The organism is Oscillospiraceae bacterium, assembly GCA_009780275.1.
Lineage (GTDB): Bacteria > Bacillota > Clostridia > Oscillospirales > UBA929 > WRAI01.
On record WRAI01000018.1, the window covers coordinates 1 to 52,835 of the forward strand.

At 47.6% G+C, this 52,835-nt stretch carries 40 protein-coding genes, 1 other RNA gene and 1 pseudogene; 20 read left to right on the plus strand and 22 right to left on the minus strand.

Annotation, left to right across the window (positions count from 1 at the left end):
* Positions 1 to 142: 142 nt before the first annotated feature.
* Positions 143 to 1,513 carry a ParB N-terminal domain-containing protein gene (locus tag FWE06_06400; GenBank protein ID MCL2546809.1) on the minus strand — a complete coding sequence of 457 codons (1,371 nt, stop codon included), beginning with the start codon at positions 1,511 to 1,513 and terminating at the stop codon, positions 143 to 145.
* 521 nt (positions 1,514 to 2,034) lie between these two features.
* Between FWE06_06400 and FWE06_06405 the strand changes: the two genes are divergently transcribed.
* The 8 genes from FWE06_06405 to FWE06_06440 all read left to right on the plus strand — a co-directional run bounded on the left by FWE06_06405 (position 2,035) and on the right by FWE06_06440 (position 9,838).
* Positions 2,035 to 2,886: a hypothetical protein gene (locus FWE06_06405; protein ID MCL2546810.1), complete on the plus strand. Its 852-nt coding sequence runs from the start codon at positions 2,035 to 2,037 to the stop codon at positions 2,884 to 2,886.
* Positions 2,887 to 2,956: 70 nt separating this feature from the next.
* Complete coding sequence (locus tag FWE06_06410; GenBank protein MCL2546811.1) at positions 2,957 to 4,048, plus strand: hypothetical protein; 1,092 nt, start codon at positions 2,957 to 2,959, stop codon at positions 4,046 to 4,048.
* A 59-nt stretch (positions 4,049 to 4,107) separates the two neighbouring features.
* Positions 4,108 to 4,443, plus strand: a complete 336-nt coding sequence (locus tag FWE06_06415) for a histidine triad nucleotide-binding protein (GenBank protein MCL2546812.1) — start codon at positions 4,108 to 4,110, stop codon at positions 4,441 to 4,443.
* Between the two features lie 3 nt (positions 4,444 to 4,446).
* Complete coding sequence (locus tag FWE06_06420) at positions 4,447 to 6,711, plus strand: ComEC/Rec2 family competence protein (GenBank protein ID MCL2546813.1); 2,265 nt, start codon at positions 4,447 to 4,449, stop codon at positions 6,709 to 6,711.
* Between the two features lie 5 nt (positions 6,712 to 6,716).
* Positions 6,717 to 7,724, plus strand: coding sequence for a DNA polymerase III subunit delta (gene holA, locus FWE06_06425; GenBank protein MCL2546814.1), 1,008 nt, complete (start codon positions 6,717 to 6,719; stop codon positions 7,722 to 7,724).
* Positions 7,717 to 8,298 (plus strand): DUF4093 domain-containing protein, encoded by a 582-nt coding sequence (locus tag FWE06_06430; protein MCL2546815.1) that lies wholly within the window; start codon positions 7,717 to 7,719, stop codon positions 8,296 to 8,298. Before holA ends, FWE06_06430 begins: the two co-directional genes overlap by 8 nt.
* 65 nt (positions 8,299 to 8,363) lie before the next feature.
* The gene (locus FWE06_06435; GenBank protein MCL2546816.1) at positions 8,364 to 9,416 is read left to right on the plus strand and encodes a Gfo/Idh/MocA family oxidoreductase; all 1,053 of its coding nucleotides are present in this window, start codon (positions 8,364 to 8,366) and stop codon (positions 9,414 to 9,416) included.
* 92 nt (positions 9,417 to 9,508) lie between these two features.
* Positions 9,509 to 9,838 (plus strand): hypothetical protein, encoded by a 330-nt coding sequence (locus FWE06_06440; protein ID MCL2546817.1) that lies wholly within the window; start codon positions 9,509 to 9,511, stop codon positions 9,836 to 9,838.
* 34 nt (positions 9,839 to 9,872) lie between these two features.
* Here FWE06_06440 and FWE06_06445 read toward each other — a convergent pair whose 3' ends face one another.
* The 6 genes from FWE06_06445 to FWE06_06470 all read right to left on the minus strand — a co-directional run bounded on the left by FWE06_06445 (position 9,873) and on the right by FWE06_06470 (position 14,095).
* A complete protein-coding gene (locus FWE06_06445; protein MCL2546818.1) occupies positions 9,873 to 10,370 on the minus strand; it encodes a hypothetical protein in 498 nt (165 codons plus the stop codon).
* A 64-nt stretch (positions 10,371 to 10,434) separates the two neighbouring features.
* Complete coding sequence (galE, locus tag FWE06_06450; protein MCL2546819.1) at positions 10,435 to 11,421, minus strand: UDP-glucose 4-epimerase GalE; 987 nt, start codon at positions 11,419 to 11,421, stop codon at positions 10,435 to 10,437.
* Positions 11,422 to 11,445: 24 nt separating this feature from the next.
* Positions 11,446 to 11,622 carry a hypothetical protein gene (locus FWE06_06455; protein MCL2546820.1) on the minus strand — a complete coding sequence of 59 codons (177 nt, stop codon included), beginning with the start codon at positions 11,620 to 11,622 and terminating at the stop codon, positions 11,446 to 11,448.
* A gap of 35 nt (positions 11,623 to 11,657) precedes the next feature.
* Complete coding sequence (locus FWE06_06460; protein ID MCL2546821.1) at positions 11,658 to 12,158, minus strand: GNAT family N-acetyltransferase; 501 nt, start codon at positions 12,156 to 12,158, stop codon at positions 11,658 to 11,660.
* A gap of 27 nt (positions 12,159 to 12,185) precedes the next feature.
* On the minus strand, positions 12,186 to 12,935 hold the full coding sequence (locus FWE06_06465) for an EFR1 family ferrodoxin (GenBank protein ID MCL2546822.1): 750 nt from the start codon (positions 12,933 to 12,935) through the stop codon (positions 12,186 to 12,188).
* 14 nt (positions 12,936 to 12,949) lie between these two features.
* A complete protein-coding gene (locus tag FWE06_06470; protein ID MCL2546823.1) occupies positions 12,950 to 14,095 on the minus strand; it encodes a ribose-phosphate pyrophosphokinase in 1,146 nt (381 codons plus the stop codon).
* A 143-nt stretch (positions 14,096 to 14,238) separates the two neighbouring features.
* On the opposite strand from FWE06_06470, the gene FWE06_06475 reads away from it, so the two are divergent.
* Complete coding sequence (locus FWE06_06475) at positions 14,239 to 21,429, plus strand: hypothetical protein (protein ID MCL2546824.1); 7,191 nt, start codon at positions 14,239 to 14,241, stop codon at positions 21,427 to 21,429.
* Positions 21,430 to 21,487: 58 nt separating this feature from the next.
* Here FWE06_06475 and ytaF read toward each other — a convergent pair whose 3' ends face one another.
* The gene (gene ytaF, locus FWE06_06480; GenBank protein MCL2546825.1) at positions 21,488 to 22,117 is read right to left on the minus strand and encodes a sporulation membrane protein YtaF; all 630 of its coding nucleotides are present in this window, start codon (positions 22,115 to 22,117) and stop codon (positions 21,488 to 21,490) included.
* A gap of 36 nt (positions 22,118 to 22,153) precedes the next feature.
* Here ytaF and FWE06_06485 point away from each other — a divergent pair, with 36 nt between their 5' ends.
* Positions 22,154 to 23,134, plus strand: coding sequence for an RluA family pseudouridine synthase (locus FWE06_06485; protein ID MCL2546826.1), 981 nt, complete (start codon positions 22,154 to 22,156; stop codon positions 23,132 to 23,134).
* Between the two features lie 22 nt (positions 23,135 to 23,156).
* Here the strand turns inward: FWE06_06485 and FWE06_06490 are convergent, their stop codons facing one another.
* Genes FWE06_06490 through FWE06_06505 form a run of 4 tightly spaced genes read right to left on the minus strand, consistent with a single transcriptional unit; the run spans position 23,157 to position 29,056 of the window.
* The gene (locus FWE06_06490) at positions 23,157 to 24,302 is read right to left on the minus strand and encodes a glycosyltransferase (protein MCL2546827.1); all 1,146 of its coding nucleotides are present in this window, start codon (positions 24,300 to 24,302) and stop codon (positions 23,157 to 23,159) included.
* A gap of 11 nt (positions 24,303 to 24,313) precedes the next feature.
* Positions 24,314 to 26,524 carry a polysaccharide pyruvyl transferase CsaB gene (gene csaB, locus FWE06_06495; GenBank protein MCL2546828.1) on the minus strand — a complete coding sequence of 737 codons (2,211 nt, stop codon included), beginning with the start codon at positions 26,522 to 26,524 and terminating at the stop codon, positions 24,314 to 24,316.
* A complete protein-coding gene (locus FWE06_06500; protein MCL2546829.1) occupies positions 26,521 to 26,952 on the minus strand; it encodes a GtrA family protein in 432 nt (143 codons plus the stop codon). The genes csaB and FWE06_06500 overlap by 4 nt, the downstream gene beginning before the upstream one ends.
* Before the next feature lie 37 nt (positions 26,953 to 26,989).
* Positions 26,990 to 29,056, minus strand: coding sequence for a CotH kinase family protein (locus tag FWE06_06505; protein MCL2546830.1), 2,067 nt, complete (start codon positions 29,054 to 29,056; stop codon positions 26,990 to 26,992).
* A 357-nt stretch (positions 29,057 to 29,413) separates the two neighbouring features.
* On the opposite strand from FWE06_06505, the gene FWE06_06510 reads away from it, so the two are divergent.
* Together FWE06_06510 and FWE06_06515 are read left to right on the plus strand one after the other, a co-directional pair.
* On the plus strand, positions 29,414 to 35,590 hold the full coding sequence (locus tag FWE06_06510) for an S-layer homology domain-containing protein (GenBank protein MCL2546831.1): 6,177 nt from the start codon (positions 29,414 to 29,416) through the stop codon (positions 35,588 to 35,590).
* Between the two features lie 79 nt (positions 35,591 to 35,669).
* On the plus strand, positions 35,670 to 36,401 hold the full coding sequence (locus FWE06_06515) for an NAD-dependent protein deacylase (protein MCL2546832.1): 732 nt from the start codon (positions 35,670 to 35,672) through the stop codon (positions 36,399 to 36,401).
* On the opposite strand, the gene FWE06_06520 is transcribed toward FWE06_06515, so the two are convergent.
* From FWE06_06520 to FWE06_06545, 6 genes are all read right to left on the minus strand, one after another.
* Positions 36,343 to 37,485 carry a sporulation protein gene (locus tag FWE06_06520; GenBank protein MCL2546833.1) on the minus strand — a complete coding sequence of 381 codons (1,143 nt, stop codon included), beginning with the start codon at positions 37,483 to 37,485 and terminating at the stop codon, positions 36,343 to 36,345. The genes FWE06_06515 and FWE06_06520 overlap by 59 nt on opposite strands.
* 131 nt (positions 37,486 to 37,616) lie before the next feature.
* Positions 37,617 to 38,357, minus strand: coding sequence for a MerR family transcriptional regulator (locus tag FWE06_06525; GenBank protein MCL2546834.1), 741 nt, complete (start codon positions 38,355 to 38,357; stop codon positions 37,617 to 37,619).
* Between the two features lie 441 nt (positions 38,358 to 38,798).
* Positions 38,799 to 40,280 carry a reverse transcriptase domain-containing protein gene (locus FWE06_06530; GenBank protein ID MCL2546835.1) on the minus strand — a complete coding sequence of 494 codons (1,482 nt, stop codon included), beginning with the start codon at positions 40,278 to 40,280 and terminating at the stop codon, positions 38,799 to 38,801.
* 354 nt (positions 40,281 to 40,634) lie between these two features.
* Positions 40,635 to 41,372, minus strand: coding sequence for a methyltransferase domain-containing protein (locus FWE06_06535; GenBank protein MCL2546836.1), 738 nt, complete (start codon positions 41,370 to 41,372; stop codon positions 40,635 to 40,637).
* On the minus strand, positions 41,369 to 42,226 hold the full coding sequence (locus FWE06_06540; GenBank protein MCL2546837.1) for a type II restriction endonuclease: 858 nt from the start codon (positions 42,224 to 42,226) through the stop codon (positions 41,369 to 41,371). Before FWE06_06540 ends, FWE06_06535 begins: the two co-directional genes overlap by 4 nt.
* Before the next feature lie 17 nt (positions 42,227 to 42,243).
* Entirely contained in the window at positions 42,244 to 43,140 is an 897-nt protein-coding gene (locus FWE06_06545; protein MCL2546838.1) for a DNA adenine methylase, read from the minus strand.
* 874 nt (positions 43,141 to 44,014) lie between these two features.
* On the opposite strand from FWE06_06545, the gene FWE06_06550 reads away from it, so the two are divergent.
* From FWE06_06550 to FWE06_06565, 4 genes and pseudogenes are all read left to right on the plus strand, one after another.
* Entirely contained in the window at positions 44,015 to 44,176 is a 162-nt protein-coding gene (locus FWE06_06550; GenBank protein MCL2546839.1) for a hypothetical protein, read from the plus strand.
* 24 nt (positions 44,177 to 44,200) lie between these two features.
* Positions 44,201 to 45,256 (plus strand): helicase RepA family protein, encoded by a 1,056-nt coding sequence (locus FWE06_06555; protein ID MCL2546840.1) that lies wholly within the window; start codon positions 44,201 to 44,203, stop codon positions 45,254 to 45,256.
* A complete protein-coding gene (mobC, locus tag FWE06_06560) occupies positions 45,217 to 45,567 on the plus strand; it encodes a plasmid mobilization relaxosome protein MobC (GenBank protein MCL2546841.1) in 351 nt (116 codons plus the stop codon). The genes FWE06_06555 and mobC overlap by 40 nt, the downstream gene beginning before the upstream one ends.
* Positions 45,568 to 45,796: 229 nt before the next feature.
* Positions 45,797 to 46,723 (plus strand): annotated as a pseudogene (locus FWE06_06565) (recombinase family protein).
* 532 nt (positions 46,724 to 47,255) lie between these two features.
* Here the strand turns inward: FWE06_06565 and ssrA are convergent.
* From ssrA to smpB, 4 genes are all read right to left on the minus strand, one after another.
* Positions 47,256 to 47,603: a transfer-messenger RNA gene (ssrA, locus tag FWE06_06570) on the minus strand.
* 54 nt (positions 47,604 to 47,657) lie between these two features.
* On the minus strand, positions 47,658 to 48,152 hold the full coding sequence (locus FWE06_06575; GenBank protein MCL2546842.1) for a GNAT family N-acetyltransferase: 495 nt from the start codon (positions 48,150 to 48,152) through the stop codon (positions 47,658 to 47,660).
* Complete coding sequence (locus FWE06_06580) at positions 48,143 to 48,778, minus strand: M15 family metallopeptidase (protein MCL2546843.1); 636 nt, start codon at positions 48,776 to 48,778, stop codon at positions 48,143 to 48,145. The genes FWE06_06575 and FWE06_06580 overlap by 10 nt, the downstream gene beginning before the upstream one ends.
* A gap of 500 nt (positions 48,779 to 49,278) precedes the next feature.
* Positions 49,279 to 49,761 (minus strand): SsrA-binding protein SmpB, encoded by a 483-nt coding sequence (smpB, locus tag FWE06_06585; protein MCL2546844.1) that lies wholly within the window; start codon positions 49,759 to 49,761, stop codon positions 49,279 to 49,281.
* Between the two features lie 133 nt (positions 49,762 to 49,894).
* Between smpB and FWE06_06590 the strand changes: the two genes are divergently transcribed.
* The 4 genes from FWE06_06590 to FWE06_06605 all read left to right on the plus strand — a co-directional run bounded on the left by FWE06_06590 (position 49,895) and on the right by FWE06_06605 (position 52,541).
* Positions 49,895 to 50,806, plus strand: coding sequence for a stage III sporulation protein AB (locus FWE06_06590; protein ID MCL2546845.1), 912 nt, complete (start codon positions 49,895 to 49,897; stop codon positions 50,804 to 50,806).
* Positions 50,800 to 51,306 (plus strand): stage III sporulation protein AB, encoded by a 507-nt coding sequence (locus FWE06_06595; GenBank protein MCL2546846.1) that lies wholly within the window; start codon positions 50,800 to 50,802, stop codon positions 51,304 to 51,306. The genes FWE06_06590 and FWE06_06595 overlap by 7 nt, the downstream gene beginning before the upstream one ends.
* 121 nt (positions 51,307 to 51,427) lie before the next feature.
* Positions 51,428 to 51,628: a helix-turn-helix domain-containing protein gene (locus FWE06_06600; GenBank protein MCL2546847.1), complete on the plus strand. Its 201-nt coding sequence runs from the start codon at positions 51,428 to 51,430 to the stop codon at positions 51,626 to 51,628.
* Positions 51,629 to 51,662: 34 nt separating this feature from the next.
* On the plus strand, positions 51,663 to 52,541 hold the full coding sequence (locus tag FWE06_06605; GenBank protein MCL2546848.1) for a DUF4932 domain-containing protein: 879 nt from the start codon (positions 51,663 to 51,665) through the stop codon (positions 52,539 to 52,541).
* The last annotated feature ends 294 nt before the right edge of the window (positions 52,542 to 52,835 follow it).

Consider the following 52,835-nt stretch of genomic DNA (forward strand, 5'->3'; position numbering starts at 1 on the left):
AAATATTCCTGCACTGCCGCCAGTTTTTGCTCCGGGGGTATTGACTTCTTGTTCTGCATTGCTATGCTCCTCTCTGTTTGTAGACTCACTTTTTCATCTGTCTAAACCGAGGGTAGCATAGCAAAATGTCCCGAAGTTAAAGTCAACGATTATCGCCGACGGGCAACTTTGCTTGCGTAAGTTTTTGGTTGTTTTTCGCTGTCACCGCCAACATTTTCATAATCTGCTCTCGCATTTGGGCGGGGGTAGTGCCTTTCGGGAAAAATTCTGCCAGTTCTTTGTTTGATAAAATCACGTTATCGTTCTCCTTTTTCTTTTGTTCCATCATAATGCCGTCAATGACATCGGGGTTGAAAGTATCTTTGTCGCTCATTTCGCGCATACGCTGTGCTTGCGCCAGTGACGGTGCTGAGCCGAGACTGTTAATGTTCTCGGCGATATAACGCTGGTGGCCTTTGTCCTTAATATGCGCTAACTCTACCGCCGTGGTAAATCCCATTTTTTTGGCATCAACCAATTCCATCAGTTCCGGCACGAGTTCGGTTAGCTTGATATATCGCTGAACTTGTTTGCCCGACATAGTATTTCGCTCACCGACAATAGCGTCTGCGCGTTCGCCCGTGCCGTCCCGCGCACCTTGCCGCTTGATAGCGTCACGTTGCATTTTAAGGGCTTGGGCTTTTTCTGAAACTAGGATATTTTCCCGTTGAGTTTGGTTGTCCTCGACCATTTGCTGGATGGCTTGGTCATCTGTCAAGTCACGGATAACGGCAGGAATTTTTGCTATTTCGGCATTTCCGGCAGCGTGGTCACGGCGGTGTCCCGACACCATTTCAAATTCGAACCCGTCGGGGTCGTCTTTGAGTGGTCGGAGCGTGACAGCTTGCGTGATGCCGTGGATTTTGACGCTTTCGGTCAATGCTTGCATTTCGGCGTTATCGCCCACTTTGTACGGGTGGTTCTTGAACGGGCGAATTTTTGAACGCTCTACGAGTACAATTTTTTCCGGCTTTTGTGGGATGACTTTTGCTGTGGGTGTGATGTTTGGGGGGATAGCGGGGGTAGCTGCCTCAATGTTTGGTTTGGCGGGACTGTCTGCGGAGTTTTCCTCTTTGGACTTGTCTGATGGTTTGGTATTCGTTGAGGGTACTTGGGCGGCATTCGTTTTTTCGGGTTTGTCTGCTTCGGGCGGTACGGGCGTTGTTATCGGAGATTTTTCCGCTGCTGTTGGCGGTTTAGTGGGTGTAGTTTTTTCGGGGGTATCAGACTTGGCGGGGGCGGACGCGGTTTTTTTGTCTGTCTTTGCCTCTGTTGGTGGCTTTTCATCTTTGGGTGCGTTTGATGTTGGCACAATCGGCTCTTTGGGGGCAGTTGGCGCGGGGTTGTTCGGCTTGCTTGGTGGCGTAACCTCCGGCGATTGCGGCGCAGTGACGGGTGGCATAGGTTTTACGCCTTGCGTTGACTTTGGGGCGGGTGTTGCTTGCGGGGCTTTCTTCTTAGGCTTTTTAGCCATGTGTGGTTCCTCCGGTAAAAATAAATTATGGCGACGCTAGGCGGAAGACACTTTTCGCACAGCGTCGTCATGTATAAAAATAAAATCGCGCCCTATTCGGCGCATTGATTGGGCTATTGTCTTATTGCGGGTGTTGTGCTATAATCAACACAGGTTGCAGTGGAACGGAAACCGCGCTTTTCGCGCAATTGTAATCATGTTGTAATAATCACCTCTCTTGATGGGGCTGTGGGCAACAAAAAACGCCCGATTGAAAACAATCGAGCGCATTTATAGCCTTTGAAACTGAGAAATATTATGGTTTGCCTCTGACGTTTCGCTGTCGCGAAAGTCGACGGCGTGTGTAGCTAGTGTGTCACTAGCGGGAGCGCGGGCTTGTAGCTAGTACGCTCCTAATGGGTTCGTTTTTGGCTAGGTTTTTGCTGTCTGTCATGCCTTGAAACCTTGAATTTGCAACGGGTGTGCGGGGTTGAACCTTTAATAGATAGTTTTTATATTTTCGGAACAAGTAAGGAGCAATTATGCCGTATAAGCATGCTGGAGAAGTGGGCGATGTGTGGAAGCATATGCCACTATGCGAAATACTTAAAATAGAAAAGCCTGTAAAATATCATGAGTCAAACTCTGCCTATTCGGGATATACTATTTCAAGAAATCCCAAGACGGAATATGGCATTTTGAAAGTGTTGCAATCTTCTCGCGATGATGTGTTTGTAAACAGTGAATACTGCAAGATATTAAAAGCAAATGGGATGGGCAATCTGCGTTATACTGGTTCGCCCGGTTTAGCAATGGAAACCCTCTCCAATAAAGCAAATTACTTTTTTCACGATTTAGAGCAAGAAGCACTAAATGATGTTAAAATATTTGCTCAATATAAAGAATTGCAAAATCATGTAAAGACCATTTGCGGTGATTCAATCAATGCCTTTTTAAATAACGATTATGTAATTGACTGCAATGACTTCATATTTTTTGACCCTTATTGTCCTTTTGACAAAAATGAAAAAGGTTATAATTTTTTCGATATATTTACAAAGGCTATCATCTCAAAATCAAAGATTTTGTTATGGTATGGATATGAAAGCATTGTTGGTCAACAGGAAATTTTAGCGCAATTTCGAACCTTGGCAAATGAACACAAGATAGAAATTTGGAGTTTTGATGTCTGGCAAAAAAACATGACTTGGAGTGGGTGCGAAATAAATCCCGGCGTGCCGGGTTGTGGGATTGCGTGTGTAAACTTATCAGATGAATCTGTTACTATAATAAAACAGCAGTTAGCGTTTATAGAAAATTGTTATGCTAATGCCATATATAATGGAAATGATGCTATGTTACTGGTTGAAACAAACAGATTTCACTGCACCTGATAAGCACAATCGGCTACGCTAACGGCAAATCAATAGCGAAATTTATATTAGTCGAAAGGGTATAACTATTATGCAAAAGAATACCCATGAGCGTCTTGTTAATATCCCCGATTGCTTTGAAATACATAGCGACTTCTTGAAACATATCCGAAAAGAGGAGTTTGAAATTGCGTTTAGGCAGATTTGGGATATATTCAACCACATCTATGAAGATATTTCTGCCAAACAGCAGGAATTTGGCATACCGGCAAATGTCAAAATGTATGGAGCGACAATATATCGCCCCATTTCGTTGCTATACTTGCTGTTTGTTTCGGGTGTTGTTGAAAGTCAGACACTAACCGCTAATGTCGAGAAATTCAATGAGTTGAACTTAACAGAACACAATGCAAGTTCAAAACTTAAAAATATTCCCGCACTTATTGAACGCTTGCATGATTACGGGTTTGTTTTCGAGGGCTTGAATGGCTATAAAATTCCTAAATCGGCACACTCGATAGAAATATGCTATCCCGATAACCCCAATATTATTACTGTCTTAAAATATATGGCAGACAAAGCATATAGGCACGGAAAGAGAAACAACTTCAATTCATGCTATTTTAGGCTGCTAGACGAAAGTGTGGACGTCGTTACTTACGATAAGGGAATGACCGTGTTTGCCGACCGACTAAATACTCAATCGGAAAGAGATTTTGCATATACATTCGATAAAGCGTTGAGAGAAAGCGGCTTTTTCGCCCACGAAAGGCACGGATATTCATACTACGACAAAGAGAGCGTAATGAGGTCGAAAGGTGCATATCATTTTAAGCTGGAACGGCTTGATAAAGAAACTGCGAGGCAAGCGTACGCCAGCTCATTAGCATTACTGTTTTCGGAAATGGACAACAACGATAAAGTTCTCATACTGTGTTTGCGTATTAGAAATGCGGAAAAATGCTTGACGTATTTAGAACAATGTCCCGACACGGTCAAGGCGATTTTTCGAGGCAGCGATAATGGGTGCGGTTATCGTGCGAAATGCGACATCGGGAATGATTATCTATTCGAGGGCAACACGCATTGGCGTTGTTCGTGTTGTCGTGCAATGTTTCATTGCTTGCCCCAAATTAGCGACATACCGCATTATATAAAACTGGTGGAACTTGGGTTTAAGTAGTGGGGAATGATACCGCAGTATAAGCATTACACCAACCCCAACAAAACGGAGGCACTTTTATGTTAGACTGCATTTTCTGCAAAATCATCGACGGCGACATTCCGTCCCACAAGGTTTACGAAGATGGCGAAATGCTTGCGTTTCACGACATTGCACCGCAGGCACCGGTGCATGTGCTGTTTATTCCGAAAATACATGTCGCATCTGCCGCTGATATCACGCCCGAAAACGCGCCGTTGATTGGACGGATATTGGAAAAAATGGCTTTCACAGCACGGGATTTAGGCCTTGAGGACTATCGTATTGTTAGCAACGTCGGCGAAAAGGCAGGGCAGACGGTGTTTCATTTGCACTTCCACTTATTGGGCGGGCGCGAAACGCCGCAGTCTTTTTAGCGTATGAAATCGGCAAATCGTCCGTTGGCAGCCCTTGCGGTGGGCTTTTCTGCCGCGATGTTTATTGCGCATTATATCTTGCCTATGCGTTGGTTGTGGCCGGCGGCGATAGTTATGTTTTGCGTTGCGCTTGTCGTGACATTGTTTAAGCGCTTGCCTGTGCGTGCACTGCCACTGCTGTTAGCAATTGGTATGGCAATGGGATTCCTGTGGCGGTTGGGTTGGATTGAGTGGCGTGTGGGCGGTGTGCGCGAGCTGCATGAAAAAATCATGCCTATCACTGCTGTGGTGCAAGAGCCGCCAATCGAAGGACATGGCTTTATGACGCGTATCCGTGCTACCACGCACGGGCGGCAAGCTATGCTGTATGTTACGGCTGACGAGGACATTGACCTTTATAGCTTACGGGCAGGCGACATTTTACACTTTACAGCTCTACTCCGCGTGCCTGAGCCGGACGGTGACGACCCACTTGTTGGGTTTCGGCGGCATGGTGTCGTCATTTCAGCGTTGCAGCGTGGCGAAGTGATCATTGAGCGGCGAGGAAATGTGTCGCTGTTGCACGGCATCAACCGTTTTTCGCACACCATTTCGCAAACATTGCAAGAGCGCCAACCGCAAGCGTCGTCTGCCTTGGCGGCCAGCATATTCCTTGGCGATCGCTCGGAGATAACGCCGTCACAGCGCGACAATCTGCGTGAGAGCGGACTTATGCATGTTACGGCGGTCAGTGGTATGCATGTGGCGTTTCTGATGGGCTTTGTGTTGTTGCTGTTCGGCAACCGGCGGTGGGCATTTGTGCCGTCGTTGCTGATCATGTTCGGTTTTGTGGCGCTGGCAGGATTCCCTGCATCGGCAGTGCGGGCAGCAATTATGCAAGCCATTATGTTAGTTGCTTACTGGCGGGGGCGGCCGCACGATACATTGACAAATTTGGCGATGGCATTGGCAATATTGCTTGCCGTCAATCCATTTTCAGCAGGTGACATTGGGTTGCATTTGTCGTTTGCGGCGACGCTAGGTATTGTGTTGTTTGCCGAGCGATTTAAACAGGGTATTGACAAAGTACTGCCCAACACTGAGCGAAAACTATTAACCCGTCTGCGCCGTGCCTTTGTCGCCGGCGTGGCAACCAGCCTTGCCGCTATGCAGTTTTCGGCACCGTTGCTGCTTTATAATTTTGGGGTGATGTCGTTATTGGCACCACTGGCAACGTTTGCGGTACTATGGGCGGTTGTGGCGATATTCTTGCTCACGCCGCTGTTTGCCGGGCTGACGATGATATGGGCGCCGTTGGGCGTGTCAGTGGGCTGGGTTATGTGGATGCTGTCGCAATGGTTTTGGCTGGTTGCCAATACATTGTCGTCTCTGCCGTACATTGTTGTACGTGTTAGTGATTTTTATGCCGTGCTTTGGACATTTGCGGCCATTGCCGTTGTTGGGGTCATTGCGTTGTCGCGGCACGCGCGCAAAGTGGTAGCCGTTGGTGTGGCGTGCATTCTTTGCATGCTGGCAGTGAGTTATGGATTCAGCTCGTTGGACGGGCAGCGTTGGGAAGCTGTCATCACTGTTGTCAATGTTGGGCAAGGGCAGGCGATAATTGTGCAAAGCGGCGACGTGACGCTACTCATCGACTGCGGTAGTCTTAATGCCAATGCCGCTGAGCGTACGGTGCAGACATTGCGCAACAAGGGCAGTGTGGTAGTTGATTACGCTGTAATTACACATGGTCATGCTGACCATGTCAACGGTTTAGAGAATCTCGTTGGGCGTATTCCTGTGTGGCAGACGCTATATCCGCCCGTTGACCACGTTGCCGCCGCATGGGCGCACGCTTTGGCGACGACAGCGCGCAGCGTTGCTGAAACAACATATCTTGCGGTGGGCGCAGCGATAGTCACTGTGCTCCCATCGGTTGCAGGCTCGCAGGAAGGCACAAATGAGACCGGCTTGACAGTCGTGATTGAAGTTGGCGGCTTTGCCATGTTGGTCACAGGTGATATGAATGTTTTGACCGAGCGCCGCATTGCCGGCTACTACGGGCTTTCAACGGTTGAGGTGCTGGTGGCCGGACATCATGGTTCGCGGCATTCGACTGGTAACCCGCTATTGCAAGCAACTAACCCGCAGGCGAGCATCATCAGTGTGGGGCGCAACCACTTTGGACACCCGCATCCCGATGTCTTGGAGCGGTTGTATAATCATGGCGTGAATGCTTATCGTACCGATGAAATGGGTAATCTTGTCATTAGAGTAACGGGGAATTGAGATTTATGGCACTAAAAGAGCTAAAAACACAATTAAAAGAAGAAAAGCCGGCGGCGTGCTATGTCTTTTTTGGTGAGGAAAGCTATTTGCGTGAATATTATACGCGGCAATTGATTGCGGCAGTTTACGGCGATGACGACAGCGAATTGACAATATTGCGAGGTAGGGGGCTGACGATGGATGAGCTGCTCGATGCTGTTGAAAGCATTTCAATGCTGCATAAGCATAAGCTTGTCATTGTCAAAGACTTAGATTTCTCAAAGCCGCCGGCTAATCTCAAAGAAGCGTTAGAAACGCTGGCCATCCCCGAGGATGTGACATTGCTGTTTACCTGTACGTCGCCTGATTATAAGCCGGATAAGCGCACAAAAAGCTATAAAAATATCATTCAAATCGCTAATGTTGTCGAGTTTGAGCGGCAAAAAGAGGCAGATTTGGTGCCGTGGATTGTACGGCGGTTTGGGACGTATGGCAAGCAGATTGCCAACAGCGAGGCGAACTACTTGTTGTTTCAGTGCGGTACACTGATGGGCAACTTGGCGCAAGAAGTGGATAAAATTACCAGTTTTTCTGATAATGCTATTATTTCCAAATTGGATATTGATGCTGTGGCGTTGCCGGTTGTCGAAACCGTCGTCTTTGCGTTGACCAATGAGTTAACTGACGGGCGTTATGATAGGGCTGCCGCGACGCTCAATGACTTATTGCAGGCCCGCGAAGAGCCGATTATGCTGCTGGGATTGTTGGGTAAGCAGTTGCGCGGACTTTATGCGGCCAAGTTAGCGATGAATGCGGGGCAGGGGAGTCGCGTCGTTATGGACATGATGGGCTATCGCAATGAATATCCTGCAAAGAAGTTGCTTGACGCTGCACGTCGTCTGTCGCTGGAGTGGTGTCGACAAGCTATGATAATGGCATGCGAATATGACAAGAAACTTAAAACATCAAGTGTTGATAAGCAAGATGCGCTGCCGTTATTGCTGGCAGAATTGGCAATGAATAAACATGAGTAAGCCTAAAATTGCCGAAGTGATCGTCGTTGAGGGACGGTATGATAAACAGGCTGTATTGTGTGCGGTTGACGCGCTGGTCATTGAAACGGGCGGATTTGCGATCTTTAATGACGAGCAGAAACGCCGCGAGCTCAAAGCACTTGCCGAGGAGCGAGGGCTCATTATTCTCACCGATAGTGATAGTGCGGGGCAAGTTATCCGTGGGCATTTGAAAGGGTTGGCTAAAAATGTTAAAGTGGCATTTATTCCGGATATCGCAGGCAAAGAGCGGCGTAAAGCTATTCGGTCTAAAGAGGGTAAACTTGGCGTGGAGGGTATGCCACCTGATGTGATTTTGGCGGTATTGGAACGCGCAGGAGCATTTGTAGGGGCGACCGTCCCTACACTCATCACAACAGCTGATTTATACGATTTAGGACTCAATGGTCACCCAAACGCCAAAGCACGTCGTCAAGGTCTGCAGCGTGTGTTGCGCCTGCCGCAACGCATGTCGTCACGCGATTTATGCCGTGTGTTGAGTGGGCGGTATACAGTGGATGAAATTCGTACCATCTTGTCGCAAAATAATGGTTGACAATTATGGAAAAACTTCGTATACTAGCGTGAGTCTAAAAAATACATTGCTATGAGGTGATGACTATGTCTAACCATAATATGCGCGGTGACACGCCGCTGAAAGCTGCCGTTGTCGGGTGCGGCAACGTATTCCCTATGCATGCTTACCCTGTGGCCAACATGGAGGGGGTGGAGCTGGTCGCCATTTGCGACAATAAGCTTGATGTAGTCAACTGGCGCAATAAAGAATTTAATGTCAAGGCATACACTGATTTTGACGAAATGTTGGCAACCGAACAGCTTGATATATTGCACATTTGTACGCCGCATTATCTGCATGCGCCGATGGCTATCAAAGCGTTTGAGAAAGGCTTACATGTGTTGACAGAAAAGCCGATGAGCATCACACTCGACGACGCAAAGGCGATGATTGGTGCGGCAGACAAGGCAGGCAAGACGTTGGGTGTAATTTTTCAAAACCATTACAATCCTGCGTCACAGCTTGTCAAACGCGCACTCGACAGCGGTCGTTTAGGCGGCATTAAGGGTGTAAAGTGCAGCGTCACGTGGGATAGGAGTGATGAGTATTATAGTCGTAGTGACTGGAAAGGCACGTGGGACAAAGAGGGTGGTGGCGTGGTCATTGACCAGGCAATCCATACGCTTGACCTCTGTCGTTGGCTGATTGACAGTCCTGTGGTATCAGTGAGCGCGCATACTAGCAACCGCAACCACCACTTTATTGAAGTCGAAGACTCGGCCGAGGGCGTGATCAATTTTCAAAATGGTGTTGCATTGGCGTTTTTTACCATCAACTACCACTCATATGATGCGCCGATTCGAATTGAGTTGCATTGCGAAAATGGTATAGCGACAATTCTCGGCGATCAAGCGAAAATTGAGTACATTGACGGCAGCGAGGAATCCGCAGGACCTGATCCGCGCAAGAGCTTTGACTATGGCAATGTCAAAAGCTACTGGGGTGTCAGTCACGTCACGCAGATTGATAATTTCTATGACTGTATTCGCACCGGCAAAACACCGGACATTTGTGGGCGCGAGGCGCTGAAAACCCAGGAGATGGTTTGCGCGATTTATGAAAGCGGAAGAAGCGGGGCGCGGGTAAAGATACGATAAAGAAGCGCCACACTGCCGTAACTGCTACTGCGCCGGTTTTAGCGGCTGTGTTTCTTGGACTATGGCTTCATGAGAGAAACAATCAAGAGGATATGGAGTTGTTGGCTACCGTAAGCGTGTCCTCTGCACTTGAACAGTTTGTTGAATACCAAGAAACCGGTAGTGAGCCTGTTTACTGGACAGGGGTTATGGAATTCAATGCATTTAGACAGGCTTATTGGATGCTTCACAGAGACACGCCGGGTAGATTTTATGACCATTCTGTTATGAATGAATTGTATGCCCTTATGCTTTGGGCACCGAAAAGAGCACAAGGGCATATTGACGGAATCGTTTATGCTATGTCACTTATTCTAGATGGTAATCACCTGAATGGTTTTTTGAGATTGTCAGAAGTAAGACATAGTGCAGCCTTGAGATAGAATAAAACAAGCGGGGCAATTGCCCCGCTTGTTCTTACTGCCATAGAAGGTGCAAAACAAGCACCAACAATCCCGGCAGTCCAACAAATAATGCCAATAGAATCCAGCTTTTGAGCCGTTTGCCGCGTGCGGTTTGTTGCAAGTCGGCGGCAAAGTTTTCGTTATCAGTATCGTCTAGCACAATGTCCGAGAAATTTGCCGCAATGTTACGCGCTTGTTCTAACATGTCAGATGGTACAAAAATATCCATGCCTTGCGCCGATGCGCCCATATATATGGTGAGGAATTCGCCCGCCCCGCGATGCCTGGCTTGCGCCGGGATGCCTTTGCCACGTAGAGCGGCGAGCAAAATATCGGACGTAGTGCCATGTGTTGCCGAACAGAGAAAGGTTGGCGCGGCATAGGCGGCCTGCACCTTTTTTGGGGTGTGTTTAGGCGAGGCAGGAGGTTCTGATGTTAGTGCCGCGCTGCAATCGGCGCAGCTGGAGAAGTCTTCGCGGTATTCGACTTTGCAGTGGGGGCAATAAGACATGGATAACACCTCCATTTGTATAGGCGGTCGCCTGTAGTCGGGCATGGAAACTTACCCCTATGATTTATTGGTATCCGTTAGGGTGCGACTTATGCCATTTCCATGCGGAAGCAATAATATCTTCAATGCTCTCATGTTGCCTATGCCAGTTCAATACACTTTCGGCCTTTTGGCTGGCTGCCACCAAAACATCGGGATCGCCGTCGCGTCGTGGACCGAAATCAGATGGGATGGCGTGGCCTGTAACTTTGCGGGCGGCATTGAGGATTTCTAAGTTTGAGTAGCCGCCGCCGCTGCCGAGATTAAAGCAATCGGACGGGTTGTCCGCCAACAGATATTCCAACGCTTTGATGTGTGCGTCGATTAAGTCGACAACATGAAGGTAATCACGAATATTCGTGCCATCAGGCGTGTTGTAATCATCACCGAAAATGGTGATTTTGTCGCGCTTTCCATTGGCTACGGCTAAGACATTGGGAATCAAGTGCGTTTCCGGCGTATGATCTTCGCCGATTTCGCCCGTTTCATATGCGCCGGCAACATTAAAATAACGCAACGCTGTGTACCGCAAGCTGTGTGCGCGGTCAAACGCCGTCATCATATGCTCCATTGCCAACTTGGTTTCGCCGTAGGTGTTGATGGGATTTTGCGGCATGTCTTCGGTCACGTGGGATGCCTTGGGGCTGCCGTAGGTGGCTGCCGTTGAGCTGAATACAATGCGCTTTACGTCACACTCTACCATGACTTGCAATAAGTTGGCAGTCGCGGTGACGTTGTTCATATAATACTTATATGGCTCGGACTGGCTTTCGCCCACAAGCGAATAGGCGGCGAAGTGCATGACGGCATCAATACTATGCTCACGCAGGATGTTAGCGACCAACTCGCGGTCGGCAATGTCGCCGATGTACAACTTTGCGTTGCTGATGGCTTGCTTGTGTCCTTTGACGAGGTTGTCGAGCGCGATGGGCGTGTAGCCGCGGTCTTGCAGGATTTTTACGCAATGGCTGCCGATGTAGCCTGCACCGCCGGTGACGAGGATATTTTTCATGCGTGGGGGCCTCCTATATAATGATTATAATTTGACTGCCTCCATAACCAAAACAGATGGGTAGCGCGTTCTGACCGCCATTTCATTTTCGTCGAAATCATTGTCAGCAGGTGGCGTGACGGGAAATAGCTCTTCCATGCGTTTTATATAGAGTGTGTGCTGAGACAAGTCGTTTATATAATCGCTAACTTTCATTGTCACGGGAACTCCTCCTGCACACGACTGATTAACAGATATTATAACAACTTTTCAAACTCATATCTATACTGATAGTACCCAAGGGTTTCATGTAAGCCAATAGACTTACCATTTTCGCACCCGGTTCCGGAGCGGATGGCTTTTGCACCGTTCTTTTTTGCTTTTGTTTCTGCATATTCCAGCAACTTTGTTGCAATTCCCATGCCACGAAACTCATCCTCCACATAAATGTCCTGTATATCAGCGAAATAAAAGCCACTCTCTTCATCCGCAAAAAATGGAACCCAAAGATACGCGACGGTCTGCTTGTCCTCGGTCTCAATGATCTCAGCGATTGTCCGGTTGTCTTTCATGCTGTCCAAAAGTGCGTCGGAAAAACCTTTTAGTTGATTTTGCAGGCTAAACCATTCCTTACGGTATTCTTCATATGATAGTTTTCGCTTCCAAGGAGAATCGCAATCGTAGTTAATGCGGCAATGCCGCTCTAAAACATACGCTTTGTCTGCCTCGAAGTTGATTGCTCTGTGCATCAAATCCATTCTCTCACCACCACAAATGAAATTTCTCTACGAAAATTGATACTGTTTTTTCACTTTCCCGTGGAAGACCACAGTGATTGCTTTGGGAGGGCACTGGTTAATGCAGCGATAACACATTGTGCAATTATGTGTGTGTGTGATTGTGTCGCTATTGAGAACAAGGTTAGCCATGGGACAAATTGAAACGCATATGCCACACTTAGTACAATCACTAGTCACTTTGATAGATTTATTTGCCCGTTTTTCTACCATTGATAAAAATATACCTTGGAATAACCCTAGCACACGGGAGACTGCACTAAAGCCGCGCTTTCTAATGATGCCGTTTTCAATATTGCGGCACACGGCTTGTATTCTGTGCTGAGCCTTTTCAATGCGCTTCTCAATGCGTTTATCGCTGTCCATTGGTAGGACGAACATGTTGCTGACATTGTTTGGCATAAGGAAATGTTCGGCATAGATCACTTGGATATGCCTTTTGGGAAAGAGTGTTGTGAACGTACGTGCACCATCACCTGAAAGAAGCCACTGTGTGCAGAAGATGATTACTTTTTTGTCGACCAGTGCTGCCATGTTCTGCGCCACAAATTCCCGCATGATTCTGGGCACTCTTGACATATAGACCGGATAACAAAATCCGATAACCTCTTCTCCACCTATCAGTGATTCAAAGTCAACTGTCTCTTCAATAGAATGCGCTACGGCATCCATATTTTGGCAGAATAGCTCAGCAATGTATTTTGAATTTCCTGTGCCAGAGAAATAGAACATGACCATGTGGGCAAGCTCCTTTACTTAAAATACTGTGGCTGTCGTTCTCGCAAAATTTTCTCAATGCGTTGCGTTGGTTCAAGTAGTGAACTAATTGAATTATCGGCGTTAAGCGTATCGATAATATAAGCGATAAATTTGCTCATATCAACACTGCGATACCATGGCTTTTCCAATAATTCGGGGCGTTGGTAGATGAGGTTTGTGGTGAAAACTTTGTCGAGAAATCCGTCTTGATAGGCCCTATCAAATGCGTCAAATCCACTGGTAAACTGCCCGAATGTGGAGAACATAAAGACGCGCTGTGCGCCCTCGGCTTTGAGTTTTTCGGCGACTTGCAGCATGGAGTCGCCGCTGGCCATGATGTCGTCAATGACTAGTGCGTCTTTGCCGGCGATATCGCTGCCCAAAAATTCGTGTGCGATGATGGGGTTGCGTCCGTTGACAATGCGAGAATAGTCGCGTCGTTTGTAAAACATACCGAGATTTAGACTCAATGCCGACGAGAAATACATGCTGCGCGTCATGCCACCCTCGTCGGGGCTGATGACGACGCATTTATCACGGTGCAGCTCAATGTCATCAACGGTGTTAAGGAGAGCCTTTATCATCTGATACGTTGGACGCACGTTGTCAAATCCACTAAGTGGAATGGCATTTTGTACGCGGGCATTGTGTGCGTCAAAGGCGATGATATTGTCGACACCCATTGCTGTCAGCTCTTGTAGCGCAATGGCGCAGTCAAGAGATTCGCGGTATGTACGATTGTCTTGTCGTCCCTCGTACAGCATGGGCATTATCACGGTAATGCGCCGCGCTTTGCCGCCAATGCTGCCGATGACACGCTTGAGGTCTTGATAATGGTCATCGGGACTCATCGGGACATCCATGCCATACATCTTGTACGTCACACCGTAGTTGAAGACATCGCAAATGATGTAGACGTCATGTCCGCGTGTGGTATGGTCGAGTAATGCCTTGCCCTCGCCGGTGCTGAAGCGCACCAATTTTACGGGTAGCGAAAAGCCGGGACAGTCATCACCCCAATATTCACCTTTGCGCCACTCACAAATCCAGCTTTCCGCTTTTCTTGCTAATCCCTCACTGCCACGCATGGCAATAATGCCAAGCTCGCCAACCCGTGTGTGCCCGTTGATTTTACCCATTTATTATATCCTCCGTAATTTCATCCAAGCTACAGTATACACGATTTGTTGACAAAAAGCTAGTCTTGGCAGAGTAAAGATTCTGTATAACTCCCACGTCTTACGGGCAAAACATGGTTATCTGCAATTTTTTGGAGGATACTATGAAAAATCCTGATGCTCACCCAAAACTGTATAGCCAGTCGCGGCAATGGATGCACGATCATGAGGTGTTGGGCAAGCAAAAGTGCCGACGTGCTGCGCGGAGGTTGTTGCGTGCCATGCGTACGGTAAATCGCGTACATGAGGCTGTAAAAAAACTTGGATTGCGAGACGGCGCGTATGAATGGTTGCTGGACAACCGTTATTTGCTCATCCGTGAAGGCATCGACGCGCTGGACGCCTTAAAACGTGCGCCCGCACTGCCCGCCGATTCGCAGCGCGATGTGCGTATGTTATCGCTGTGCCGCTTACTTGTTGAGAAGGGCGTGTTTGACGCGGCGTGTTTGGTGTTTTTCTTACAAGGCATACAGGCTGATACATCGTTGAGCGAGGATGAGTTGTGGATGACCGTACCATTGTTGAAAACGGCATTGATTTTGTATGCGGCGGATGTTTGTGAAAGACTGGCCGATGTTGCAGGGGGCAATGATAGCAATACGCCGACTGCTCTAAACACGGCCATGCAAAACATCATCACAACCTTACGTTGGATCTCGACCAGCGATTTGCGAGAGATCTTGCAGCAAGAAAGTACTGTCGAAAAAATCTTGCAGGGCGACCAATCAGGCGTGTACGCCGCTATGGACGAAGATTCGCGGGCGTATTATCGCGCGCGTGTAACGGCGTTGGCAAAGAGAACAGGTAAAACCGAAGAACAAATCGCCACTGAAGCGGTGCTTTCAGATGGGCATATAGGGAATTTTTTATTTTTACGTGAAGATTGTCAAAAACGATCTAAGCAACACGGAATGCTATATTTTTCGACGCTGATTGTTGCATCACTCGGATTGTCGATATTAGGTGCGTTTGTGGCACGCACATGGTGGTTTGGGTTGCTGTTTTTGCCGCTGCTGTTCGATGCCTGCAAGCAATGGCTGGACGCGCTGGTGCTGCGGATTACACCGCTGACGCATACGGTAAAGTTGGCGTATAGGGACGGTATTCCAAGCGATGCACGAACGATGTGCGTTATTTCGCTGCTGTGTGGCAGTTCTGATAAGGCAGCGCATGCCGTGGGGCAGTTGGAAAGGTATATGCTTGCCAACCGCGATGCGGGAGAGCATTTAGTGTTTGGGCTGTTGTTGGACTTAGCAGACACCGATGAGCCTTCGGACGAAATCGATGAACTTATTATTCAATCTGCCAAAGAAGAAATCGACAAACTCAACAGCAAATATGGCGGGCGGTTTACGTTATTTACACGCCCGCGTGTTGAATCTAACGGTATATGGATGGGTCATGAGCGTAAACGCGGGGCGTTGATGGCGTTGTGTCGCCTATTACGGGGCAGTGAGTGGAATTTAAGCGTTCATGGAGATAAGGCGTCAATGCAGGATATCACTTATCTCATCACATTGGACAGCGATACACGGCTATCAATCGGCGCGGCAAAGCTGATGGCGGGTGCTATGATGCACCCGGCGAATACGCCAGTTATCGACCCTAAGAAGAGGATTGTCGTCAGCGGTCATGGTATTTTGCAGCCGCGCATTGGCGTGGATTTGCAAGCGGCCAACCAGTCGGTCTTTGCACGATGGTTTGGCGGTCAGGGAGGTTTTGACCCCTATATCAGCGCGGCAGGCGATGTGTACCAAGATTTCTATGGACAAGGGAGCTTCAGCGGCAAAGGTATACTTGATATCGATGCTGTACTGATGTGCTTAGACGGACGATTTCCTGACAATCGTATTCTGTCGCACGACTTGCTTGAAGGGGCATACTTGCGAGCGGGATTGCTGGGTGATGTGGAGTTGATTGACGGCGTGCCGACACGGGCATTGAATTGGTTTACTCGATTGCACCGTTGGATTCGCGGCGATTGGCAGATTGCCAAGTGGTTATGCTGGCATGTGCCAGCTCATTCGGGGCGCGAGGGAAACCCTTTGAGTGCTTTGAATCGTTGGAAGATTTTTGACAATTTGCGCCGTAGCGTTGATTGTCTGTTTCAATTAGTGTTGATGACGTTGGTGGTTGTGACGCACGGAATTATGGCGTGGACAGCGGCGGGAGCGTTGGTATTATTGATGTTTGCGCCGTTTATAACGAAAATTCCGTCGTTATGGCATCAATCGCGTCCAAAACGTGTGAAGACATTTGGTTCGGCAAAGTTGGGCGCGGCAGTTGATGTAGCAAAGGCATTGTTGATGGCGGCTCTGCTGCCGTATCGTGCATGGATGGCATTGAGTGCTATTGCCACAGCATTGTGGCGCGTGACGATAAGCAAAAAACATTTGTTACAATGGACAACAGCCGCTGAGGCCGATGCCGCACGAACACCAACATGTGCAAAAACAAACGTGCGGCTGTGGGCGAATTGGCTGTGGGGTGCGGGACTGATAGCATGGGCGCAATCGTGGCTTTCAGTTGGTGTCGCGTTAATGTTGGTATTTGCGCCGACGATAGCGTGGATAATAAGTCGACCGTGCAAACGTCACATTGAGCTTGTGGCGGAAGATCGAGAATTTCTAATGCAACAAGCCTCTTTGATGTGGAGGTATTTTGAGGAAAATTTGCTGAAAGAGCATCATTATCTGCCACCGGATAATTTTCAAGAACAGCCGGCTGTCGGGTTGGCGCCGCGCACGTCGCCTACGAACATCGGGCTAGGGCTGTTGTGTGCACTTGCCGCTGTTGACCTACAACTGACAAACCGTGACCGGGCCTTAGATCTTATTGACAAAATGCTTTCCACTGTTGAACAACTGGAAAAATGGAACGGTCACATTTACAACTGGTATGATACACGCACGCTTAAACCGCTGCACCCATGCTTGGTTTCGACTGTGGATTCGGGCAATATGATTGGTTATTTAATCGCGCTGGAACAGGGCTTACTGGAACATGACGATGAATATGGTATAAAATTGGCGCGCCGCGCAAAAGACTTGGCAGATGCGATGGATTTGCGACCGTTGTATGATAAACAAAAACGGCTCTTTGCCATCGGGTATGATATCGATAATGGAAAATTATCTGACGGCAGTTACGATCTGTTGTGTAGCGAAGCGCGGCAGACAAGCTATATTGCGGTGGCACGCAACGAGGTTGACCGTAAGCATTGGCGGCGATTGAGCCGTGCGATGGTAGGGCAGGATGGCTACGGAGGTATGGCGTCTTGGACGGGTACGATGTTTGAATACCTCATGCCGCACCTGCTATTGCCACGCTACGACAATTCGCTGCTCGATGAAAGCTGTCGATTTGCCGTGCGTGCACATCGGCGTCACGGGGCACGACACGGCGTGCCGTGGGGTGTGTCGGAAAGTTGTTTTTATGCTTTTGACGCAGCGCTAAATTATCAGTATAAGGCGCATGGTGTGCAAAAATTGGCATTCAAACGTGAACTGGATAAGGAGGTTGTTATCGCGCCATATGCGGCCTTTATGGCACTGGCAGTTGAGCCTCGTGCAGCTGTGAAAAATTTGCAAATCATGTGCGCCAAAGGCTATGAAGGGAAATATGGCTTAGTTGAAGCCATCGACTACACGCCGACAAGGCAACAATCACCTGAACATGGAGAAGTGATAAAATGCTACATGGCGCATCATTTAGGCATGAGCTTATTGTCGATCGCCAATTTGCTGTGTGATGAAATTTTTATCAAAAGATTTTTGAAAGAGAAAGAGATGAGTGCATTTAGCGAACTTTTAGAAGAAAAAGTGCCGTGTGGTAGTATGACAGTCAAGCCGGCCTCGCCTGAGGTTCCGGACAAACCGCAACGCTTGCAGGGGGAAGAATTTCACCGTGAAGGCGACAGCGCGGATGAAAAATGTCCGCGATTGCACTTGCTGTCTAACGGCGCATACACGCTGATGGCGGCCGATGGCGGTGTTATCGGCGCGGCGTGTGGCAGTACTCAGCTATATAATAAAGAGGCTTTCAGAACTTGTGGTCAGCGACACTCCGGCGGCATATTCTGGGGATTGAAGCTGGGCGACAAGATATTTTCTTTGACAGCCATGACATATTACGATGATATAAAACGAACTTGGCAGTTCAAAGGTGGCAGTGCTTTGTGGCATAGTGAATTTGGTGATGAGAAAACAACACTGGCAGTGAGAGTGCCCGGCAACGAGAACGCCGAGCAGCATACCGTGACAGTCGAGGGCGTCAAGGCGGATATAACAGGCGAATTAGTCTGCTATTTTGAACCAATGCTTGCGCCTGAGAATGAATTTAACTCACATCCAGCGTTCTCGAAACTTTTTTTACAGAGCCAGTGTGATGACAATGTATTGACATTTGCCCGCCGACCACGTGGTGATAAGCAAAAGAGTTATCTATCTGTCTCTTGTGATGCTGAGGATGTCACTTATGATACTTCACGTGAACAAAGTCTTGGCCGAGGCGGTTTTCACGCATTAGAGCGCGCCGTGCAGTCGCTGCCAAAAAACACTGTTGGGTCGGTGCTTGACCCGTGTATGTTAATGCGCGTGCCGATTGCCGTTAAGGCGGGCGGGCGCGTGACAGTCACCATGTCGATGGCGTATGCCGGACGGCGCGAAGATGCAAAGGCAGCGGCGTTGCGAGCATTGAAATATGACGGGTATACCGGCGGACGTGTCGATGGAGCAATGCGCTTGCTGTCGATGGGGCAGGGCGATGCTGTCATGGCGTGCGAGTTGGGTGCTGATATTTTGTTTGCACGGCCCAACCGCATGGCAAACCGGCTCAATCGTCTCGGGCAAAAAGACTTGTGGAAATTCGGCATATCAGGCGACTTGCCGATTGTTTTATTTCATGCTTGTGAAGAGAAAGAAAAGATACAAAAAATGTTAAAAATGCATCGTTTTCTTGGTTTTAACGGGCTGCGTTATGATTTGATTTTGCTAACACGCGACGGAAGCGACTATCATCGCCCTATGCGTGGCCATGTGCTGAATGCTTTGAAGGAACTCAACGTCGAATCCAGCATTGATACCAAAGGCGGTGTGCATATATTCGACCGCAGTGTATTGAGCGATGATGAGCTGACGTTGTTGAAAGCCGTTGCAAGAGTGGAGGTTGAGGGAAGCTACGAGTCGCCGAATCGGCAAGCAACCATCAGCAACAATGATCGCCGCCTACGGGCAAACAAGCTTGAACCTCTACCGTCGTATGTGGCAAAGGTGGAAGTGCCCGATGACGGTGTAATCAGTTTCGATACGACGGAAACCTTGCCGTTGCAATGTTTGAGCCATGTACTTGCCAACCGTGCATTTGGGGCAATTATGTGCGATTACGGTTTTGGGCACGTCTGGCGACGCAATGCACGAGAAAATCAAATTACGCCGTGGCGTAATGATTTATTGGCGCATCAGCAAGAAGAGCAAATTGAGCTTGTCTTTGGCGGACAAACAATGTCGCCATTCGCGGCAAACGATGGTTGGCAATGCCGCGTGGAGTACGGTACGGGCTACGCGAAATACGTGAAATCAAAAGACACTGTAACAGTCACAACAACCGTCTTTGTGCCACGCTCGGCGATGGCACGTGTTGTTATGTTGGATATCCAAGGTGCGGACACAGCAATGCTAAAATATCAAGCGAAATTACGCATGGGCAGTACAGCTGACTTTGAACGTTACGTGATCGTAGAACGTGATGAAAACGGCGTGATTGTCGCACAAAACCATTATAACAAAGATTTTTCTCCACAACAGATCACAATTTCCTGCACAAGTCCATTCATACAATGCAATGAACAAAACCCGCTCGAAGCTACCGCAGAATTGACAGGGCAGGAAAACAATATTCAAGCTGTACTCTGCCTGAGTGCAGCGCAAAATCAAGGCGGTATGGAAACAGTATTACAGTATTGCAATTGGCAGTTGTCTGTCGAAACATTGGCTGATGTGAAGCAACATGTTGCCGCCCTCACATGTCCCAAAACGGTGCAATCCGGCGATAAAGCACTCGACCGTTACCTCAATGGTTGGGCATTGCAGCAAGCATTGGTTTGCCGCATTTATGCGCGCACTTCAATGTATCAGTGCGGCGGCGCATACGGTTACCGTGACCAGTTGCAAGATTGTTGCGCCTTGCTTGACAGTGATCCGTCTATCGCCCGCAATCAGCTTATTCGCGCAGCGGCGCACCAGTTCGAAGAGGGTGACGTGCAACATTGGTGGCATGAAGCGAATCGCAATGGGTGCGAGTTTCATGCAGGGGTGCGCACACGGTGCAGTGATGATTTGCTATGGCTGCCATACGTTTTGGCTAAATATGTGTGTAAATCTGATGATTTAGATTTGTTAAGACAACAAATTCCGTATATTACGTCACCGATTTTAGAAGAGCATGAACACGAACGGTATGAAAAGCCGCAATTGAGCAATTTACGTGAAAGTTTGCTTGACCATTGCAAGCGCGCCATTGACATGGTGCTGAATCGCGGTGTAGGCGAACACGGATTGTTGCTTATGCTGGGCGGCGACTGGAATGATGGCATGAATCGCGTGGGTGAGCGCGGGCTGGGTGAAAGTGTTTGGTTGACATGGTTTGCTGCGCATACGTTGGAGCGATTTGCCGATTTGTGTGAACGCATTGGTGATGAATCGCACACACGATATCGTGATGAGGCTGAACGATTGTGGCAATCGGCGCGTAATGCGTGGGATGGTGAATGGTACCTGCGCGGCTACTATGATAACGGGCGCACCCTTGGCAGCTATGCCGATGATGTATGTCAAATCGACTCAATTGCTCAATCGTTTGCGGCACTAGATCCACGCGGTAACCGCGAACGGCAGGTTCAAGCTTTAGAATCGGCATATGCGCGGCTGGTTGACGAAAAAAAGAAATATATCAAACTCTTCACGCCACCGTTTGATGCCGACGATTACGAGCCGGGCTATATCAAAGGCTATTTGCCGGGCGTGCGCGAAAACGGCGGACAGTACACGCATGCGGCAGTGTGGTTGGCAATGGGATTTGCGCTTGTCGGGCAACGTGAAAAAGCGCTGGAATTGCTAAAGCTGCTGTTGCCGGCAAACCATGATGGCAAAATTTATAAAGCAGAACCATACGTTATTGCCGCTGATGTATACGATAACCCCGAGCATCGCGGACGCGGCGGATGGAGTTGGTATACTGGTGCGGCGGGATGGTTTTATCGCATAGCGATGGGGTTGTTGAGTGAGGGTGGAGAGTGAAGTATTGAAAGTGGGATCAGGGGCGCGCATTGCGCGCCCAATTACATAATAATTTCAATTACATGACACTCCAAATTGCCAGCACTATCAACACTACACCACTCAACCATGATACATTTACAGTGCTTTTCTGTGCCACTTTGCTGCCTAAATAACAGCCCAGCAACAAAAAAGCGAAGTTGCTCAACAATGACCATGCAATCACTGCGATGGCGTTCACGTTTGCCAATGCTGCGCCGAAACCAACTGCCATGCCATCCAGCGAAAGTGCAACAGCCAATATTGCGGCTTCGGTCGGTGAAATGCTTTTCGACGCATCAATATCAGCATCCTGCGGGTTTGCATAGAGTTGAAGCACAAAATTGATATTAAATAGAGAACCGCTGATTTTCTTATCAATGCTATATTTGCGGATGATTGATTTCATCACGCCGTCCAGCAACTTAACTATGCCGATGCTGAATAACAACGTAAACGCCAATCCCACCGTCAGCCTCTGCGGCAAAAATGGCCGCAACAGTATGCCGAAAAATAGCGACAATGCCAGAATGCCGCTGCATATCAGATTGATAATTGTCGCCGAATGTATCGGAATCTTGGTCTTATTCGCGCCGTAAGCAAATCCTGCCGCCATGGCATCTAGAGACAACGTAGAGGCAAACAATGCCGCTTCGACCATACTAAACATGCAACCACCCCCGAATAGTCTATGCGGAGGGACTGGTTGACGTTGACAATGTATTTTTGCTATAATGATGTCATGATTGAACACAATGCAACACAAAATGATGCGGGGCGCCGTCTTGACCGCTTTATCGCTGCGTGCTATCCACACTTGCCGCCATCACTGATTCAACGTTGGATTCGCGAAAAACGTGTGCGCCACAATGGAAAGCATAATCCACCGTCAACGCGCATTCAGGCGGGTGACAGTGTGCGTCTATTTGTCGCGCACGACAAGTTAAAAAGAAACTGTCACCTTGTACAACCTGTTATTGAGCAGCCAGAACTGGATATTGTTTATGAAGACGAACAGATTATCGTTGTCAATAAGCCGGCCGGCTTATCTGTCCACGCTGATAATCACGCTACAAACAACACACTTATTGCGCACATTCAAGCCCATTGCCGCTTGACAGGCGCATGGAATCCCGACGAAGAAAATGCGTTTGCACCTGCGTTGTGTCATCGGCTGGACAAAAATACATCAGGCTTGTTGATTGCCGCTAAAACTGCGCCTGCCTTGCGTGTGCTCAACGAGGCATTTGCCGCGCGGAAAATTCGTAAATTTTATTTAGCACTGGTACATGGAGAACTTGTGCCACATGAGGGTATGTTGAAACATTACTTACGTCGTGACACGACGCAGAAGCGCGTATACATCTATGACAAGCCCGTCAAAAATGGGAAGACAGCCATCTTGCGGTATCGAGTCTTGTCGGGCCAAGAGTTTAAAAAAAACTGTGCGTTTGATGCTGCCTCCGGCGGTACGCCGATTGAAATCGAACTTTTCACAGGCAGAACCCACCAAATTCGCGCCCAAATGGCGCACATCGGGCACCCATTGGTCGGTGATGGAAAATATGGAAAAGCAAGCTATAGGGGCAGCAGTCAAGCATTGTGTGCTTATAAGTTGCAATTTAATTTGGCGGCAGACACTGAGGCGATTGGGCATTTAAGTGGGCGTGAATTTGCTTTGGAGTAAGCTTGCACACGAGGACATGTGCCTATAACCCACTTGCCGTTAAAATATCCTCTATCATTGCCACTCGTGAAGCCCATGAGCATTGACGTGCCGCATCAACGCGTAATTCAGCCTTGCCGTCATCCTGCAAGGCATTTTCGCACGCCGTTACGAACTCATCGGGGGTGATGGCAATGTGTATTATATCTGCATATTGCTGCACTTGCTGTGGTTGCGGTGTCGATACAATTGGTTTGCCGGTGGCGAGATATTCGTAGAATTTAAGTGGGCTGACGTCGCGGGATAGTTCGTTGTCATGCCCAGGGTGTAAGCAGACGTCGAAAGCATTGACATACTGCGGTACGTCGGCAAACGGCTTGCGGCCGAGCATATGGATGTTGGGCAAGCCTTTTAACACGCTGTCGTCCACGCCGGGCAATGTCCATGACGCAAAGGCGAAACTCCAATCGGGTCGAGCCTTTGCGGTATGGGCGATGAGGCCGATGTCAATCCACTCCTGTATCGCGCCGCTGAATCCGAAAATAGGGCGAGGGATAGCCGCCATATCATCGGGTACAGGCAAAGGTTCGGTGCTGTGGAAACGGTCGAAATCGACGCCGTTAGGCATAAGGCGTAAGTCGCGGCATAACGGCGCGAGCCGGGTGCGCAGGCCGGCGGCCGTGACGAGCACAAGGTCGGCTTGTTTGCACAAGTCAGCATCCATGTCATCGACAAGCACAGGATTCATCAGCTTGCTGGGGTAGCCGCTGTGCCTGTCCACACAGTGATAGATGACAGCAGAGTGGGGGATGTGTTGAATCAAGTCGGCGGCAGTGTAGTTATAGACCCAAAGGATGGGATTTTCAAAGCCGTGTTGGCGCATTTTTTGCTTGACGAATTTGGCTAATTTTTTCTGATTGCGGCGGTTAACCCAACGCCATTTGTTGAAAAACGGCAGAACGGGCGGCATGGCATATACGGTCAATGGTGATTTTGCTTCGGGGACTTTTGTCGAGGTTTTATATGCTTTGAGTCGCTCCTTGGCCGATTTATCTTTGAACCGCGCAATATGTGTTATAGGCGGGTCGAAATATAAAATTTCGGCGTCACTCAAGCGTGACATGATGTGTTGTTTGCTGGTGGGGAGGGGGTAGTAATTCGAAGTTGAAATACAGACAATTTGTCGCATATAGTAGCCTCCTATGATAATAGCTGCTTTAATGTTTCGCGATTTCGCATGGCAAGTGTGCGCATAGTGTCGCCTGTTAACGCGCTTTTTTCATGGCTGAGCATACGGTCAACCATGACAGTCAAATCGTTCTCTGTGACGTAATGCAAATCAGTCGTCAGCGGGTTTTCAATATATTCCATAAAGGCGTTGAGTTTGCTGTCGTAGTCGATGGCCATGACGGGGATAGATTGACTCGTGGCGAAAATCAGGGCATGCAGCCGCATGGCCAATGCGCCTTGCATACGCGCCAGCACACCGATGCACAGCGATGGGTCGGCAATAGGCGGCAGGATAGTGTACTCGTGCCTAGTGTGCAGCATAACGGCTTTGGCGGCATCGTGGTCGCGTTTGGCGCTGAATGGCAAGAAGACAGGCGTGAGTTCATATTGCTCAGTAATGTAGTCGCTCAATTTCCCGAAAAGCTCCGCCTTTTCGCGGAATTGCGGCCACTGCCGCAGACAGAAGCAAAAATAGTTACCATCCAGCGCAATGCCGGCTTGGTGGAAATAAGCGTCGACTGCATCGGCGTCGGCTGTTGGCAATGAAAAGGCCAAATCGGATGACAGAGTAACTGTCGGCGTACACACGCCGTAAAGCCGCAACTCTTCTACACTGCGCGACTCTCGCAACGTGATGGCTTTGACGCTTTTGTTAAGTGTACGCGTGGTTAGGCGACGATTGAGGGGACTGTAGATAGGGCCGATGCCGCAACCATACATCAGCACATCGTTCTTAGCGCGGCGCGCCATGTTGATGGTGAAGAGATAAAACCAAAGTGATCGTCTACTGGTCAAGTCTTGCAGTAAGTTGCCGCCGCCGTTGATGAACAAGCGACTATGACGTAATTTCCAACGCAATTTAGGTAAGTTAAAAATATACACTGAATCGACAAGGAAGTGCTTGCGCGTTGAGCGCGGATTGCGTGACAAGACGGTCACACGCAGGTCGGGGTCGATAGCACGAATATCGGCCAGTGCTGCTTGCAAAATGGCCTCGTCGCCCACATTGTCATGTCCGTATGCGCCGCATAGCATGACGCCGTGCCGTTTCTTTTTGGGGAGTTGAGCGCGGCGCAAGATGGTATGGTAAATATCAAGTTGTGTAGCCACCGTGTTGTCGTTGGTGAATTTTTCGCGCACCGTTTCATGTAACGCGTCGCCCAGCCGTTCTCGTAAGACCTCGTCATTTGCCAAGCGCTGTAAGTGTACCGCCAATGCAGTGGCATCTTGCGGCTCAAACAGTAAGCCGTTGCGTTCATGGGCGATTAAATCAGGAATACCGCCAACGGCCGAACTGACGGTAGGCAGTCTGTGTTGCGCGCCTTCAAGCAGGACGTAGGTAAAGGTTTCGCTCAATGACGTCAGCAAGTTGATATCTAGCAGTTGAAAGAGCTTGTGTATATCGGGTATCCAGCCAATAAAATAAACACGGTCGGCAATGTCTAACGTGGCGGCCAGGCTTCTGAGAGTTGCTTCTTCGTGACCGTCGCCGGCAATGACCAGCTTCAGGCGAGGACAGTTGTCTTTCACCAACGCAAACGCCTTTAACATGGTTGGAAGGTCTTTAACCGGGTCTAAACGTCCACCAAAGCCGGCAATAATATCGCCCTCTTGATAGTCAACGCCCAACTCGGCGTAGGCAGCTTTCTTGTTTTCAATGGGCATAAAGTTATGGAAGTCGATGCCGTTGTAAATAGTGAAAAGATTATACGGGCTGTATCCGCGTGCAACTAGGCGGCGTGTCATGGTGGCGGACACACCGATGCGGTAATCAAGCCGCCGCAAAGCGAAGCGGTTTGTCATACCATAAATGATGTTGTGGAAAGGTCGACCGAGGTAGTCAAGTTTATAGTCGCTGTGAACGGTGGAGACAATCGGCAGTTTCAATCCTGACCATTTGAGTAGCAAAGCGATAGAATTAGCTCGCGAACCGTGGCAGTGTAAAATATCGGGCTGCAACTGTCGAATCAGCGACTTTAAGGTTTTAAGCGATTTGCGCGGTGAGCGCGCTTCAATGATATAGACATCAATGCCCTGTGCTTGTGCGTCTTGAGCAAATTGCCCGTCCTGGAAGCAGACCAAAGACGCACTGATAGATTGTCTCAACCCGCGCAGCAAGGACAAAACATGCGTCTTGGCGCCACCATGGTCGCCGCCGCTGATGAGGTGCATGACCGTCATGACGGTACGTCCTTCCTGCCTTTGAAGACAATGAGTTTGGCAAAAATGTAATTGGCAATGACGACAATGATATTGAGTGTGATTTTTGCCGGCCATTCATCCACCGAAAGGGCCATCAAAAGCGGCACGCCACCCATTTCTAAAGCCATGGTTGCCGCTCGTGAACCGAAGAAACGCACGGCCTCGTGCCATAACTCGCCGATGCTGTTGACACGGCTGCGAAAAACAAAGAGCTTATTGGTCAGATATGCGTAGATGACCGAAACCACTACGCCAAATGCGCTTGCTAACGCAAAAGACGTAGAAAATATTGTCACGCCAATGTGTGTGACAATGAAGTTGACCAGCGTTGTTGTGCCGCCAATGAAAAGATAACGTATGATTTCGCGCCCGCGCGGGCTTGTGACAAAAGAAATTATTTTTTTCATAATTTTTATTATACTCGCTATTGCTCGACAATGCAAGCTATTCAAATATTGCCGTAACGGTTACATTGTCTGATAAGTTGATCTGTAATGGATTCTCAGTCGATTCGCGCGTTCGCCCACGCTCTTCGATAATAAAGTGTGAGAAGCTATAATTGCTATGCGGTGAAGCGTAAAATGTCTGCGTCGTACCGGTGAAATAAGTGCCTTGCCAATGAAAGAAATCAACTACGCCCGGCGTGATGGCCGGATCGAGTGCAATGTCGTTGATGTAAGTGCGTCCTTTGTTAACTGCCAGCTCGACATCGACAATGGCGCGGTTTTGCAAGCGCAAGTTGGCCTGTAAGAAATCGAGCATATAGCTTTGGCGGTGCCGCCCGAAGTTGCGGAAATTGTTGAGTTCACGCTCCCATGCGTCTATGCTGCGAATGCGTCCCCAACGTTCGATTTGCTCGGGGACGACAGGGCGGATGCGTGCCGAAAATTTGTCGACCATTTCAGAGAATGCAGGTTCAGCGAAATAGGTGTTCATTAGGTCACAGAAGCGGTTGAGGAATTGCGCGCGGAACTCTGTGTTGCGGATAAAGCGGCGGAACATAAGCGTATGACTGCCTTGTGCCATGCCGTCATTGGGCATAGGGGAGCGCTCACCCGGCCAATACATGACGCGATATAGTGCATCCTCGTCGTGGTTTAAGCCGAAGCCGAAGTTAGCCGTACTGTCGAGGTCAAACAGCACCCAGCGCCAACGGCCGTCGCGTCCGGGTTGCGTGGGGTCAACATTTCCGTTATAGCGCCACATACGAACATTGTTGCCCGGCCAGTCTATGTTGCCGAAGAAGATGTTAGCGATATACGCGTCAATAAAGCTGTCGATGTCAATGTGCTGTTTGGCGTAAGCGTAGTTTTCGGCGACAGAGAGGTCGTTGTCGCTGAAAAATGTTTGTAAATCATTCCAAGCGCGCCAATCGCTTTCGTTGCCGGCCATCAAATTTAAGCCGGCACCGCCAGACTGCTCCATAATGGCAACGTATCGTGAACGTACGCCGTAATGAGCAGCAATGTGCCGTTCACAGATGCGTTCACGGAAGTCGTACAGCCCCCAAAATTCGCCGTTAAGGAAAACGACTGTTGGACGAGCCGCTTGGTAGACCACATTGAGATAACGCGCCAAATATTGCAAGCCGGCATCGCGAATCATAGTGCCTGTGCCCTCATTGCCGAAGTTTCGTATCAGCAGGCGGTCAAAATGGTGTATCGGCTCGCCGAAGCGGTCGATGGCGGCACCTTGAAAGATATCATGTATCAGTGTTGGGTTGTCTTCGTCGTAGCTGTGGCGTGCATATAGGCGGAAGGTCTTTTGCGCCAATCGACGCGTGCCCCCGCCGTGTATGCGCACACCCATATTTTGGCTGACGGCGCGTTCAAAAGACTCGTTGTTATGTTCAAATATCTCAACGTGGACGGGGCGCTCCCACTCCTCGCCGCGCATTTCCCAGTTGGGCAACGGCGCGCCGTAGTCATAGCCGCCCAAACCGCGATGGCCGCGAACGTAAATGCCGATGCCGTCATCAAAAAAATTGTCGGGGTTTGTGACCAATGATACGATTGGTAAGTTGTCATAGCGCGAGAAAATGTCGTGGCGCACAAAATAGCTTTGCGTGATCAGGTCGCTGATGGCTTCGCCGTTGCGGAATGCCTGCGCACGGATGATGGTTGCTTTGATGACCGGCTCATGCGGCGGGGTGAAGTAATCGTCACGATACACTGCAAAACAGCCGATTTGATTGGCCGGAATAGCCGACAAAACGTTGGCCATGTACGTACGGTCATCTATTCGGCGCGGCGCGTCATGTCGATAAGTGCCGGGAAAGCCGGGGCGCGGCTCACTGCCATCCAGCGTATAATATATGTGAGCATTTCGTACATGACGGCTGGTGTCAATGCGCAAATAAAACGGTTCGGTATATAGGCCGCTCTCAATTGAAAATTGCAATGTCAGTGGTGAGGTGTCGGTCACATCTGTTGCTAAGACAAACCAAAGAATGCCTACCGTGAAAACCAACACGACGGTCATAATGATGATGCGTTTTTTGTCTTTTTGCATAAAATTCCCGCCCGTTAACCCGTGTGCTGCGCCGTGCGCAAGGAAGTATCCAACCAATTTTACACTCAATGCTATCAAATCGTCAAGCATTTTATGAAAATTTTGTAAAAAACAGCCCATCGCATTTATCTTGAAAAGTTTGAACAAAGAATTAAAAAATGAGAATGCAGTGCGTATAACTATAATAAGGTGCCAGTAATACGTTAAAAACACTTTTAATGAAGAAATTCAATTGCGAAAAAATATGAAAAAAAGACTTGAAATTTTGAGGATAGGCTGCTATAATATGTGGCATGAACGCTGTGCAAATAAACTGTACATAAATTTGCATGGCGAAAAAAAAATTGGAGGTCTCTTATGAACGCGAAACGCATTCTAGCGGTTGTCCTGTGTCTGGCTATGCTTGGCAGCATGGTTAGCGTGGCGGCAGCCCCCGTTGCAGTCAACGAAGCAACGGAGACCACAACGGTGGTCGACCTGCTTGCCGGGCCTTGGGTGCCCAATCTGGCTGGTGTGCCAAATGTGTCTGGTGGAAACGGCAGCACATTGCATGTGGCAGCACCACCAAACGGCAGTGCTGTGGCCGATTTCCGGGCCAATCCCATCACACTGGCTGACTTTGCCGAAATGTCACTTGAAATTGATATGACGGTCACAGGTGGTCCTGCCGCTTACGTTGTTCTTTGGCTGGTAACTGAAGAAACCGGCAGATGGAACAATTTCAACATGCTGGGCGGTGGCATGCAAGAAATCACACCGGTCTTGCTCCCGGCCATCGGCGGTGGTGTTGACAGAAGCAATCACGAATTCAGAGGCGTAGTTAATGACATTATCGCCTTTGATCGCCCCGGTGACGATGACACCAATTTCTACTTCTCTGCGCACAGCGATGTAACGTTGCTTGGATTCCTGGTACAACTCAGCAACGGTGCTACTGCAGAAGTCAGAACGCTGAACATCATCGGCCCTAACGGCGGTCAGCCTGTTGAACCGGTAACCAGTCCGTTCGACGTATTGACCCTTCCCGCCAGCGCATGGGGAACAAATCCTGCTGGCGGTGGCACAGTAACCACAACCGGCGGTGCAGGTGCTCCGCTTGTTATGACCTCGGCTATAGGTTGGCCGAGCGCGACCATGTTGTTCCCTGCACCGGTAGAAGTGGCAGGGAATGACAGAGAACTGTTTTTTGACTTTGACATTGCTGTTGGTGAATATGTACGCATTCATGCCGTCGATTCAGAGGGAGACTACATCTTTGAACTGACTCTCGAAGCATTGACAGACGGAAATCAGGTCGGTTCGATTACAATACCGGCCGCGGCCGCTGACCCGATGTATGGTCTTTGGATTCAAATCGTTGGCGGTGGTACAGTAACCGTCAACCGCTTGTCAGTCGGCGATGCGCGCCCGCTCCCGACCTCGGACGTTGACACGCCGAATAGCTGGGCACTTCCATACATGCGCGACGCGCTTGAAATGGGCATTGTGGGCGACGAATTGCCCTCGGGCGTTGGTTTCCGTCCCGACGCGCCGCGTTGGTACATTGCTGAATTGTTAGCAGACTTTATGGTCGCTTTCTCAATTCGCACGGGACGTCTTCCCGCAAACAGCAATCTTGACGACGTTGTAGACGCATGGTTGGCTGTTCCGGGCAATGAGCCTTTTGACACTAGCTTCCCTGATGTGCCGAGCACACACCCACGCTATGATCAAATTATGGCCATGGCGACCATGGGCGTTATTCGCGGCGGCACATTTAATGAAGTAGAAGGCCTGTTTGGCCCCGACTTCGCGCTGACTCGTGCCGAGGCTGCTGTTGGCTTGACTCGTATGATGGAAGCTTTGGGCGTTGATGTTGAAGGCTATCCGACACTGGAAGATGTCTTTGACGACTGGCCGCCGACTTCGGTAGCTGCACGCAACATCCCAAGCTGGGCACTCGAATCTGTTTCCTTTATGTATTACTGGAATATCATGGGAAATACGAGCAGTCTAGAAAATATCCCGACCTATGGATACATCTTTAATGCTTGGTTCGGCTTCCAAACACAACAGCTGATTACTGGCATGGTTCGTATGATGCGTACAGCTTGGCCGGATGATGAGCCATCTACCGGCGAATTGTTTGATATCGCAGACTATGACGCTGATGACTGGTGCGCTGACGGCACCGTAACAATTACCGGCGGCAGCGGTGAGCCGCATGTCTTAGCACGTGCCGGCGGTTACGCGACTCGCTTTTGGTTGGGCGCAGAAGATATTTATGATCTTCCCGAAGCTGACTGGAACGACATTTACCTCAACTTTGACATCACAACAACCGGCAACGGTTTTGAAGTCTTTGACATCATTGCTAACGGCGTAGGCAACTTTGCCGATCCTGCGACGCCGGGCGACAGCACAGGTAATTACATTGTCCTCAGATTTGAGCAATTGCCGGCATCGCCAATCAGTGTTGCTGACTTGCTTGCTTCGGCCACACTTTTCGTCCGCAATGAGGCGGGCACAGGCTGGACGGGCGACCCATCGGTCGATGACTTTGGCGGCGTATTCAGCCTTTACGGACTGAGATTGTTTGTCAACATTGACTCTAGCGTGACAATCAATGAGTTCTATCTTGGTGCAAAAGGTGAACCAGATCCCACGCCATGTGATGAACATCCATACACGATTGTAAATTTTACAGATCTAAACTTGCCCGCGACATTTGTTGAAAATGCCGATGGCAGCTATACTTGGACACCTGCTCAAGCATGGGCACCGTGGACACAGCTTTATCTCGACACGCCGGTGGAAATTCCGGTCGATCGACTCGATGACGCGTTTGTTCACTTTGACCTTGATGTTGCCGAGGCCGCCGCAGGCGATAACCGTGCAATGCTGGGTCTGCGTGTTGAACTGCAAATCGGCGAAAATGAGTGGATAACACGCAACTTCTTCCGCGCACACGGCAACAGTGCACCATTGGGCGCCGGCCGTACGTTTGGTTGCAACAGCATCAATTGGTTGCTCGATATGGGCGATCCAAACATGCCGGGCGCAAGTGATGTCGCAGCTATGCGCGCTTTCGACGGGTACTTCCGTGTCATTGGTTTCACATTTATTTCCGACACGCCCGTTGTCATCAACGAATTCCGCGTTGCGACTGACGATCCCAGCCTGGAGCCTCCAGGACCTGGACCTGGGTCCGATTTCCCCTATAATTTGCTTGATTTCATGGCCGATTTCGACTATACTGATTGGACAGGCGGCACGGCCGGCGGCGGTACGGTTAACGTATCTTCCGGCTCTGTCGTTCTCACCAACGTAGGCGGCGGCTGGCCAAGCGGCATCTTGGATTTGGGCGATTTGTCGTATCCTCGCCTTCTCAACGCTGACTTCGACGATATTGCTATTGAGTTTGACCTCACCATTGCAGGCGGCGCAGGCGACTACGTCAACCTCATCTTACAAAGCAACTTGGGCAGCGGCGCCAGCGGCTTTACGACACTTGTTGGCGGCCTGCAACCGGGTGCGCACACAGGCAGCGTTGTATTGGGCGACATTTTTTCGGCAGCCACAGATGACCTCGTACTTGGCCAACTTCTTGTCCAAGTCGTCGGCAACGGCTGGGTTGTCACAATTGACGAACTTCGCTTAGTTGCGGCTTACGACGACATTGAGTTGCATGAAGTGGAAGACGAGCCTGAAGAATGCGAAGTTATTGATTTCCTGAGCTTCCCGCTCGCTAATTGGGGCGGAAACCCCGGCAACGGCTTTACACCTGCTCCGTCCTTTGATGGCGATGTGCTGGTTATAACGGCAGCTGGTGGTTGGGGCAATACCTACATTTGGTTAGGCGACCGCATCCCGCGTGCTGATTGGGAAAATGTCACTGTATACTATGACATTTACAATGATGGCACAGGCAACGGGCACGCTTGGTGGGCAGGAAATGACACCAACTCTTGGAGCAACCGCATGATTTCGCCTATCGCTGCTGGAACTCGCGCAACCGGCTCGATGACACTGGAAGAATTGTTGGTAGACAGAGCCGGTGTCAATAAGTATGGCTTTGATGCTGCACTTGAAGGCGCAGGCGCAGGCGCGCCGCCAGTAGACTGGCTTGACAATGGCTTGCCTTTGAGCTTTGCGCTTCAAACAGGCTCTTCGTTGCGCGTCTATGATTTCCGTGTCGTCATTCACGCTGATCCGTGCACTTGTGAGCCACCGATTGAACCGGTTGTCTACGACATCATTCCGATGATGGAAAATTCAACAATCCTTGGCGGCGGCGATCCTGCAAGATTGACGGTTGTTGACGGTGTTGCTACTATTGTACCCGCAGGTGCATTGGTCATGCAATTCCCTGCAATCACAAGCTTTGACAGAGCTGATTTTGCTGATTACTATCTGCACTTTGACTTTACGGTTGAAGAGCGTGCCGGTATGAGCATCCACCACCAATGGCGCTGGACAAATGCCAGTCTTGCACAAGTGTTTGCTGACAACAGCAATGGCACAATGATAAGCATTGACATGGCCGCCGGTGTATTCCAAGGCTATGTTAGTTTGGCTGACCTCCTTGCCGCAGTTACATTCTCATACGGTGATAATGTCGCGCATGGTTTTGGTCCCGGCACAGACGTATTTGAACTGTTTGGCATGACAGTACACCCGGTAACCGGTTCAGTTATTATTCGTGAAATGCGCATTACCGATTACCCCGGAAAAACCACACCGGGCATCCCCGCGACCAGTGCGGAAATTGGTCAAGCATTGTTCCTTCAGGACAACGCTAATCCTACTCTTAGCCGCATTCCCACTGCATTCGCAGGTGACACCGTCAATTTGGCGGTTGGTCAGCGTCGTCAGCTGACAGAAACAGTTTTGCCGGCTGATACGACAGATGATGCGGCTTGGTCAACTTCCAACGCCGCTGTGGCAACTATTAGCGACGCTGGTGTGATTACCGCTGTCGGCAACGGCACAGCAACCATTACCTTGGCGGCCGGCGCAGTGTCCGACACTATTGTTGTCAACGTCACAACGCCTAACACGGAGAATATGCACCTCGTAGTAGAGAACGCCACTGCCGTAGCCGGTGCAGGCGCGATTCCCGGGGCTGTTGCAATTCCCTTCGACCTGACGACGAATGCTTACCTTGTGGCTGAGATTACGGTTAGCGGAGCAGCTTCACGCGTAGATTTCATCATTGGTTTTGAAGGCGTAGCTGCCGGTGCCGGCGCACGCGGACTCAGAACCGAGCACCTTGGTATGGGTACAGGCTTGTGGGACATTGGCACACATACGATAATGGTTAACTTTGCTGATGTGCTGGCCAATATGGATCCTGCCGTAGATTTAGAAGCTGCAATCATCAACCCGGCCGGCGGTGCTTTCAGTCTCGGTACTTGGGTAAGTGTTGCCGGCGCGACTGTTGTTATCGACAGCCTCTATTTCAGCGCAGCACCTCCTGTTTTGGAAGAGATTGTCAACGTTGCTAATTTACCTGCATCGGCTTGGTCGGTGCCTGCAAATGTCGTTGTCAACGCGGACGATACTGTTACCTACACCGGTACATGGGGCTGGCAGTATGTACTGTTCCCCGAGCCGATTTACATTCATACCGATGACTGGAACGACGTGTTCTTCCGCTTTGACGTTGAAACAACAGGTACGACAAACGGATTTGGTTTTGGTCTTGTCGGCAATGCTGCGAATACAGCCGGTTGGTTTATTCCAGACGGTGAGAGCAGCCCGGGCGCACCTGACATCAATCGTGCGCACGTCAACACGGCATACTTGGACGGTAGCGGAAACTTCAACATGATGCCTGACGGCACATACACATTGACCCACAGCCTGTATCATATTCTCTTAGGCGTGCCCGTCACCAATGCGAATATGCCATCCGCTGCTTGGCGTACCATTTTCGCTGAGCAAGGCGGTTATCTGAGAATTAACGGTTTCCGCGTTATTGCTGACGGTTCTGTTACCATCAATGAGCTGAGCATCTTGGCTCGCGAAGGTTTGTTTGACCTCGGTGACGACGATTGCACTGAGTGTGGCGATGTTCTTCTTGACGCCACGGCTGCACTGACTACAGCATGGACAAGCAACGAAGCGCCTGCCGGATCATCGCATACAATTTCATTTGACGGCGATATTTTAGTACTTCAGGCCCCTGCCGGCAGCTGGCCAAGTTCATGGCTGTGGGACGGTACACTAATTCCGCGTTCGGAATGGGGTAATGTTGCCGTTGTTGTTGACATCCATAATTTGGGTGCAGGCAATGCTCATCTCAACTGGGCAGGTAACGCGACGCAATCATGGATTAACAATGCAATCTCACCGATTGCTGCAGGCGCACGTGTGACGGGTATTTTTACGCTGGAAGAACTGCTGTATGACCGCATTTTTGCCGGCGGATATGCACCGGCAAGTTGGCAAGATGACGGCTTCCCGCTAAGCTTTAGTATTCAAGGAGCTGGCCCGATTCGCGTCTACGATTTGAGCTTTGTCACCATTTGTGATGATTGCCTCAGCGCATAATCCTTTGATTAATTCTAAATGCTAAAAGAAGAACGCCCGGGGCATTGCCCCGGGTGTCTTTTTGTGCTATAATCGTGTCATGGAAACTATAAATAAGTTGCAAGAGATTGTGCAATCTTCACAAAACATCGTCTTCTTCGGTGGGGCAGGGGTATCGACAGAGAGTGGCATCCCTGATTTTCGCAGTCAAGATGGGCTGTATCGTCAAAAATACACTTATCCGCCTGAAGTCATGCTGTCATACAGTTTTTTTCAAGAAAATCCGCGAGAATTTTATCGCTTTTACCGCGATAAACTGGTGCATGTCTGCGTCAAACCTAACAAAGCACATATAGTGCTTGCACGGCTTGAAGATATTGGTAAACTCAAAGCCGTTATCACGCAAAATATTGACGGGTTACACAGCGCAGCAGGTAGCCAAAATGTGCTGGAATTGCATGGCACATCGGCGCGAAATTATTGCATCGATTGCAAAGTGGAATATCCGGGCGAAGTCATTTGGAAAACTGATGATATTCCATATTGTCAATGCGGCGGCATGGTGCGCCCTGATATCGTTTTGTACGAAGAAGGATTGGATGAGGAGTTACTCTACAAAGCAACGCACCACATTAAGCAAGCCGACACGCTTATCGTAGGGGGCACATCACTCAATGTATACCCGGCAGCGGGGCTGCTCACGCATTATTGCGGCAATAGGTTGGTACTCATCAACAAATCAGAAACGCCATATGATGGACATGCTGACTTAATCATCCGCGCTCCGATCGGCGAAACGCTAGGCGCAATAGCATCAATGCCAGCAGAGTAATAGAAGCGATTTGCATACTAACAATAAACGCTTGATAAAAATACAGGTTTGCCAATATTTGAACTTGCTGCGATACAATAGACATTGTTGTTGTGTCGTGACTTGCGATGCGTAAAGCAATGAACATATATGCTGCGCTGATAACGGCGTGCAGCGCCTTGCCGGCAATATATGTCCAAATACCGAGATTGCTGTGTGACAAGAAGCTCAACACTTGTGTGTGAACGCTCAATCCGGCCCAACCCAGCAGAAATGCTGCTAACGTGACGCTGGACATCGCGTCGCCTTGTAAATTACGCAGTCCGCCCGTGATTTCAACTAACCCGGCAAACAAACTGTAGCCTATAGTAGTCTGCATGCCAAACAAAGATAAAACATTTGCAACAAATGGTAAGATGCCAAAAACAAACAGCATCCTAACAAAAACAGTGAAGAAGATTACAAACGCGCAAATATTTAACACTGACTGCATGGCTTGCGTCACAGCGTTGATAAAGGCATTTGGGAAATTTTGCAAAGGTGAGCAATGTTTGCCCGTTCTGTCGGTGATTTGCATGGGCGTACATTGTTCGCCTCTACGGCCATACTGCCGAAAGACCACCCCCACCGTTATTGAGGCCGCGATATGGGTTAGGTACAGCAAGAGTCCAATACGTGAACTGGCGAAAACACCCATTCCGACAAATCCGAATATAAACGCCGGACCGGCATTGTTGCAAAAGGCCAGCATGCGTTGGGCTTCTGCTTTTGTACATAGCCTTTTCTCGTACAGCGACACCGCCGTCCGCGCGCCAACGGGATAACCGCCAATCAGTCCCATGGCCAATGCCGTACCGCACGCGCCGTTGAGATTGAACAGCGGCGTCATAACAGGTTGCAGCAAGCGGCTCAATGACTGCGCCGTGCCTGTGTCAATCATTATGTTTGACAGCACGAAGAATGGAAAGAGTGATGGGATGATGATGTTAAAACACAAAAGAAGCGCATCACGTGCAGAGGCTGTCGACTCATTTGGTGATATTAGCAATATAGCCAAGCACGATAAAATTAAAATTGTTACTATATGACGGCGCGTGAAATGCATGGTTTCACCTCACAATCTCTATTAGAGTATGAGACAAAACCCTTAAGCATGACCGTAGCGCGAATAACTCCGTAAGAGAGCACCGGTGCGGGGGGTATTAGAGGATTTGATTCTAAGCTGATGCAAAATGCTTATGTTGCGAGTTTTTTCACCGGCTCTTGTTTTCGCATAACACACCAATTTTTCTCGCCACACTCGGGGCATTTCATCCAACGGACTTTCATGTTGCCGGTAGTGAAAAACGCTTTTCGCAATGGTGGCTTAGTCACTGCATCGCAGTTAGGGCAGATGTATTCGATGTTTTTGAGCGCTAAGAGCGATGCTACTATCCCCAAGATAGCACAGCCGAAATATAAGCCGAGCCCCCACCAAATTTGCGATATTGTCAACCATACAATAAACGCAAGTCCCAAAGATGCTGCAACGGCTGCGAACGTGTAGGTGAGTACCAATTTCCCTCTATCGCGGTTTTTATTTTTCTTTTCCATAATGTGTTCTACGTCAAGGATTGTATTTGCCGGCACTATGGCTTTGTTTGCAATGCTTTCTTTGATAATGTTGAGCATTGCAAGCTGCTTTTGCCGCTCTGCAATCTCATTCGAAAGCTGTTTTTTTTGCTCGTCAAGCAAAATTGAGAGAATTTTGCCGGACATTTCGCTCTGCATGATGCCTTTGATTGAATCAAGCGACAGCCCGATTGTTTTAAGCGTGCAGATAAGACGCAGCTTGGTTAAGTCATCATCGTTGTAAATTCGTCTGCCGCCCTCGGTTTCAGAAGACGGATGCAAAACGCCTTTGTGGTCATAAAATTGCACTGTTCGCACCGAAACATTGCACCGTTTAGCCATTTCGCCGGTCGTGTAGTTTGACATAGATTGCTCCTTTCGAGAGTTACGATACTGTATAACGCTACGTCACAAGCAATAGGCGACGCAAGGGGATTTTTCGTGTAACGTAGGGGGATTTTCTGCAAAGCTACGTCACAAATTTCTGTCACTCGTTACGGCACGTAGCAGACGCATAGCGGATTAAAAAATGCGTCGTGGCATGCGCATTGCTTGCCACAACAAAAAAGAAGATGTTGCTAATGAAGATTATTAAATCCCCTAACAACATCTTCACTGGTGGAACAGATTGCCCCAAATACAAGCGCGCGAATTTTGCCGAATGGCTTTGTGATTATTGTAACACTTGATATATAAAAGTCAAGACCCTGTGCAAGCAGATACTTATTTGCGAGGAAATGGAATGGTTCGGCGTGTATTTATGGCACACGCCCGGACATTGGCTCGGGCAGGACTTTCAGTTGATTATTATTTATTTGTGATTACAGCTTCATCTTTTGGTTTAGTTTTTAGTTTGCCGGAATCTTCATCATAATATAAATCGCAATTACAATATCCATACTTTTCATATTTTCTACATTGCTTTTTGTATTTGTAATATATCTTAACAACAGATTTTAATCCGTTGCTTGTTCGCACAAGCAGATCCTTTTTACGCAGATGCTTTTTCGTTCTGCGGTGGTAGTCATTGTATAATTCAGTTCTTATCATAGTGTCGATATTTCGTAATTGGCGCACATCATTAACCATCATAAAATAACCTATCCAACTCCTCTTTTTGATAAGTCGATTACACTCCAAGCAAAGCCCATTCTCTTGTTCAATCATATCTTCCAAACCTACAATTTTTAGGTTGACATTATGAATTATACGACTAAAATATTCATCAGCGTTATCAGTTTCAATATCTTTTAAAGTTGATATTATACGCTGCCGAAACTTTTGAAAATTGTCATTTTTCACTCGTAGCGATTTTGGCGATATAGCAAACCCCAAGAAGTCGAGCGAGTCTTTTTGTAAATCTAAAAGTTTTGTTTTCTCGCCGATGGAGTGCAAGACGAGTTTTTCAGTTTCTTTCAAGCGCGTTTCAAGAAGTTGATAGACTTCTTGTATTTTATCATTGTTCTTAAATAACAAAACAAAATCGTCAGCATATCGAAAATACTCAAAGTGATATTTCGGTATTAGCTCTGTTGTAACATAAAGATCAAAGTCATACAAAAACACATTTGCAAGAAGCCCAGATAAAACACCGCCCTGCGGTATTCCTTGCGTTCTTTTTATGCCGCGCTGTGGATATTTATATTCTGAAACTCTATTGGCAGGTATTCTATCAACATGAATAAATCGAAATAAGAACTTTTGTATCAATTCATTTTCTTCGCCGAAAAAAGTTCTCATTTTCGATGTTAGGAGCGAATGATCAATTTCGTCAAAGAATTTACTGATGTCAGCATCAAGCACATACAGATAACCCTCATCTATCAAACGTCTGATTTTCTTGACAGCCATTTTTGAAGATTTGCCTTCTCTATATCCATAACTATGTAAATCAATATTTTGCGCAAAAACGTTTTCTGCATGAGGGCAGAGAACATTAGCAAGAAATTTTTGAAAAATTGTGTCTTGGATTGTAGATATAGATATAGTGCGGATTTTACCTGCTATCTTAGCATCTTTAAGTTGATTTCGGGTAAACGGAGGTTTTGGCGTTTCTTTCTCACGAAATGGCGCAAAGCAGTATTTGCCGCTTTCTCCTTTATCGCAGATTATATTAGTATGATGGTCAATATTGATTAGAAAATCTTCATGTCCAATTTTGTCGCAGCCACGAGCAAGCGCTATTACGCCACTAACTTTATCTGTTTTGCTACGTTTTAGATTCTCAAACTCCTCCTTCACATTTTCGGGTGTAAAAGAAGCTATTAACTTTTTGTCTAATTCCCTCATTAACATACCCCATCAAGACAAAGAGCGCAACCTAAAAAAGGTGCGCTCCGTATGGCAATCCAATTATCGGGCTATGATTACCATACAGTCTCCTCGCCCTTACCGATGCAAATTACATATGCACCGATTCGTTGTCTCCAACTATACAGTTGATCGATCGAACGCTTTGTCAATAGTGATGTTTATCAATATCATTGTCGTAGCCTCCAATGTTCCAGAGTAGCAAGATTGCATATAGCAATTATAGCACATCTGGAACAGCCCTACCTCGATCAGTCAGGGCCGATCAGCCGATGATCGCATCTAAGTGTGACCACGATACAAAATAGCATATTTTCACGAAAAAGTCAAGATCTATTTCCTAAGCACAAACAAATATTCATGTGCCAATAGCAAGAAATTGTGTTTCACGCTGTTCGTTTTCCAAAACCCGGTCGCTTTGCAGTTATGTTGCTGTTTGATAATAATCTCTTTCGTAGTGAATCCGGCAGTCTCAAAAATCTTCATAACCTCAAAGCTCATCGGGATAACACAGCCTTTCTTGCGTGTGTCGCCCATCAAAATAGCGCAGAATTTATCGTCTTTTAGTACACGGTAACATTCAGCCGCAACTAACTTCATTTCCTCTAAAAAGTCTTTTATTTTGTAATGCGACAAGTCGCCGTCAATATCCTCGCTATATTTGATAATATCGGCATAAGGAGGATGAGTACAAATAAAATCAATGCTGTCAGTCGGCACAAAATCAAGTTTTCTCGCATCGCCATGTTTGACATAGACTTGCCCGGCGTTTTCATATTCAAATGCCGTTTTCTCACGACAACGCTCCAAGGCAGTAAGGTTAATGTCAACGCCAATAATATTGCGGTTAAGCAATTTAGCCTCGACAAGTGTCGTTCCGCCGCCTGCGAATTGATCAAGCACTAAATCGCTCTCGTTTGAATAACGGATCAAAAGGTTTCGTGGAATATACGGCGACCAGTTGCCACGATATTTCGCATCATGCGTTGCCCAGTCGCCACGCTGAGGAAAACTCCAAACCGTGTTCATTTCAAGCTCGAAATCGGGCGGCTCCCAATGCTTTATTTTCATGCGAATAGGTCTTTCAATACATCGTTCTCTAAGTCGTTGATATTGTAAATATTCTCCATCACGCCGAAAGTTTCAGCTAAATTGTTTCGTGCGCTGTTCCAACCACCGCCGTCCGTCACCCAAACAAAGGCAAAGCCGTCAATACCTTTGGATTCGATAGCGATATTTTTGTAACTCCGCGCCGTTTCATTGAGCTTAGACCCGCTACTGGCATAAAAGTTTGTTTCAATGCCGTAGATTGTAGAACCCTTTTTGACAACAAAATCAAACCGTTTGACTGTTTTTCCTTGATTCGATAGTGCCGACAAATCAACACCCCAACGCTTTTCAATGTCGGCGATTTTCATTTCTCTGAAATATGTTTCATCTTTAACCAACTCTGCTTTGACAAGGTATGATTCAACAAGTTCTTCCATAATGTGACCGCCACGATTTTTGCGACCGTTGGAGTCAAGCCCTGTTTCAACGCCTGTGGCATAGTCGAAGAGGTTGCTGACAAGATGATTTTCAAGCAAGTCAAATAATCCTGTTTTACGCATAAAAATCTTGTAATCGTCTATGGAATAGTTGGGTTTATTGAAGTTATAGCATCGTTCGCCGTCGCTGTCAGTCGCACAAATTTCGGCCTGGCGGATAGCAAGCAGTAACGGAATACATTTCAGCGTTTCGGGGTAGCGGCGAACTACCTCCTCAAAGTCTGATTCAATATTTTTTGAGCCAATAAGCGAACTAAGCAGATTTAATTCGATTTTAATGGCGTTAACATTGCGGCGCACTTTTTCAAAGTCCACATAGTAACCGTATGTAGAGATGCTGTTTTTGAACTCCGAAAACCATTTTTTGAAATCACGCATATTGAAAACCCCTTATTTTAAACGCTTGCAATCAGCAATTCCCTAACCTTGCCGCGTCCGGCAGCTACGGAATTGATTGCTCTGCTTGCTTCTATTCTTGAAATTGAATGTTTAGCATAAATATTGTCAAAAAACTCGTCAGCTTCATTTGTGTTTTTTGGGTCAGAGTTACTTGCAACGATATATGCTCCACGCTCACTCATTTTATCAATAAAGTTGGCGAGCTGCATTTGGTCATCATCATCAAAACCATCTTGTGCATAAGAAGTGAAACTGGCGGTTGTCGACAACGGACGATAAGGCGGGTCAAAGTAAGCGAATGTTTTATCGTCAATAAAATTTTCGGCGAGAGTATAGTCTCCGCAGACAATTTCAACATTTTGCAATGCTTGCGACACAGCAACTATATTGCTTTCATCACATATACTCGGCTTTTTGTAACTGCCCTGTGGAACATTGAACCCACCTTTGGAGTTTACGCGATATAGCCCGTTAAAGCAAGTGCGGTTTAGAAAGATGAACAGGGCTGCAATTTCTAATGATTGTTCGTCGCTTTTCTTAATGTCATTAAAGTTATTTCGTGCGTTATAATATAAAATCTTTTTCTGTTCTGTATCAGCCGTATGGTAGGCTTGCTCTAATTGTTTGAGAGCCGATACAAGTTCGTTTACGTTATCGCGAATGGTATTGTATGTGGCAAGCAATTCGCGGTTAATATCGCTTATATAAACAGCATCCAGCGAGTAATTGCTTAACACATCAAACAACACAGCGCCGCCACCGACAAACGGCTCGGCGTATTTTTTTATCGACACACCCAAATCGGCGGGATACTTTGCTCGTATCTCGCTCAAAATTTGCGATTTTCCACCCGCCCATTTTAGAAAGGGCTTTGCTTGCTGTTGTGTTTTCATAAGCTCATACCTCGCAATCTGATTGCACAAATCTACGAAATAATTATACCTCATAACGCTGAATTTTGCAATATGAATTTTTGCTTGGGAGATGTTTACTTTTGCCCCGATTTTGTCCATATAGATAGAGAGCCAAAATTTAATTCTTGGAGTGGGTTAATTTTTCGGCTTATTTTGTCCATATATATGAAAGCGAAAATATTTTGCTTACGCAGGTAGTAAAACAACACTTTCCTCGGCTATATAGTAGGAGGTTTTTTCGCAAACATTGGTAGTTGCCTTATCAGATTCCATTGAGAGTAGAGGGCGAAAGTTTTTGAAAATGTGTTTATAAAATGGGGTCGATTTTGACCGTTTATTGTCCATATATATGTAGCGTAAAAATTTTCTCCGTCAACACCCTATAAAACACTCTCTGCCACGGTTATATAGTAGAGGGAAAAATTTATTCGCCAAAGAGTTCCGTTTTAGGTGCTGTTTTTCTCCTATTAGTAAAGAACAAAATTTCTTTTTCAAAACACGTCCGATTTTCTTCAAATTTTGTCCTATGTATAGGGGGCGAATTTGCCCAGTTTTTGTCCATATAAGTAGAAGACAAAATATTTTTCATCAACACCACCCAAAAATCACTTTCCCACGGCTATGGCTATATAATAGAGAGTAAATTTTATTTGCCGAAAAGTTGCCAATTCGCTCCTCAGATTCCATTGATAGTAGGAGCTGAAATTGTTTTACATAATCAGGAACATTTAGTATGTGCCTGTGTCGTATAAAAATAGAGCCTTCGTTACATAGCAGCAAAGAAGTCCACAACGCCGTCCTTGAAAGGGACCGGCGTTTTTTTGCTGCGGAAATTTTTAAGGAGGAGCAGTATTTGAGAGAAGGCAACCCCAAAATCGTTATAACCGACAAGCAAACCGAAATTTTAGCAAGGCTATTTTTACCTGAAATCAAGCGATATTTTGCCGATGAAACCGTGCGAAAAGATTTTAAGGAATGGGAGCAAACTCAACAACAGGAAAAATTAGCGGCATAGTGTCGCAATGAGAGGAAATTATCAATGAACCAAACCAACCTACAAACCGTATCAATGCACGAGTTGTATGACACGGTTTATACCGTCAATCCGCCGTTAGTCGAGGGATTGCTCTACCCCGGCACTTACTTGTTCGTTGGCGCGCCAAAGCTCGGCAAGTCGTTCTTTATGGCACAGCTCGCTTATCACATCAGCACGGGCGTGCCGTTATGGGATTATCCTGTTTCAAAGGGGGAGGTGTTATACCTTGCCCTTGAAGACGACCACAGGCGATTGCAAAAGCGACTGTTTCAGATGTTTGGCACGGATAATGCGGATAATCTACATTTCGCAGTGGCGGCTAAAAGCGTTGGCAACGGATTGTACGAGCAGTTAGATGATTTTATTAAACAACACTCTGACACGAGGCTAATTATCATCGACACGCTTCAAAAAATCCGTGAGTTAAGCAATGACGGCGCAAGTTATGGCGGCGATTATGAAGTCATATCCAAGCTGAAAGACTTTGCCGGGCAACACGGCATTTGTCTGATACTCGTGCATCACACTCGCAAGGCACGCGGTGGTGATAAATTCGATATGATTTCCGGTACAAACGGCTTGCTCGGAGCCGCCGACGGAGCGTTTCTGCTACAAAAGCAACAACGGACAAGCAACGAGGCAACGCTTGACATTTCGGGTCGTGACCAACAAGACCAGCGCATCAATCTCATCAGAAATCCCGAAAAATTGCTGTGGGAGTTTGTAGATGCCGAAACAGAATTGTGGAAAGATCCACCCGACCCAGTGCTTGCTGCCGTGGCAGGAATTATCTCCGCTGAAACGCCACAATGGAGCGGAACGCCAACGGAGCTTGCGGACAAAATCGGCGTTGATATTAAAGCAAACACGCTGTCTATGCGATTAAATGTCAACGCTGCTCGGTTGCAAAATGAGTACGGCATAATCTACGAAAACAGCCGCAACCACACAGGGCGGCAAATTAAACTGTTGCTCGGCGACACGACCGACACGGCAACAATAAAACTATGGAGGAAGTTATGCAAAACAATAAATCGGCTAAGCGACCAATCTGTCTGAAAGTGCGAGTATCTGCGGAAGAAAAGGAGTTGATTTCAAAGAAAATGGCGGCGTTCGGAACAATAAATCGCGAGTCATATATGCGTAAAATATTGATTGACGGTTATGTCATCCGGGTAGAGTTTCGGCAGGTGCAAAAGCTGTTGCATTTGCTTGGAAATGTAAGCAATAACATCAATCAAATTGCCCGAAAAGTCAACCAAACAGGAAATATTCATGCAGAGGATATTCATAAAATACGAGAGGAAATGGAATCGTTTTACCCTGAACTTCGTAAAGCAATCGCCGAGCTGTGTAGCACGAAATTTTAACGGCGTAGCCGTACCGGCAGACAGCAAAGTTGGCTTAGAGCGCTTGCGCTGAAATTCCGATTTTCGGAATTTTGGGCCCGGAGCGCCTTGCTTGCCACTACCAACCCATACAATATAGCCAAGATTGTCATTTTCAAAAATGTTACAGTCTTGGTTATTTTATTTTCCAAAAACCGTTGACAAAGCACGCAACAGCGCGCTACAATTTTTATATGAAAGGTGACCGACTATGAAAGTTATAATTTATGCACGATATTCGAGCGACCGTCAAACAGAGCAATCTATTGAGGGTCAAATTAAAGTATGCCGTGAATACGCAGAGCGCAACGGCTATAAAGTCGTTGATGAATATATAGACCGCGCCATTTCCGGAACGAGTGATAACCGTCCCGAATTTTTGCGTATGATTGCCGATTCGGCAAAGCGGCAATTTGCGGGAGTTCTCGTTTATCAGCTTGACCGTTTCGCCCGAAACAGATACGACAGCGCAACCTACAAAGCACGATTGAAAAAGAACGGTGTTAGGGTTCTCTCGGCTCGCGAAAACATTTCGGATGATGCCAGCGGTATTTTAATGGAAGCCGTGTTAGAGGGAATGGCAGAATATTATTCGGTTGAGTTGTCGCAGAAAATCAAGCGCGGTATGGAATTGACCGCGCAAAAATGTGAGTTTACCGGTTCGGGTGTGCCACTCGGATATAAAATCGTTGACAAAAAATTCGCTATTAACAAAGATGAAGCACCCATCGTCAAGCGCATTTTTGAAATGTATCTCGCAGGCAAAACAATGGCAGATATTATTCGATATCTCAATGAAAACGGCGTTAAAACGAGCAAGGGTAATCCGTATAACAAAAATTCAATCCGGCGGATAATCACGAACCGTAAATATCTCGGCATTTATATTTACACAGACATTGAAGTGCCGGGTGGCATTCCGCAAATCATTGACAACACCATGTTTGAGCAAGCGCAAATCCTTATGGCGAAGAACAAGAAAGCTCCTGCACGAGCAAAGGCCATTCATGACCATTATTTACTCACCACGAAACTTGTTTGTGGTGAATGCAAATGCGCGCTTACCGGGTTTAGTGGTACTTCAAAGACATCGAAATTTTATCAATATTACGGTTGCGTGACACAACGCCGAAAGGGTAATTGCAACAAGAAAGCCGAGAGAAAGATGTATTTAGAAAATAAAGTCGTTGGCGAAATTGTGTCTGCTCTCACGAGCGATTATATTGATAACATTTCACAGAAAATTGCCGATTTATCCGTTAAAGAAGGTAACATCGGTGGTGTAAAACGGTTGAGAAAATTGCTCAAAGAAAACGAAACTGCCACGGCCAACCTAATCAAAGCGATTGAGTCCGGCAAAGCGGTGGAATTGTTTTCGTCGCAAATAGAGAAACGGCAGGCCGAACGCGCCGACCTTGAAAATCAGCTTATGCAGGAGCAAGCCGCTCGCCCGACACTCGAATTTGAAACCGTCAAATATTTCTTCGAGAAGTTTAGGCGCGGCGATGTCTACGCCCCTGTGTTCCGCAATTTCTTGATTGACACTCTCGTTGACAGAATCGAGGTTTACGGCGGCGAAAGCCCGCGACTTGAAATCTACTGTTACGCCTACGATATGCCGATAAAAAGTCCCTTAGCGCGCCCCGAAAGGGGTTCGTCTAAGGGACAATTGGTGGAGGCGGCGGGAGTTGAACCCGCGTCCGATAATATATCCATATGCGCTTCTCCGGGTGCAGACGGTTGTTTGCATTCCCTTGCTATGCCGCCATACCGTCAGGCTACAAAGCTTAGTAGATTCATCAATGCATGACGCGCGCAAATCTTAACGCATTCACGTTGGCCACTCAGTCACGCCTGAGTCCCGAGCCGTGGCACTCTCAGGTCAGACGGCGGCTAATTTAAGCCGCGACTAATTGATTATCGTTCTTTAATTTATAAAGATACCCGATTTTACATGGTCAGGCGCCATGACCCGCTACGCATAGTTCAATATCTCCGTCGAAGCCAAACTCGCCCCCTAGTCCAATAAGAGTATAGCACAATTCGGATAAAGTGTAAACAGGAAAAACTTCTCATACCTCATTATATTGCCAATAGCCCACATCGCCGTCGGCGTGGATGCTTGATAACGCAAAGCCGTTTTTCTCAAACGCGCGGATAGAAGTGTGGTTTTCAATATTTATCACAGCTTCAAACCGACGGCAATTGCTGTGCGGGATGATTTTTGCTGTACAATTGAGCAGTTCACGGATAACCTTCGTGCAATATCCACGATTGCGCAGTGCCGGATTGACAACAATGGGGTTGATGGTGATGGACAGCTCGCCGTGGCAGAGGATAAGTATGTAGGCGATGAGCTGTTCGCGCTCAATAATGACCTTGCAAAAACAGTTTTTGCCTATCTCATATTCGCCAGAGTCGACATAATATGCCCATTCCGCGCTAAGTGGAGATGGGCCGGCTGTCACGAATTGAACGGTGTCCTTGTTTGTTGACCAAGTGTCGATTTCATCCTCAAATGATGACACACCGTAGTCCAGCCATGTAAAATGCAACGTTATTCCCATGCCGTGACAATATACCCGCCCGTATTTGCGCTTGAAACGGTAAAGTCTAAATGCTCCGGAACGAATAATATACCATTTCTGGGTTTTTGATATGAAATATAAAATGCCTGATTTTCAAATGTGGTTGTATAGTTGCCGTGTTCTTGCAAAAACTCAATATATTCTTCTAAAACAAAACCATATTGCCCCATAATCCATGCGTGCACTCGCCCGACATAACGGAAATGCCATGGCTCATAAGGCACGTTCGTGATGTCGTGTTTGTCATAGGGATAGCGGAGAATAAGTCCGAATTGAGGGGCGTTTTCGGCAAGCCACTGCGCTTCTTGCGTACCGATCATCTCAGCAGTAGAGTTTGTGGACAAAATATCTGCAGCCAAGCCAAGCTGATGTTCGCTATGGCCGGGGCGCATGACATATGCGCTGTTTGCCGCGTTTTCATAGAGCCGACTCTGCTCATCATAGCTACGAAAACCGCTTGTAATAAAAAGATTATCAATATTAGCGCGCTCTGCTGCCTCAAAGAGGCGAAGCATAGCATGCATGGCAGTTTCGTGTATTTGTATATATGTCGCTCTTACAGGAATATCTGGCCAAGCGGTCACCAGTTGTGAATAATTTGTCATTGCGACCGCGCGATCGCGATTGACAAGTTTTAGATACTGTGTATCTGTGATTTCCGTGATGGGAACCTGCGCGGTAAAATGGGGGAATATGAAGTTGTCGAGTGTGTTTGTGGACGTTGCAGAATATGGGAAATGCGCTGTTGGGACACTGTCTGTGCTGCTGCGTGACCCGAAAGCGTGGCCTATCAAAAAGGTCGCGAATAATAGGGTGACGTAAAAAAATACCTTTAACGGCCGCCGTCGTTTCCGTCGCCGCCTCGTTTGATATTGTTGTCGAGAGTATGCCATTTATATGTTCCACCTTATTATTTCATAACAAAATCTATTCACTTGCCCGTCGTTTCCCGCAATGCATCCATAATTGCATCAACGTATAAAACCGTATTGTGCAATCACCTTTTAGGAGCCGATAAGCTTGACTGTGTATGCAAGGCGTTTATTATGTTTAGTGTACTATCGGTTAGCTTGTATATCTGGTGTGCCGCAATGAGTGAACGTAATTAGCCCCGTTCTTGCAGACGACGGTTGTCCTTTATCGCTCTGTTCATTTCACGTTTGGCGTCGCGCTCTGCCGCACTGCTGCGCTTGTCGTGCAAGTGCTTTCCTTTACAGATGGCAAGCTCCATTTTAATTTTGCCGCGCTCGTTGAGATATAGCGCCAATGGAATCAGCGTCATGCTGTCTTGTTGAGATTCTTTAGATAACTTAGCAATTTCACGTTTGTGCAACAGCAATTTCCGTACGCGTAGGGGGTCTTGATTAAATCGATTGCCTTGTTCGTATGGACTGATATGCAAGCCGCGTACGAAAGCTTCGTCGTCTCTGATAAAGACAAATGAGTCTTTTAAGTTTGCCTTGCCAAGACGTATGGATTTGACCTCAGTGCCAACGAGCGATAGACCGGCTTCATAGCGGTCAAGTACAAAGTAGTCATGGAAGGCTTTGCGGTTTTCACATAGTTTTTTCATAGAAATATTATACAGGCAGAGTAGGGGGCTTGTCAAGGCGAAACGTGGCGAGTTGCGCTGTATGCGTTAGGTTGTACGAATGAGGTTCTTTTTTTGTGGATGTCTTCATAGCTTGTATCACGATCAAGTGAAAGAGAGTGCACATATTATGGACAAAACAACGCCGTATACACAATCCGCCATTGTTTTGCCGCGCATTCTACGTGATGCTGCAGCACGACTGACAAATCACGATGCGGTGAATGCCGAAGAGTTCCGTTTGCGTGTGGGACAGGCATTGAGTGTCGTCGTAAATAACAAGGAAATCGCGCTGCCGGTAACGGTTGAACGGGAGCATTTAGAGTTACTGATCGAGACAGTTACGCGAGGATCATACTACGCTGTCAGTGAGCAGCTGCGCTGTGGATATGTCACTATTGAAGGTGGGCATCGCGTAGGATGGACAGGCACGGCGGTAGTAAAAGATGGAAATATTACGGCGTTGCGTGATTTTAGCGGTGCGTGCGTGCGAATTGCGCGGCAGGTTAAAGGCGTTGCGGGTTCATTGATGGCGGCATTATGTCCTGAGCAGAAGTTTGTCAGTACGCTGATTTTATCCCCTCCAGGTGCGGGGAAGACAACGCTGCTGCGCGACATTATCCGCATGATTAGCGGTGGCAGTGCCGTTTGTGCTGCCCATCGTGTCAGTCTCTGTGATGAGCGCGGTGAGGTGGCGGCATTGTGGCAAGGCAAACCTTGCTTTGATGTCGGCGCACGCACAGATGTCCTTAATGGTGGAACAAAGGCAGAAAATTTGCTTATGTTGTTGCGTTCAATGGCGCCGCAAGTCATCGCGCTTGATGAAATCACCGCGCCATCCGATGCCGAGGCGTTGCGGCAATGTGCTCATTGCGGTGTTGAGCTTTTAGCGACCGCGCATGCCAATAATGCGGCGCGTTTTTTTGCGCGGCCGGGGGGTAAGGCGTTGAAAGAACTGTTTAAGCGTGTTGTGTTGATTGACAGACAGAATGGGAAACGGCGATATAGCGTTCGTGATGAAGCGGAGGCATTGATATGTTGAGGATTATCGGAGCGTTGTTGCTCACGGGCGGAACAACTGCATTTGGATTGCAAGCAAGCGCGCAGTTGAGCAAGTGCGTGAGCGTTATTGCGGCGTGGCGTATGGCGGTGGAGCAGCTACAGGCGGAGATGAGCTGCCGTGTGCGTGCTTTGCCGGAGTTGGCGGCGCATTTAGCGGATAACGCACCGGCGATATTGCGCGGAGATTTTCAACGATTGGCGGATATGTTTGAACGGCCCAACGATGAACGGTATGCACAGATTTGGACACGTTGGGCGGAAGGGTTGCCGCTACACGCCGAAGAAAGCATTATTATCATCGAGTTGGGCCAACTGCTGGGACGGTACGAGCTAGACGGCCAGTTAGCGGCACTTGATAGTGTGGAGGCGCGCTTGGCGCAGATTGAGGAACGAGCACAAGTTCGTAAAGATAAATTGTCACGGCTGTATGCTGTGAGTGGGTTGTTGTGTGGGGCAGCTGCGGCAGTAATTTTGCTGTAAGGTTATTGTTTTTAACTGATGGTTAAAATGTGTTTCCTGTCAAGGGCTGGTTTTTTGTAGCGGTGTGCCGTATACTGTTATTAGAATTGGCTCGGAATAATATAAAAGGAGACCGCATTTTATGAGCATAGCCATTGGCGAAAACATCAAACGTTTGCGGAAAGCTAAGAACATTACGCAAGAAAAATTGGCGGAATACCTGAGCGTTTCAGCCCCGACAAGCAAAAAAAGGGTGGACTTTACTCCGCCGTCGTGGTATACTCATGCCGTGGGTAGAAACATTATCTACACCATACCACTTCGCCCACGGAAAGGTCGGTAGTTTATATTTTGTGCACATATATTAGGAGAGCGCAATGAGCAACAAAAATATGGTTGATGAACGCTTTGAACTTGCGGCTGTAATTTGCAGACTCGCCGAGCGTCCCGAATATAGTTCGCCCGATTTTAATGCATTCAACACGGACCATCATAAGGAAATTGCAAAAACATTTGCGCCTTATGCAAACCATGAGGCAATTGAATATGCAAAAAGAATGTCAAGCATTATTTGTTATGATAAGCCATTGCGTTTCGCTGTTCATATCAAAAAGGAATGTAACAGGTTTGATCTCATTGATGATATATCCTCTCTATATGGTGCTTGGACTCCTGACACAGCAACTGATTTTTTGAGGCTGTACAATCAGTTTTATGCTGACACAAACTATGTGGAATTTTTCAATAAGCACTTATTATTATTTGAAGAAGCGACAAAAGAGTTTGTAGACAGATTTTACAGTCACATTGATTTTGACTGGTTCGGCAAGTATCTTGACCCGTCAAATTTAAGGTGTATATTATCGCTATCGAGCGGAAACTATTTCGCGTCCGTAAACAACAAGATATTATATTGCTTAGTGCAAACAAATAATCGCGACCGTTTTGACGTTCCACCAATTGTCCATGAATACTGCCATGCGTTTGCTAATCCACTTGCTAAAAAGTGGTATAACGAAAATGCCGTATTCCAGAAATGGTGCGATGATTCCGTAGACTCTCTGAATATGCCATTTTACAACAACGGTATATATATGGCGTATGAGTATGTGACGAGAGCCTATAACGTCTTGTATGAAGTTGAACATGGAAGTGATTACAACGAGTGGATTGCGACTGTAAGAAATATGGAAACCAAAGACGGGTTTCCATACATGGAGCAAGTTTATAACATGATTATAGCGTTGAAGAAGTAATACCCAAAATAAGCACTTGATACCCTAGCGGCTAACCGCCGACCCACGCCGTGAGTAGGTATATTTTGAACAATAAATCCCGCAGGATAGGCAAGCCCTATTTTGTGGGATTTTGGCGTTTGTACAAAAAAGTCCTTGACAAGTGGTTGCAGGAATATGGAAAAGAACTCTTTTACCGAAGCGGGAAGATTCGCACAAAACTACTCTAACTCTCAAACCCGCTAAATAACTAACAAAATCAAAAGACGATGTATAAAGATAACAAGAGTTAGAGGCTAACAAAATAGCAAACAA

What these genes read in the sequence shown, in the direction of transcription:
- FWE06_06475 (MCL2546824.1), top strand. Translation starts at nt 14,239, where the DNA reads ATGAAAAATCCTGATGCTCACCCAAAACTGTATAGCCAGTCGCGGCAA.
- FWE06_06525 (MCL2546834.1), bottom strand. Translation starts at nt 38,357, where the DNA reads ATGTCAAACTACACGACCGGCGAAATGGCTAAACGGTGCAATGTTTCG.
- ytaF (MCL2546825.1), bottom strand. Translation starts at nt 22,117, where the DNA reads ATGTTTAGTATGGTCGAAGCGGCATTGTTTGCCTCTACGTTGTCTCTA.
- FWE06_06420 (MCL2546813.1), top strand. Translation starts at nt 4,447, where the DNA reads ATGAAATCGGCAAATCGTCCGTTGGCAGCCCTTGCGGTGGGCTTTTCT.
- FWE06_06405 (MCL2546810.1), top strand. Translation starts at nt 2,035, where the DNA reads ATGCCGTATAAGCATGCTGGAGAAGTGGGCGATGTGTGGAAGCATATG.
- FWE06_06460 (MCL2546821.1), bottom strand. Translation starts at nt 12,158, where the DNA reads ATGGATTTGATGCACAGAGCAATCAACTTCGAGGCAGACAAAGCGTAT.
- FWE06_06470 (MCL2546823.1), bottom strand. Translation starts at nt 14,095, where the DNA reads ATGGGTAAAATCAACGGGCACACACGGGTTGGCGAGCTTGGCATTATT.
- FWE06_06540 (MCL2546837.1), bottom strand. Translation starts at nt 42,226, where the DNA reads ATGCGTGATTTCAAAAAATGGTTTTCGGAGTTCAAAAACAGCATCTCT.
- FWE06_06575 (MCL2546842.1), bottom strand. Translation starts at nt 48,152, where the DNA reads ATGGGAATAACGTTGCATTTTACATGGCTGGACTACGGTGTGTCATCA.
- FWE06_06510 (MCL2546831.1), top strand. Translation starts at nt 29,414, where the DNA reads ATGAACGCGAAACGCATTCTAGCGGTTGTCCTGTGTCTGGCTATGCTT.
- FWE06_06490 (MCL2546827.1), bottom strand. Translation starts at nt 24,302, where the DNA reads ATGCGACAAATTGTCTGTATTTCAACTTCGAATTACTACCCCCTCCCC.
- csaB (MCL2546828.1), bottom strand. Translation starts at nt 26,524, where the DNA reads ATGACGGTCATGCACCTCATCAGCGGCGGCGACCATGGTGGCGCCAAG.
- FWE06_06520 (MCL2546833.1), bottom strand. Translation starts at nt 37,485, where the DNA reads ATGCATTTCACGCGCCGTCATATAGTAACAATTTTAATTTTATCGTGC.
- FWE06_06535 (MCL2546836.1), bottom strand. Translation starts at nt 41,372, where the DNA reads ATGAAAATAAAGCATTGGGAGCCGCCCGATTTCGAGCTTGAAATGAAC.
- FWE06_06505 (MCL2546830.1), bottom strand. Translation starts at nt 29,056, where the DNA reads ATGCAAAAAGACAAAAAACGCATCATCATTATGACCGTCGTGTTGGTT.
- FWE06_06600 (MCL2546847.1), top strand. Translation starts at nt 51,428, where the DNA reads ATGAGCATAGCCATTGGCGAAAACATCAAACGTTTGCGGAAAGCTAAG.
- FWE06_06430 (MCL2546815.1), top strand. Translation starts at nt 7,717, where the DNA reads ATGAGTAAGCCTAAAATTGCCGAAGTGATCGTCGTTGAGGGACGGTAT.
- FWE06_06515 (MCL2546832.1), top strand. Translation starts at nt 35,670, where the DNA reads ATGGAAACTATAAATAAGTTGCAAGAGATTGTGCAATCTTCACAAAAC.
- FWE06_06445 (MCL2546818.1), bottom strand. Translation starts at nt 10,370, where the DNA reads ATGTCTTATTGCCCCCACTGCAAAGTCGAATACCGCGAAGACTTCTCC.
- FWE06_06555 (MCL2546840.1), top strand. Translation starts at nt 44,201, where the DNA reads ATGAACCAAACCAACCTACAAACCGTATCAATGCACGAGTTGTATGAC.
- FWE06_06410 (MCL2546811.1), top strand. Translation starts at nt 2,957, where the DNA reads ATGCAAAAGAATACCCATGAGCGTCTTGTTAATATCCCCGATTGCTTT.
- holA (MCL2546814.1), top strand. Translation starts at nt 6,717, where the DNA reads ATGGCACTAAAAGAGCTAAAAACACAATTAAAAGAAGAAAAGCCGGCG.
- FWE06_06605 (MCL2546848.1), top strand. Translation starts at nt 51,663, where the DNA reads ATGAGCAACAAAAATATGGTTGATGAACGCTTTGAACTTGCGGCTGTA.
- galE (MCL2546819.1), bottom strand. Translation starts at nt 11,421, where the DNA reads ATGAAAAATATCCTCGTCACCGGCGGTGCAGGCTACATCGGCAGCCAT.
- FWE06_06595 (MCL2546846.1), top strand. Translation starts at nt 50,800, where the DNA reads ATGTTGAGGATTATCGGAGCGTTGTTGCTCACGGGCGGAACAACTGCA.
- FWE06_06580 (MCL2546843.1), bottom strand. Translation starts at nt 48,778, where the DNA reads ATGACAAATTATTCACAACTGGTGACCGCTTGGCCAGATATTCCTGTA.
- FWE06_06440 (MCL2546817.1), top strand. Translation starts at nt 9,509, where the DNA reads ATGGAGTTGTTGGCTACCGTAAGCGTGTCCTCTGCACTTGAACAGTTT.
- FWE06_06415 (MCL2546812.1), top strand. Translation starts at nt 4,108, where the DNA reads ATGTTAGACTGCATTTTCTGCAAAATCATCGACGGCGACATTCCGTCC.
- FWE06_06500 (MCL2546829.1), bottom strand. Translation starts at nt 26,952, where the DNA reads ATGAAAAAAATAATTTCTTTTGTCACAAGCCCGCGCGGGCGCGAAATC.
- FWE06_06400 (MCL2546809.1), bottom strand. Translation starts at nt 1,513, where the DNA reads ATGGCTAAAAAGCCTAAGAAGAAAGCCCCGCAAGCAACACCCGCCCCA.
- FWE06_06465 (MCL2546822.1), bottom strand. Translation starts at nt 12,935, where the DNA reads ATGGTCATGTTCTATTTCTCTGGCACAGGAAATTCAAAATACATTGCT.
- FWE06_06545 (MCL2546838.1), bottom strand. Translation starts at nt 43,140, where the DNA reads ATGAAAACACAACAGCAAGCAAAGCCCTTTCTAAAATGGGCGGGTGGA.
- mobC (MCL2546841.1), top strand. Translation starts at nt 45,217, where the DNA reads ATGCAAAACAATAAATCGGCTAAGCGACCAATCTGTCTGAAAGTGCGA.
- FWE06_06435 (MCL2546816.1), top strand. Translation starts at nt 8,364, where the DNA reads ATGTCTAACCATAATATGCGCGGTGACACGCCGCTGAAAGCTGCCGTT.
- FWE06_06530 (MCL2546835.1), bottom strand. Translation starts at nt 40,280, where the DNA reads ATGAGGGAATTAGACAAAAAGTTAATAGCTTCTTTTACACCCGAAAAT.
- FWE06_06590 (MCL2546845.1), top strand. Translation starts at nt 49,895, where the DNA reads ATGGACAAAACAACGCCGTATACACAATCCGCCATTGTTTTGCCGCGC.